General features: G+C 73.6%; 30 protein-coding genes and 1 pseudogene (1 of these 31 running past the window's edge). 16 read left to right on the top strand and 15 right to left on the bottom strand.

The features are described from left to right. Nucleotides 1–284 precede the first annotated feature (284 nt). The 4 genes and pseudogenes from SRB5_RS28315 to SRB5_RS28330 all read right to left on the bottom strand — a co-directional run bounded on the left by SRB5_RS28315 (nt 285) and on the right by SRB5_RS28330 (nt 27,360). On the bottom strand, nt 285–536 hold the full coding sequence (locus SRB5_RS28315; RefSeq protein ID WP_153456300.1) for a hypothetical protein: 252 nt from the start codon (nt 534–536) through the stop codon (nt 285–287). Continuing rightward, a complete protein-coding gene (locus SRB5_RS28320) occupies nt 529–882 on the bottom strand; it encodes a hypothetical protein (RefSeq protein ID WP_153456301.1) in 354 nt (117 codons plus the stop codon). Before SRB5_RS28320 ends, SRB5_RS28315 begins: the two co-directional genes overlap by 8 nt. 108 nt (nt 883–990) lie before the next feature. Then, nucleotides 991–11,169: pseudogene (locus tag SRB5_RS28325) on the bottom strand (SDR family NAD(P)-dependent oxidoreductase); the annotation flags it as partial. 93 nt (nt 11,170–11,262) lie between these two features. Beyond that, nucleotides 11,263–27,360, bottom strand: coding sequence for an SDR family NAD(P)-dependent oxidoreductase (locus tag SRB5_RS28330; RefSeq protein WP_153456303.1), 16,098 nt, complete (start codon nt 27,358–27,360; stop codon nt 11,263–11,265). A 343-nt stretch (nt 27,361–27,703) separates the two neighbouring features. Between SRB5_RS28330 and SRB5_RS28335 the strand changes: the two genes are divergently transcribed. The 3 genes from SRB5_RS28335 to SRB5_RS28345 are packed head-to-tail and all read left to right on the top strand — an operon-like array spanning nt 27,704 to nt 30,278. Next, entirely contained in the window at nt 27,704–29,263 is a 1,560-nt protein-coding gene (locus tag SRB5_RS28335) for an acyl-CoA carboxylase subunit beta (protein ID WP_153456304.1), read from the top strand. Between the two features lie 26 nt (nt 29,264–29,289). Further along, entirely contained in the window at nt 29,290–29,484 is a 195-nt protein-coding gene (locus SRB5_RS28340) for an acyl-CoA carboxylase subunit epsilon (protein ID WP_153456305.1), read from the top strand. Between the two features lie 35 nt (nt 29,485–29,519). Continuing rightward, a complete protein-coding gene (locus SRB5_RS28345) occupies nt 29,520–30,278 on the top strand; it encodes a thioesterase II family protein (RefSeq protein WP_153456306.1) in 759 nt (252 codons plus the stop codon). Nucleotides 30,279–30,452: 174 nt separating this feature from the next. On the opposite strand, the gene SRB5_RS28350 is transcribed toward SRB5_RS28345, so the two are convergent. The 3 genes from SRB5_RS28350 to SRB5_RS28360 all read right to left on the bottom strand — a co-directional run bounded on the left by SRB5_RS28350 (nt 30,453) and on the right by SRB5_RS28360 (nt 34,019). Continuing rightward, a complete protein-coding gene (locus tag SRB5_RS28350; RefSeq protein WP_153456307.1) occupies nt 30,453–31,982 on the bottom strand; it encodes an AMP-binding protein in 1,530 nt (509 codons plus the stop codon). A gap of 133 nt (nt 31,983–32,115) precedes the next feature. Continuing rightward, nucleotides 32,116–33,540 (bottom strand): FG-GAP-like repeat-containing protein, encoded by a 1,425-nt coding sequence (locus SRB5_RS28355; protein WP_194293056.1) that lies wholly within the window; start codon nt 33,538–33,540, stop codon nt 32,116–32,118. 128 nt (nt 33,541–33,668) lie between these two features. Beyond that, nucleotides 33,669–34,019, bottom strand: a complete 351-nt coding sequence (locus SRB5_RS28360) for a VOC family protein (protein WP_153456309.1) — start codon at nt 34,017–34,019, stop codon at nt 33,669–33,671. A 131-nt stretch (nt 34,020–34,150) separates the two neighbouring features. Between SRB5_RS28360 and SRB5_RS28365 the strand changes: the two genes are divergently transcribed. Continuing rightward, nucleotides 34,151–34,432 (top strand): SAV_915 family protein, encoded by a 282-nt coding sequence (locus SRB5_RS28365; RefSeq protein WP_153456310.1) that lies wholly within the window; start codon nt 34,151–34,153, stop codon nt 34,430–34,432. Between the two features lie 7 nt (nt 34,433–34,439). On the opposite strand, the gene SRB5_RS28370 is transcribed toward SRB5_RS28365, so the two are convergent. Beyond that, nucleotides 34,440–35,552 (bottom strand): winged helix DNA-binding domain-containing protein, encoded by a 1,113-nt coding sequence (locus SRB5_RS28370; protein WP_153456311.1) that lies wholly within the window; start codon nt 35,550–35,552, stop codon nt 34,440–34,442. Nucleotides 35,553–35,690: 138 nt separating this feature from the next. Between SRB5_RS28370 and SRB5_RS28375 the strand changes: the two genes are divergently transcribed. The 3 genes from SRB5_RS28375 to SRB5_RS28385 all read left to right on the top strand — a co-directional run bounded on the left by SRB5_RS28375 (nt 35,691) and on the right by SRB5_RS28385 (nt 37,854). Then, nucleotides 35,691–35,951, top strand: a complete 261-nt coding sequence (locus tag SRB5_RS28375) for a hypothetical protein (RefSeq protein ID WP_153456312.1) — start codon at nt 35,691–35,693, stop codon at nt 35,949–35,951. A 116-nt stretch (nt 35,952–36,067) separates the two neighbouring features. Beyond that, the gene (locus tag SRB5_RS28380; RefSeq protein WP_323378630.1) at nt 36,068–37,231 is read left to right on the top strand and encodes a ThiF family adenylyltransferase; all 1,164 of its coding nucleotides are present in this window, start codon (nt 36,068–36,070) and stop codon (nt 37,229–37,231) included. Beyond that, nucleotides 37,228–37,854, top strand: coding sequence for a GNAT family N-acetyltransferase (locus SRB5_RS28385; RefSeq protein ID WP_323378631.1), 627 nt, complete (start codon nt 37,228–37,230; stop codon nt 37,852–37,854). The genes SRB5_RS28380 and SRB5_RS28385 overlap by 4 nt, the downstream gene beginning before the upstream one ends. Here the strand turns inward: SRB5_RS28385 and SRB5_RS28390 are convergent. From SRB5_RS28390 to SRB5_RS28405, 4 genes are all read right to left on the bottom strand, one after another. Continuing rightward, the gene (locus SRB5_RS28390; protein WP_153456314.1) at nt 37,809–38,957 is read right to left on the bottom strand and encodes an XdhC family protein; all 1,149 of its coding nucleotides are present in this window, start codon (nt 38,955–38,957) and stop codon (nt 37,809–37,811) included. The two genes, SRB5_RS28385 and SRB5_RS28390, sit on opposite strands and share 46 nt — an antisense overlap. Before the next feature lie 77 nt (nt 38,958–39,034). Beyond that, nucleotides 39,035–41,434: a xanthine dehydrogenase subunit D gene (gene pucD, locus SRB5_RS28395; protein ID WP_153456315.1), complete on the bottom strand. Its 2,400-nt coding sequence runs from the start codon at nt 41,432–41,434 to the stop codon at nt 39,035–39,037. 1 nt (nt 41,435) lies between these two features. After that, nucleotides 41,436–41,909: a (2Fe-2S)-binding protein gene (locus SRB5_RS28400; protein ID WP_153456316.1), complete on the bottom strand. Its 474-nt coding sequence runs from the start codon at nt 41,907–41,909 to the stop codon at nt 41,436–41,438. Further along, the gene (locus SRB5_RS28405) at nt 41,909–42,799 is read right to left on the bottom strand and encodes an FAD binding domain-containing protein (RefSeq protein ID WP_153456317.1); all 891 of its coding nucleotides are present in this window, start codon (nt 42,797–42,799) and stop codon (nt 41,909–41,911) included. The genes SRB5_RS28400 and SRB5_RS28405 overlap by 1 nt, the downstream gene beginning before the upstream one ends. 262 nt (nt 42,800–43,061) lie before the next feature. Between SRB5_RS28405 and SRB5_RS28410 the strand changes: the two genes are divergently transcribed. The 6 genes from SRB5_RS28410 (at nt 43,062) to SRB5_RS28435 (ending at nt 51,789) form a co-directional block, all read left to right on the top strand. After that, on the top strand, nt 43,062–44,756 hold the full coding sequence (locus tag SRB5_RS28410; protein ID WP_153456318.1) for a PucR family transcriptional regulator: 1,695 nt from the start codon (nt 43,062–43,064) through the stop codon (nt 44,754–44,756). A gap of 93 nt (nt 44,757–44,849) precedes the next feature. Then, complete coding sequence (locus SRB5_RS28415) at nt 44,850–47,792, top strand: COR domain-containing protein (protein WP_194293057.1); 2,943 nt, start codon at nt 44,850–44,852, stop codon at nt 47,790–47,792. A gap of 135 nt (nt 47,793–47,927) precedes the next feature. Next, entirely contained in the window at nt 47,928–48,734 is an 807-nt protein-coding gene (locus tag SRB5_RS28420; RefSeq protein WP_153456320.1) for a hypothetical protein, read from the top strand. A gap of 15 nt (nt 48,735–48,749) precedes the next feature. Further along, entirely contained in the window at nt 48,750–49,421 is a 672-nt protein-coding gene (locus tag SRB5_RS28425) for a response regulator transcription factor (protein ID WP_153456321.1), read from the top strand. After that, nucleotides 49,418–50,833, top strand: coding sequence for a sensor histidine kinase (locus SRB5_RS28430; RefSeq protein ID WP_323378632.1), 1,416 nt, complete (start codon nt 49,418–49,420; stop codon nt 50,831–50,833). The genes SRB5_RS28425 and SRB5_RS28430 overlap by 4 nt, the downstream gene beginning before the upstream one ends. Before the next feature lie 179 nt (nt 50,834–51,012). Continuing rightward, nucleotides 51,013–51,789, top strand: a complete 777-nt coding sequence (locus tag SRB5_RS28435) for a tetratricopeptide repeat protein (RefSeq protein ID WP_153456322.1) — start codon at nt 51,013–51,015, stop codon at nt 51,787–51,789. On the opposite strand, the gene SRB5_RS28440 is transcribed toward SRB5_RS28435, so the two are convergent. Beyond that, the gene (locus tag SRB5_RS28440) at nt 51,776–52,780 is read right to left on the bottom strand and encodes a helix-turn-helix domain-containing protein (protein WP_323378633.1); all 1,005 of its coding nucleotides are present in this window, start codon (nt 52,778–52,780) and stop codon (nt 51,776–51,778) included. The two genes, SRB5_RS28435 and SRB5_RS28440, sit on opposite strands and share 14 nt — an antisense overlap. Nucleotides 52,781–52,993: 213 nt before the next feature. On the opposite strand from SRB5_RS28440, the gene SRB5_RS28445 reads away from it, so the two are divergent. Next, entirely contained in the window at nt 52,994–54,286 is a 1,293-nt protein-coding gene (locus SRB5_RS28445; RefSeq protein ID WP_153456323.1) for a protein phosphatase 2C domain-containing protein, read from the top strand. A gap of 69 nt (nt 54,287–54,355) precedes the next feature. Here SRB5_RS28445 and SRB5_RS28450 read toward each other — a convergent pair whose 3' ends face one another. Further along, the gene (locus SRB5_RS28450; protein ID WP_153456324.1) at nt 54,356–55,318 is read right to left on the bottom strand and encodes a DUF2637 domain-containing protein; all 963 of its coding nucleotides are present in this window, start codon (nt 55,316–55,318) and stop codon (nt 54,356–54,358) included. 190 nt (nt 55,319–55,508) lie between these two features. Continuing rightward, nucleotides 55,509–56,366 carry a (2Fe-2S)-binding protein gene (locus SRB5_RS28455; protein WP_153456325.1) on the bottom strand — a complete coding sequence of 286 codons (858 nt, stop codon included), beginning with the start codon at nt 56,364–56,366 and terminating at the stop codon, nt 55,509–55,511. A 102-nt stretch (nt 56,367–56,468) separates the two neighbouring features. Between SRB5_RS28455 and SRB5_RS28460 the strand changes: the two genes are divergently transcribed. Together SRB5_RS28460 and SRB5_RS28465 are read left to right on the top strand one after the other, a co-directional pair. Beyond that, on the top strand, nt 56,469–57,095 hold the full coding sequence (locus SRB5_RS28460; RefSeq protein WP_228390518.1) for a GntR family transcriptional regulator: 627 nt from the start codon (nt 56,469–56,471) through the stop codon (nt 57,093–57,095). A 131-nt stretch (nt 57,096–57,226) separates the two neighbouring features. Next, nucleotides 57,227–57,671, top strand: the start of a protein-coding gene (locus SRB5_RS28465) for a hypothetical protein (protein ID WP_153456327.1). The gene runs 857 nt beyond the window's last position; the window shows 445 of its 1,302 coding nt (coding positions 1–445); the start codon lies at nt 57,227–57,229; the stop codon falls past the right edge of the window.

The raw sequence follows: 57,671 nt of genomic DNA on the forward strand, positions 1-57,671 counted from the left end.
GACCTCCTCAGGCGCGTCGTCACGGTCGCCCTGCGGACGGTGGAGGTCATGGACGCGATGCCGCCGATCGATCGCTTCGACGGGGGTGGGGGCGGAGGACTCGGTGAGGGCGGAGGTGCGGTGTCGTCGTCCGAGGCCATCCGGCAGCCCTTCAGTCCCGGTGGCTCCCTCGGCCACGTGGGCGACTGTGATTCCCATCGATGGGCATGCTCATGCCTAAGCTGCATCAAAGGGTAGGAATTCCGGCCACTCCGGGATCTGCCGTAAACCCAGGCACCCCGATGTCAGTCGAAGCAGGCAACCTGCAGCACAACGATGCGTTCGCCACGCACATCGGTCAGATAGGTCATCAGCAGACCTCCCCGGCTTTCGGTGCGCAGGCCGGGACTACGACCGGTGAATGAGGCACCGTCGAGGAACACCATCGATTCCCGAACCGCAATTTCCTCGGCCAGCCGCTCGGCAACACTGCGCGCTTGCGCCGACAAGGCTTCGAGTAAGTCGTCCGGGTCGGCTTCCCAGCGCCAGTCAGCCACCAACCACCTCTGCGTGCGCCCACCGGACGATCTCCCCGGCCTCTCGCACTGCACGATCCCGCACGGCGGCATCGTCACTGTCCAGGGAACTCTCCGCAGCCTTCAGGCGTCGAGCCGCTTCCGGATGCCGGGCGATCTCTACGACTACACCCCATTCGCGGTAGAACATCCGGATCGGCGTCACACTGTCTTCATCTCCGGCCCGGACGAACGCCGCCTGCATCCCTTCGAAAAACTCTGGAAGCCTGGACGGGCAGACCACCGCTACGGCCTGTCGCAGCGCGGGCAGGGTGAGCGCCGGTCGGGGGATCAGCTCGCCACTCGTCTCTGGATGCGACACGGCCATGGCTCTATCCTTCCCAAACGGCGCAACAGACGCCGCCAGCGTAACGCGTCACACGAAGCTCACGCAGGCGTCCGACACCATTCGTAAAGGCTCAGTCACGTAACGCGCTCAGGCGCCCGGAAGGTCGAGTTCACCGTCCAGGATGTCGAAGAGATCCTCCGCCGTCGCCTCCGTGAGGTCGCTGTCGTCGGCGTGGGGTGTCGTGGCCGTGAGCTGGTCCGCGAGGGCGCGGAGGCGGGTTGCCAGGGTGGGGGCGTCGGTGGGCGGGGCTGTGGTGAGGGTGGACTCCAGGCGGGTGAGTTCGGCTTCCCAGGGGGTGGTCGTGGTGGCCGGCTTGATCCGTTGGGCGACGTACGCGGCGACGTCGGTCGCCGTGGGGTAGTCGAAGATCAGCGTGGCCGGGAGGCGGAGGCCCGTTGCCGTGTTGAGGGCGTTGCGGAGTTCCACCGCCGTCAGGGAGTCGAATCCGAGTTCGCCGAAGGCGCGGTCCGGTTCGATCGCGTCCGCGGACGTGTGGCCCAGGGCCGAGGCGATCTGCGTGCGTACGACCTCCAGGATCGCCGCCGCCGCGTCCTCCGGGCTCAGGCCCGCGATGCGCTGCGCCAGGTCCTCCGCGCGCGGGGCGCCGGCCGGTGTGCGGCGGCGGGCAGGTGTGGGGGCCAGGCCGCGGAGGAGGGCCGGGAGCGCGGTGCCTCGGGTGCGGAGGGCAGTGGCGTCTGTGCGGAGGGGGACCGTCAGGGACTCGGAAGTGCGGAGGGAGGCGTCGAACAGGGTCAGGGCCTCCTCCCGGGTGAGCGCCGGGGTGCCCGCGCGGCTCATCCGGTCGAGGTCCGCCGTACTGAGGTCCGCCGCGAGGCCCGCGTCCACCGCCCAGAGGCCGAACGCCAGGGAGGTGGCCGGGAGGCCGGACGTACGGCGGTGGTGGGCGAGGGCGTCGAGGAAGACGTTCGCCGCCGCGTAGTTGCCCTGGCCCGCCGCCATGACGAGGCCGCCCGCCGAGGAGAACAGCGCGAACACCGTCAGGTCGGCGTCCGCCGTCAGCTCGTGGAGGTGCCAGGCGGCGTCCGCCTTCGCCGCCAGGACGCCGTCCACCTGGTCCGTCGTCAGGGCGCCGACCAGGCCGTTGTGGGCGACCCCGGCCGCGTGCACGACACCGCGCAGCGGGGGCTCCACGCCGGAGAGCAGCCGGGCCAGGTCGTCGCGGTCGGAGACATCGCACGCGGCGATCGTCACCGTCGCGCCGAGCGCCGTCAGTTCGTCGCGCAGGGCGGCTGCGCCCGGTGCGTCGGGGCCGCGGCGGCTGGTCAGCAGGAGGTGGCGTACGTCGTGCTCCGTCACCAGGTGCCGGGCCACGAGGGCGCCCAGCCCGCCCGTACCGCCGGTGATCAGCACCGTGCCGTCCGGGTCGAAGACGGGGCCGTCGGCAGGCGCGTCCAGGCGGGTCAGACGGGGGACGAGCAGCCGGCCGGCCCGTACCGCGACCTCCGGCTCCCCGGCCGACAGCGCGCCGTCCACCCCGTCGTCGGTGTCGATCAGCACGAACCGGCCGGGATTCTCCGCCTCGGCCGCCCGTACGAGACCCCAGACGGGCGCCTGTCGTACGTCCACGTCCTCGGCGGCGTCCGTGGCCACCGCGCCGCGCGTGACTACAGCGAGCGTCGAGTCGGCGTAGCGGTCGTCGGCGAGGAACGCCTGGACGGTGGCGAGCAGCCGCGCGATGTTGGTCCGTACGTCCGCCGGCGGGTCGGCGGTGGGCTTGTCGGGGCAGTACCAGACGCAGACCGGGGGGATCTCGTCCGCGTCGTCCCGCCACTCCGCCCAGACAGGCGCCGTACCGTCCGCCTGCACAGGCTGCCAGGCGACCTGGAGCAGGGCGTCCGTGCCGGATGCGAGTTGCGCCTCGGAGACCGGGCGGGACAGCAGGGACTCCACCGTCAGCACCGGGTTCCCGTGCCCGTCCGCGACCGACAGGCTCAGGCCGTCCTGCTGGGCGACCGGCGTCAGGCTCACGCGCAGGGTGTCGGCCCCGGCGGCGTGCAGGGTGACGCCGTTCCAGGCGAAGGGCAGCAGCGTCCGTCCGCCGCCGTCGCGGTCGGGGATGTCCAGCAGGCCGACGTGCATCGCGGCGTCGAGCAGCGCCGGGTGGAGGCCGAAGCGGGCGGCGTCGGGCTGGGCGCTCTCCGGGAGTGAGACCTCCGCGTACAGCGCGTCGCCGTCGCGCCAGGCGGCCTTCAGGCCCTGGAAGACGGGACCGTAGTGGTAGCCGAGGCCGGCGAGGTCCGGGTAGGCGGACTCGACGGCGATCGGGGTGGCGCCGGGCGGCGGCCAGGCGCCGGGACCGGCGGGCGCTGCCTCGGCGGAGGGGGCCAGCACGCCCTCCGCGTGACGCGTCCAGGGCAGGTCGGGCTGGTCGTCGGGCCGCGAGTGGACGGTCACGGTGCGCCGGCCGTCGTCCTCGGCCTCCCCGGCGAGGACCTGGAGCGCGACGCCGCCGTGGGTGGGGAGGATCAGGGGGGCGTGGAGGGTGAGTTCCTCCAGTACGGGGCAGCCGGTGTGTTCGCCGGCCTGGAGGGCCAGTTCGACGAACCCCGTGCCGGGGAGGAGGACGCTGCCCAGGACGTCGTGGTCGGTGATCCAGGGGTGGGTGCCGCCGGAGATCCTGCCGGTGAGCACTGCGCCGGCGTCGCCGGGCAGCGGGACTGCGGCGCGTAGGAGGGGGTGGTCGAGGGCGACTTGGCCGGTGTCGGCCGTGGCGGGGGTGGTGGGGGCGGTCATCCAGTAGCGGGTGCGCTGGAAGGGGTAGGTGGGGAGGTCGATGCGGTGGGCGTCGGTGGCGGCGAAGTACGCCGGCCAGTCGACTCGGGCGCCGGTGACGTGGAGGTTCGCGACGGCCGTGAGGAGGGTGTCGGGTTCGGGGCGGTCCTTGCGGCAGGACGGGACGGCGACCGTGACCTCGTCGAGGATCTGCTGGGTCAGGCCGGTCAGGATGCCGTCGGGGCCCAGCTCGAGGAAGCGGGAGACGCCCTGATCAGAAAGGGTCTGGACGGCATCCGAGAAGCGGACCGCCTGGCGGACCTGGTCCACCCAGTACGCCGGCGACGTCCAGCCGGACGCGACCGAGCCGGTCACCGTCGAGACGGCGGACAGACGCGGCTCCTCGTACGACACGGACTCCGCGACCTGAGCGAACTCGGCCAGCATCGGCTCCATCAACGGCGAATGGAACGCATGCGATACGGACAGACGCGTCGTCTTACGACCCTGCGCCCTGAAGTACTCCCCGATCGCCAGCGCCGCAGCCTCCTCACCGGAAACCACCACGGACATCGGGCTGTTGACCGCAGCCAGGGACACCGCATCAGAAAGCAGCGGCGTCACCTCATCCTCGGATGCTTGTACGGCGACCATCGCGCCGCCCTCCGGCAGCGCCTGCATCAGCCGACCGCGAGCCGCCACCAGCCGGGCGGCGTCCTCCAGCGAGAACACCCCGGCCACATGTGCTGCCGCCAGCTCACCGATGGAATGCCCGGCCACACAGTCAGCCCGTACACCCCACGACTCGACCAGTCGATAAAGCGCCACCTCAACAGCGAACAACGCAGGCTGAGCGAACCCGGTCCCGTTCAGGACACCAGGGTCCTCACCCCACACCACATCCCGCAGAGGCCGAGCCAGATGCGGATCCACCGCACCACTCACCGCATCAAAGGCCGAAGCAAACCCCGGATAGGCGTCATACAACTCCCGCCCCATCCCCAGCCTCTGCGCCCCCTGCCCCGTAAACAGCACAGCCGTCCGCCCCGCCCGCACCCGCCCGACCACAGCCGCCGGATGCACCTCCCCCGCAGCCACCGCCGCCACCCCCTCGGCGGAAAACGCCACCGCCCGATGCTCCATAGCCACCCGGGTAGTCGCCAGCGAGAACCCCAGGTCCACCGAAGACCCCGAAACCGCCCCGACCCCAGCAGCCTGAGCCGCCAAAGCCCCCGCCGACTTCCCCGACAGCACCCACGGAACCACCGGCAGCGAACCCTCGGATGAAGCCGCCGAAGTAGAAGCAACCTCCTCCACAATCACGTGCGCATTGGTCCCCGACAGCCCAAAGGCAGAAACCCCCGCCCGCCGCGGACGCCCCTCAACGGCCCAATCCCGCGCCGCAGTCAACAGCCGCACCTCACCCGCAGCCCAATCCACCTGCGGCGACGCGGCCTCGGCATGCAGCGTCGGCGGCAGCACACCGTGCCGCATGGCCATCACCATCTTGATGATCCCGGCAACCCCGGCCGCAGCCTGCGTATGCCCGAAGTTCGACTTCACGGACCCCAGCCACAACGGCTGGTCGGCAGAACGCCCCTGCCCATAAGTGGCCAGCAGCGCCTGAGCCTCGATCGGATCCCCGAGCACCGTGCCCGTCCCGTGAGCCTCCACGGCATCGACCTCAAGCGGCGACAGCCCGGCGTCAGCCAACGCAGCCCGTATCACCCGCTGCTGTGCAGGCCCGTTGGGCGCGGTGAGCCCATTGGATGCACCGTCCTGATTGAGCGCCGACCCCCGAACCACAGCCAACACCGGATGACCCTGAGCCCGAGCGTCCGAAAGCCGCTCCAGCAACAGCACGCCCGCGCCCTCACCCCAGCCCGTACCGTCCGCATCGGCCCCAAAAGCCTTGCAGCGCCCGTCCGGCGACAGCCCCCGCTGCTCGCTGAAGTACACGAGCATGTCGGCCGTCCCCATCACGGTCACCCCGCCCGCCAGCGCGAGGGAGCATTCCCCCGTCCGCAGCGCCTGCGCCGCCATGTGCAGCGCGACCAGCGACGACGAGCAGGCAGTGTCGACGGTCACCGCGGGCCCCTCCAGGCCCAGCGTGTACGAGACCCGCCCGGACACGATGCTGCCGGCGGTCCCGCCGCCGTAGTCGTGATACATCACGCCCGCGTACACGCCCGTGCGGCTGCCCTTCAGCGTCCCGGGATCGATCCCCGCCCGCTCCAGCGCCTCCCACGACGTCTCCAGCAGCAACCGCTGCTGCGGATCCATGATCACGGCCTCGCGCGGACTGATCCCGAAGAACTCGGCGTCGAACTCCGCCGCGTCATACAGGAAACCCCCGGCCCGCGTGTACGTCTTGCCGGGCACCCCCGGCTCCGGGTCGTACAGCCCGGGGTCCCAGCCCCGGTCGTCGGGCAGCGGCGCCACGGCGTCCGTGCCCTCCGCGACCAGCCGCCACAGCTCCTCCGGGGAGCTCACGCCGCCGGGGAAGCGGCAGGCCATGCCGACGATGACGATGGGGTCGTCGTCGAGGGCCCGGGTGACGGCCACCGGAGCGGCAGGCGAGTCCGACACTCCGTCAAGGAGCTCAAGGATGTGACGCGAGACGGCATCGGCGGTCGGATAGTCGAAGATGAGCGTCGCGGGCAGCCGCAACCCCGTCGCGGAGTCGAGCTGATTACGCAGCTCAACGGCCGTAAGCGAGTCAAACCCCAACTCGTCGAAGGCCCGCCCCGGCTCGATCTCCCCACCAGACGCATGCCCGAGAACAGCGGCGACCTTGGCCCGTACGACCTCCAGCACCGCCTCGGCCCGCTCGTCGGCCCCCAGCCCGGCCACCCGCGACCGCAGCGCCCCGGCAGGCGCACGCCGAGTGCCCGTACGCCGCACAAGCCCACTCAACAGCACCGGCGGATCGGCACTGAGCGCCCGCAGATCGAACGGCACCGGCACCAGCGCAGCCCGCCCGGAAGCCACGCCCGCGTCGAACAGCGCCAGCCCCTGCTCCGCACTCACCGCAGGCGTACCGGCGGCCCGCATCCGCTCCGTCTCACCCGCACCGAGCCCCGCCGCCGTGTCCCACAGCCCGAAGGCGAGGGATGTGGCCGGCAACCCGGAGGCGCGGCGATGGACGGCGAGGGCGTCCAGGAAGGCGTTGGCGGCGGCGTAGTTGGCCTGCCCCGTCGAGCCGAGGGTGCCGGCGAGGGAGGAGAACAGCACGAACGCCGTGAGCGGCAGCTCCCGCGTCAGCTCGTGCAAGACCCACGCCGCATCTGCCTTGGGCCGCCGCACCCGCTCAAGACGCGCGGCGTCGAGCGCGGTGATCATCCCGTCGTCGAGCACCCCGGCCGCGTGTACGACCCCGCGCAGGGAAGCCCCGATCCCGCCGACCAGCGAAGCGAGCGCGTCCCGGTCCGCCACGTCGCACGCGGCAACGGTCACCGACGCACCCAGCGACACCAGTTCATCACGCAGTTCGACCGCACCGGGAGCCTCAAGCCCCCGACGGCTGGTCAACACCAGATCGCGCACACCGTGCCGCCCGACCAGATGCCGCGCGACAAGAGCGCCCAGCCCACCCGTCCCACCGGTGATCAGCACCGTCCCGTCGGCGTCCCAGGGCACGGAATCCACGGCCGCCGGAGTACGAACGAGACGCGGCACGAACACCCGCCCCTCCCGCACCGCGACCTCCGGCTCCCCGCACCCGAGCCCAGCCTCGAAAGAACCGTCCCCGTCGACCAGCCGGAACCGCCCCGGATGCTCCGCCGCAGCCGCCCGCACCAGCCCCCACACGGGAGCCTGCCGCACCGCCACATCCTCGCCCTCGAGCACCGCGACCGCCCGCCGGGTCACCACAGCGAGCGTGGCGTGCGCGAAGCGTTCCTCCGTCAGCCACGCCTGTACGACACCCAGCACCCGCTCCACAGCATCGTCCGCACAGCTCAGCACGACCAGCGAAGGCACCGCCTCATCCAGCGCCTCCCAATCGCCCCACTCCCCCGGCCCGTCCACGGCCCCGGCGGCCTGCCACTCCACGTGATACAGCGTCTCCCCACCGGCCAACTGCGCCGACGACACCGCACGCGCCACAACCCCACCGACCGACGCCACCGGTGACCCCGACTCGTCGGCGATCTCCAGCGCCAGCTGCCCGGGCGCCGGCTGCGTCAGCCGTACACGCAACGTCCCCGCGCCGGCCCGATGCACCACGACGTCCCGCCACACGAACGGCAGCAGCGTCTCCCCACCGGTGTCCGCGAGCAACGCCGCATGCATGGCCGCATCGAGCAGCGCCGGATGCAGCCCGAACCGCCCGGCGTCCCCCTGCGCGGCCTCCGGCAACGAAACCTCGGCGTACAGCTCGCCCCCACGCCGCCAGGCAGCCCGCAGCCCCTGGAACACGGACCCGTACTCGAGCCCCCGATCGGCGAGCGTGTCGTACACCCCGTCGACATCCAGCGCTTCCGCGCCCGCGGGCAGCCACGCGAACGGCGCCGGATCCGCAGCGTCCTCCGCCAGCTGCCCCTCGGCATGCAGCGTCCACTCCGCGTCCGGACGATCCTCCGCGCGCGAGTGGATACGTACCGACCGCCGCCCGGTGTCGTCGGCGGGACCGGCAACGACCTGCACGGCGACACCGCCCTTCGGCGAAAGGATCAGCGGCGCGTGCAGCGCCAGCTCCGCCAGCCGCGGACAGCCCGCCTCGGCACCGGCCCGCAACGCCATCTCGACCAGCCCGGAACCGGGACAGAGCACGACACCCTGCACCACGTGGTCGGCCAGCCAGGGCTGCGCGGCGACCGAGAGCCGACCGGTGAGGACGACCCCGCCGGAGTCGGCGAGGTTCACCGTGGCCCCGAGGAGGGGGTGCTGGCCGGCGGTCTGCCCGGTGAGGGAGACGGCGTCGACCCAGAAGCGCCGACGCTGGAAGGCGTACGTGGGCAGATCGACGCGGCGCGCTCCGGTACCGGCGAAGTACATCCGCCAGTCGATCTCCGCGCCGGACACCTGGAGCCGCCCGACGGCGCCGGCCAGGGCCTCGGTCTCGGGGAGCTTCTTGGTGAGGGCGGGGATGGCCGTGACTTCGGAGGAGAGGATCTGCTGGGTGAGGCCGGTGAGGATGCCGTCGGGGCCGATCTCGAGGAAGCGGGAGACGCCCTGCCCGTGAAGGGTCTGGATCGCGTCGGAGAAGCGAACCGCCTGGCGGACCTGGTCCACCCAGTAGGCCGGCGACGCCCAGCCGGACGCGACCGAGCCGGTCACCGTCGAGACGGCGGCCAGACGTGGCTCGGCATACGAAACGGATTCGGCGACGCGACGGAACTCGGCCAGCATCGGCTCCATCAGGGGCGAATGGAACGCATGCGACACGGCCAGACGCGTCGTCTTCCGCCCCTGGGCCTTGAAGCGCTCGCCGATCGCCAGCGCGCCGGCCTCCTCGCCGGAAACCACCACAGACGTCGGGCTGTTGACCGCAGCCAGGGACACCGCATCAGAAAGCAGCGGCGTCACCTCGTCCTCGGATGCCTGTACGGCGACCATCGCGCCGCCCTCCGGCAGCGCCTGCATCAGCCGGCCGCGAGCGGCAACCAGCCGGGCGGCGTCCTCCAGCGAGAACACCCCGGCCACATGTGCTGCCGCCAGCTCGCCGATCGAATGCCCCGCGACGCAGTCGGCCCGTACACCCCACGACTCGACGAGTCGATAAAGCGCCACCTCAACAGCGAACAACGCAGGCTGAGCAAACCCGGTCCCTTCGAGAACCGCAGCATCCTCGCCCCACACCACATCCCGCAGCGGCCGAACCAGATGCGGATCCACCGCCGCACACACCGCGTCAAACACCTCGGCGAAGACCGGGAAGGCGTCATACAACTCCCGCCCCATCCCCACCCGCTGCGACCCCTGCCCCGTAAACAGCAGCGCCGTCCGCCCCGCCCGCGCCCGCCCCACGGTGACCCCGACCGGATCCCCCGCAGCCAGCGACCGCAGCGCCCGTACCGCCGAGGCCGAATCCGTCGCGGTGACGCACGCCCGATGCTCGAGATGCGCCCGCCCGGTGGCCAGCGTGTAGGCCACGTCCGCCGGCGAGAAGTCCGGGGCCGCGTCGGCGATCCGCGCCGCCTGCCCGGCCAACGCCTCCGGCGTGTGCGCCGACAACACCCACGGAACGGCCGCCGGAGAAACACTCAAGGCTTCCTCGCCCGGCGCCGAAGCCTGCTCCACGATCACGTGCGCGTTCGTACCCGACAGCCCGAACGACGAGATCCCCGCCCGCCGCGGCCGGTCCACCCGCGGCCAGGGACGGCCCTCGCCCAGCAGCTCGATCGCCCCGGCCTCCCAGTCGACCTTCCGGGAGGGCGCGTCGAGGTGCAGCGTGGGCGGCAGTTCGCCGTGCTGTATCGCCAGGATCATCTTGATCACGCCGGCGATGCCCGCCGCCGCCTGCGTATGACCGAAGTTCGACTTGATCGAGCCGAGCAGCAGCGGCCGGTCGGCCGGCCGCCCGCGCCCGTACGTGGCCAGCAGCGCCTGCGCCTCGATCGGGTCACCGAGCACCGTGCCCGTACCGTGCGCCTCCACGGCGTCGACATCGGCCGCGGACAGCCCGCCGTCCGCCAGCGCGGCCCGTATCACCCGCTGCTGGGACGGCCCGTTGGGCGTGGTCATCGAGCTGGACGCGCCGTCCTGGTTGACCGCCGTCCCGCGCACCAGCGCCAGCACCGGATGCCCGTTGGCGCGGGCGTCGGACAGCCGTTCCAGCAGGATAACGCCGGCGCCCTCGCCCCACCCCGTGCCGTCGGCGGCGTCGGCGAAGGACTTGCAGCGGCCGTCGGGGGCCAGTCCCTTCTGCGAGCTGAAGTACACGAGCATGTCCGGCGTCGACATCACCGTCGCCCCGCCGGCGAGCGCCAGGGTGCAGTCGCCGCGGCGCAGGGCGTCGGCGGCTAGGTGGATGGCGACGAGGGACGACGAGCAGGCGGTGTCGACGGTGAGCGCCGGGCCCTCGAGGCCCAGGGTGTAGGCGGTGCGGCCGGAGACGAAGCTGCCGGCGCTGCCGTCGGCGTAGTCGTGGTACATGACGCCCGCGTACACGCCCGTGCGGCTGCCCTTGAGCGAGACGGGGTCGATGCCCGCGCGCTCGATGGCCTCCCAGGTGATCTCCAGCAGCAGCCGCTGCTGCGGGTCCATGATCAGGGCCTCACGCGGGCTGATCCCGAAGAACGCGGCGTCGAACTCGGCCGCCTCGTGCAGGAAGCTGCCGTCCCGGGCGTACGTCTTGCCGGGGAGGCCGGGCTCCGGGTCGTAGATGCCGGGGCTCCAGCCGCGGTCGGTGGGGAAGCCGGTGACGGCGTCCACCCCGTCCGCGACGAGCCGCCACAGCGCCTCGGGGGTGTCGGCGCCGCCCGGGTAGCGGCAGGCCATGCCGACGACGGCGATGGGCTCGTGCTGCGCGGCGGTCAGCCGGGCGTTCTCCTGACGCAGCCGCTCGTTGTCGGTGAGCGATTTGCGCAGGGCCTCGACGACCTTGTCCACCGATGTGCTCACGGTCATCCTCGACTTCGCTTCGGGTGCGGTTACGGGCTGCCGGGGGTTCGGCGACAGCGTCTACTCCGGGTCGGTGGCCGCCATGGCCTGGGCGACCAGGTCGTCGACGTCCATGTCCTGAATGGCTGCGCCGCGGTCCCCGTCGGCCTCGGGCCCGGGGGTCCGTCCGCCGTTGTCCGACGCCAGGCGCAGCAGGGCGTCGAGCAGTCCGGCCTCGCGCAGCCGGGCGGGTGTGATGGTGCGGAGCATGCTCTGGACGGCGGCGTCGTCCGGGGCCGCGGCGGCGGGGGCCTCGGTCTGCTCGAGTTCGTCGAGCTCGGCGAGCAGATGCGCGGCCAGGGTGGCGGTGTTGGGGTAGTCGAACATCAGGGTGGCGGGGAGGCGCAGGCCGGTGGCGTTCTGCAGCCGGTTGCGCAGTTCGATGGCGCCCAGGGAGTCCAGGCCCAGTTCGGTGAAGCCGCGGTCGGCGGGGACGCCGGCCGGGTCGTTGTGGCCGAGGACGGCCGCCGCGTGGCCGCCGACGATCTCGCGGACGCAGCGCTCCCGGTCGGCTCCGGTCAGGCCGGCGAGCTTGCGCCGGACCAGGGGGGTGTCGTCCTCGGCGGCGGCGGACGCCGGTCGTGGGCGGACGCCGGCCATGCCGCGCAGCAGGGCGGGGACGTCGTCGCCGCGGGCCCGGAGCGCCGCCTTGTCGAGGCGGATCGGGACCAGCAGGGACTCCGTACGGCCCAGCGCCTCGTCGAACAGGGCCAGCCCCTCGGCGACGGGCAGTTCGGCGACGCCGGAGCGGCTGACGCGCAGCAGGTCGACCTCGTCGAGTTCCTTGCCCTCACCGGCCGTTCCGGCCCACAGGCCCCAGGCGAGGGAGGTGGCGGGGAGTCCGGCTGCGCGGCGGCGGGCGGCGAGGCCGTCGAGGAAGACGTTCGCGGCGGCGTACGTGGCCTGGCCGGCGGGCAGCACCTGGCCGCCGGCGGAGGAGTACAGCACGAACGCCGTCAGATCGAGGCCCTCGGTGAGCTCGTGCAGATGCCAGGCGGCGTCGGCCTTGGGCCGCAGCACCCGGTCGACCTGCTCCGGGGTGACGGCGCCGACCGGGGCGTTGTCCATCACGCCGGCGCAGTGCACGACGCCGGTCAGGCCGGGGAGGCCCGCGATGAGGTCGGCGAGGGCGGCGCGGTCGGCGACGTCCACGGCGGCGACGGTGACCTCGGCGCCGGACTCCGCGAGCTCGTCGCGCAGTTCGCGGGCGCCGGGCGCGTCGAGGCCGCGGCGGCTGGTCAGGACCAGGTGCCGGACGCCGTGCCGGATGACCAGGTGGCGGGCGAGGACGGCGCCGAGGAGGCCGGTGCCGCCGGTGACGAGGACCGTGCCGTCGAGGGACGGGGTGGGTGCGGACGGTTCGTCGGCGGGGGCGTAGCGCGGGACCGCGGCGGTGCCCGCGCGCAGGGCCAGTTCGGGCTCGGCGGTGGCCGCCGCGGCGGGCAGGGCCCGTACGGAACGGTCCGTGCCGTCGATGTCCGCGACCGCGAAGCGGCCCGGGTTCTCGGCCTGCGCCGCCCGGATCACACCCCACAGCGGGGACTGCACGCAGTCGGCGCCCGAGCCGTCGGTGTCGACCGCGCCCCGGGTGACGAGCACCAGCCGGGACTCCGCGAACCGCTGGTCCGCCAGCCACTCCGCCAGCACGCCCAGCAGCCGTACGGTGGCCGCCCGCGCCTGCTCCGGCACGCCGTCGTACTCGGCGGCGGGCCCGGCCAGATCCTGCGCGCTCAGCAGCACCGTGTCCGGTACGGGCCCGGCGTCCGCGAGCGCGGCGAGGTCCGGCACGGCGGGCAGGCCCGCGAGCCCGGCGCCCACCACCGTGACGGGACCGCCGGTCGCCGGGAGCGGCAGGGGCTGCCACTTGACGTGCAGCAGGGACGAGGCGCCGCTACGGCCCAGCTGCTCCTCGGACACCTCGCGGACGACCAGGCCGCGGACGGTGGCCACCGGCGTGCCCGTCGGGTCGGTGATCCGCAGCGCGACGGCGTCCGGTCCGGGCTTGGTGAGCCGGACCCGCAGCAGCGCGGCGCCGGGGGTGTGCACGGTGACGTGGTCCCAGGCGAACGGCAGGGCCGTACGGTCGGCCCCGGCGTCGTCGCCGTCGAAGACGCGCTCGACGTGCAGCGCGGCGTCCAGCAGGGCGGGGTGGAGGCCGAAGCGGGCGGCGTCGGCGCGGGCGTGCTCGGGGAGGCGGATCTCCGCGAACAGTTCGGCGCCGCGGCGCCAGGCGGCCTTGAGGCCCTGGAAGACGGGGCCGTAGCCGTAGCCGAGGCCGGCCAGGTCCTCGTACATCCCGCTGACGTCGACGGGCGCGGCGCCGGGCGGCGGCCAGGACTCGAGGTCCAGCTCCGGTGCGTCGGGCTCGGGGGCGAGGGTGCCGCCGGCGTTGCGGGTCCAGGGCTCGTCGCCGGCCGCGTCGGCGGGGCGGGAGTGGATGGCGAAGGTCCGGCGGCCGTCCGCGTCGGGCTCACCGACCAGGACGTGGACGGCGACGGCGCCGCCGGCCGGGAACAGCAGGGGCGTCTGCTGGGTCAGCTCCTCGAGCAGCGCGCAGCCGGCCTCCTGCCCCGCGCGCAGGGCCATCTCGACGTAGGCGGTGCCGGGAAGCAGGACCTCGTCGAAGACCGCGTGGTCGCCGAGCCAGGGGTGCGTGTCGACGGCGAGGCGTCCGGTGAGCGTGAGGGTGCCGTTCTCCGGGGAGTGGACGACGGCGCCGATCAGCGGGTGGCCGGCGGCCTGCTGGCCGAGGCCGGTGGCGTCGCTCGCGGTGGTCCGGCCCTCGAGCCAGTAGCGGGTGCGCCGGAAGGGGTAGGTGGGGAGGTCGACGCGCTGGGCGCCGGTGCCGGCGAAGTAGGCGGGCCAGTCGACCTTTACGCCGTTGACGTGGAGGTTTGCGAGGGCGGTGAGGAGGGTGTCGGGTTCGGGGCGGTCCTTGCGGCAGGACGGGACGGCGACCGTGACCTCGTCGAGGATCTGCTGGGTCAGGCCGGTCAGGATGCCGTCGGGGCCCAGCTCGAGGAAGCGGGAGACGCCCTGATCAGAAAGGGTCCGGACGGCATCCGAGAAGCGGACCGCCTGGCGGACCTGGTCCACCCAGTAGGCCGGCGACGTCCAGCCGGACGCGACCGAGCCGGTCACCGTCGAGACGGCGGACAGACGCGGCTCCTCGTACGACACGGACTCCGCGACCTGAGCGAACTCGGCCAGCATCGGCTCCATCAGAGGCGAATGGAACGCATGCGACACGGCCAGACGCGTCGTCTTACGACCCTGCGCCCTGAAGTACTCCCCGATCGCCAGCGCCGCAGCCTCCTCACCGGAAACCACCACGGACATCGGGCTGTTCACGGCCGCCAGAGACACCCCGGGCGACAGCAGGGTCGTCACCTCGTCCTCGGATGCCTGTACGGCGACCATCGCGCCGCCCTCCGGCAGCGCCTGCATCAGCCGACCGCGAGCCGCCACCAGCCGGGCGGCATCCTCCAGCGAGAACACCCCGGCCACATGCGCCGCCGCCAGCTCACCGATGGAATGCCCGGCAACACAGTCAGCCCGTACACCCCACGACTCGACCAGTCGATAAAGCGCCACCTCTACAGCGAAGAGCGCAGGCTGAGCGAACCCGGTCCCGTTCAGAGCGTCAGCATCCTCACCCCACACCACATCCCGCAAAGGCCGAGCCAGATGCGGATCCACGGCCGCACACACCGCGTCGAAGGCCGAAGTAAACCCCGGGAAAGCGTCATACAACTCCCGCCCCATCCCCAGCCTCTGCGCCCCCTGCCCGGTGAACAGCACCGCTGTCCGCCCCCCGCCATCGGCCGCCCCCGCGACCACGTCCGGATGGGCTTCCCCGGCTGCCAGTGCCTCCAGCCCCTCGGCGGAGAACGCCACCGCCCGATGCTCCAGCACCGCCCGCGACGTGGCCAGCGACCCGGCGACGTCCAGCAGCGAGGCCCCACCGAGGTGATCCCGCAGCTGCACCGCCTGCCGCACCACCGCGTCCGCCGTGTCGCCGGACACCACCAGCGGAAGCACCGCCGGCGGAGCCGCGGCGACCGACGGGGCCGCTGCCCGGCGGGGCGCCTCCTCCACGATCACGTGCGCGTTGGTCCCGGACAGCCCGAAGGACGACACCGCCGCCCGCCGCGGCCGATCCCGCTCCGGCCACGGCCGGCCCTCGGTGAGCAGCCGCACGTGCCCGGCCGCCCAGTCGACCTCGGGCGACGGCTCGTCGACGAAGAGCGTCGGCGGCATCACACCGTGCCGTACCGCCATCACGGACTTGATCACGCCGCTCACACCGGCGGCGGCCTGCGCGTGCCCGAAGTTGGACTTGATGGACCCCAGCCACACCGGATCCTCGGCCGTCCGCGCCTGCCCGTACGTGGCGAGCAGCGCCTGCGCCTCGATCGGGTCCCCGAGCCGCGTACCCGTGCCGTGCCCCTCGATGAGATCGACGTCGGCGGTCGTCAGCCCACCGGCCGCGAGCGCGCGCTGGATGACGCGCTGCTGCGACGGACCGTTGGGGGCGGTGAGCCCGTTGGAGGCGCCGTCCTGGTTGATGGCGGAGCCCCGGATCAGCGCCAGCACCTCGTGCCCGTTGCGCTCCGCGTCGGAGAGCCGCTCCAGGAGCAGCAGCCCCAGCCCCTCGGCCCAGCCCGTACCGTCGGCGGCGCCCGCGAAGGCCCGGCAGCGGCCGTCCGGGGAGAGCCCGCGCTGCTGGCTGAACTCGACGAAGATCTCCGGCGTCGACATCACCGTCACCCCGCCGGCAAGCGCCATCCCGACCTCGCCGCCGCGCAGCGCCTGGCACGCCATGTGCAGCGCGACCAGCGACGACGAGCACGCCGTGTCGACGCTGACGGCCGGCCCCTCCAGGCCCAGGGTGTAGGCGACGCGGCCGGTGAGGATGGAGGCGGCGGTGCCGTTGCCGAGGTAGCCGGCGACGTCCTCGGGCATGTCCCGCAGCCAGGTGCCGTAGTCGTGGTACATCACGCCCGCGTACACACCGGTCTGGCTGCCGCGCATGCTCGACGGGTCGATGCCGGCCCGCTCGAACGCCTCCCAGGACGCCTGGAGCAGCAGTCGCTGCTGCGGGTCCATGGCCTGCGCCTCGCGCGGGCTGATGCCGAAGAACGCGGGGTCGAACTCGGCGGCGTCGTAGAGGAAGCCGCCCTTGCGGGAGTACGTCTTGCCGTGGACGCCGGGCTCGGGGTCGTAGATCTCGTCGCCGGCCCAGCCACGGTCCTCGGGGAAGTCCCCGACGGCGTCGCGGCCTTCGGCGACCAGCTCCCACAGCTCCTCCGCCGTCCGTACGCCGCCGGGGAACCGGCAGCTGATACCGACGACGGCGATCGGGTCGTCCGTGCCCACCACGGTCGGGGCGGGCTGTGCCGAAGGCTGCTCCTGCTGGGCTCCGCCGCCGAGTTCGGTGTCGATGAACTCGGCCACTGCCCGCGTCGACGGGTAGTCGAAGACGAGGGTGGCGGGCAGCCGTAGACCGGTGGCGGTGTTGAGGGCGTTGCGCAGCTCGACGGCGGCGAGGGAGTCGAAGCCGAGTTCCTTGAAGGCCCGGTCGGGGCCGACGGCGGCGGCCGACTCGTGGCCGAGGACCACGGCGACCTGTTCGGCGACGACGTCGAGCACGGTACGGGCCCGCTCGCCGGCGGTGAGCGAGGCGAGCCGGCCCGCCAGGCCCGTACCGGAGGAGCGGTCGGCGGCCGTGCGGCGGACGGCGGCGGCGCGGACGGTGCCGCGCAGGAGTGGCGGGACGGCGTCGCCGCGGGCCGCGAGGGCGGTCTCGTTGAGCGGGAGCGGTGCGAGCAGGGGGTACGAGGTGCGCAGCGCGGCGTCGAACAGCTCGAGGCCGCGGGCGGCCGGCAGGGCGGGGAGGCCCTGGCGGTCGGCCTTCTCCAGGTCGGCGTCGGTGAGTTCGCCGCCGAGTCCGGTGACGACGGACCAGAGGCCGAAGGCGAGGGAGGTGGCGGGCAGTCCGGCGGCGCGGCGGTGGGTGGCCAGGGCGTCGAGGAAGACGTTGGCGGCGGCGTAGTTGCCCTGTCCGGCGGGCTGGACGAGGCCGCCGGCGGAGGAGTACAGGACGAACGCGGTGAGGCCGAGGCCGCTGGTCAGCTCGTGCAGATGCCAGGCGGCGTCGGCCTTGGGCCGCAGCACCCGGTCCAGGCTGTCGGGGGTGAGGTCGCCGGTGAGGGCGGGGTCGACGACGCCGGCGCAGTGGACGACGCCGGTGAGGTCCGAAACGGCCGCGATCAGCTCGGCGAGGGCGGCGCGGTCGGCGACGTCCACGGCGGCGACGGTGACCTCGGCGCCGGACTCCGCGAGCTCGTCGCGCAGTTCGCGGGCACCGGGCGCGTCGAGGCCGCGGCGGCTGGTGAGGACGAGGTGCCGGACGCCGTGCCGGGTGACCAGGTGGCGGGCGACGAGGGCGCCGAGGCCGCCCGTGCCGCCGGTGACGAGCACGGTGCCGGTCGGGCCCCAGGGCACGTCGTCGGTGTCCGGGACGAGGGCCGGGGTGAGGCGGGGGGTGCGGAAGGTGCCGTCGCGGAGGGCGAGTTCGGGCTCGCCCAGCAGGGCGGCGGACGCGAGCAGGGCGTCGTCGTCGGTGTCGGTGTCGAGGAGGACGATCCGGCCCGGCTGCTCCGCCTGGGCGGCGCGGACCAGGCCCCAGACGGGTGCCTGGACGAGGTCGATGCCGGTGCCGTCGGGGACCTCGACGGCGCGGCGGGTGGCGACGACCAGCACGCTGTCGTCGGTTCGGGGGTCGGCCAGCCACTGCTGGATCAGCGCGAGTGTCCGGCCCGCGACCGCCCGTACGGCGTCCGGCAGCGTGCCCTCGGCGCCCGCGACCGGCGCGACGACGACGCCGGGGATCTCCGGCAGGCCCGCGAGGCCGCGCTCGTCCAGCACCTCGTACGACTGCGCCCGCGCGGGCGCCGCGGCCACCGGCCGCCACTCCACCCGGCGCAGATCCGGTACGGGGGTGCCCGAGGCCGCCTGCAGCTGGTCGGCGGCGACGGGGCGGCAGACCAGCGAGGTCACCGTCATCACCGGCTCGCCCGTCTCGTCGGCGACGACCATCGCCGACTCCTCCGCCCCGCGGATCCGCCGTACGTACACCCGTAGCGCGGACGCGCCGGAGGCGTGCAGGGCGACGCCGTTCCAGGCGAACGGCAGCAGCGCCTCGCTGCCACCCTCCCCGTGGTCGACGAGGACGTCCACGTGCATCGCGGTGTCGAGCAGGGCGGGATGCATCCCGTACCGTCCGGCGTCGGCGCGGACGCCCTCGGGCACGGCGACCTCCGCGAACAGTTCGTCGCCGCGCCGCCACGCCGCCGTCAGGCCCTGGAACGCGGGACCGTAGCCGTAACCGCGCTCCGCCAGCCGCTCGTACGCGCCCTCCACGGAGACCGGCTCCGCGCCCGGCGGGGGCCAGGCGGTGAGGTCGGCGCCCTCGAGGCGGGCGGTGCCGGGGGCGAGGAAGCCGGTGCCGTGCAGGGTCCAGGGGCGGCCGGGGACGTCGTCGGGGCGGGAGTGGAGGTGGACGGTGCGCCGTCCGGCGGCGTCGGCCGGGCCGGCGACGGCGCGCAGGGAGACGCCGCCGCGCGCGGGGAGGATGAGGGGGGCCTGGAGGGTGAGTTCCTCGAGCAGGGTGCAGCCGACCTCGTCGCCGAGGCGGACGGCGAGCTCGACGAGCCCGGTGCCGGGCAGCAGGAGGCTGCCGTGCACCCCGTGGTCGGCGGTCCAGGGCTGGGCGCCGGTGGACAGCCGGCCGGTGAGGACGACGGAGCCGTCCGCCGGGGACTCGGCGGCGGCGCCGAGCATGGGGTGGTCGACCGGGTCGAGGCCGGCGGAGCCGACGTCGCCGGTGCCGGCGGGCACGTCGAGCCAGTAGCGCCGGCGCTGGAAGGCGTACGTGGGCAGATCGGCGTGGGCGCTGCCCGTACCGCCGAGGACGGCGGGCCAGGCGACGGTGACGCCGTGCGCCCAGGCGGCGCCGACGCCGCACAGCAGCTCGCGGTGCTCGGCGCGGTCGCGGCGCTGGAGGGCGACGAAGGCGGTGGTGTCCTCGGCGGCGGTGGCCCGGCCGAGGGCGGTGAGGACGGCGTCGGGGCCGAGTTCGACGAAGGTACGGGTGCCGGTGGCCTCGGCGCGGCGGACGGCGGCGGCGAAGCGGACGGGCTCGCGGATCTGGCGGACCCAGTAACCGGGGTCGGTCCAGTCGGCGGGCTCGCCGGTGACGGTGGAGATGGCGGCGATGCGGGGTTCGGTGTAGCGGATGGATTCCGCGACCTCACGGAACTCGGCCAGCATCGGCTCCATCAGCGGCGAGTGGAAGGCGTGGGACACGGACAGACGGGTGGTCTTGCGGCCGAGCGCCTTGAAGTGCTCGCCGATCGCCAGCGCCTCCGCCTCGTCGCCGGAAACCACCACGGATGTCGGGCTGTTGACCGCTGCCAGAGATACCTGGTCGCTGAGGAACGGCGTCACCTCCTCCTCCGACGCCTGTACGGCGACCATCGCCCCGCCCTCGGGCAGCGCCTGCATCAGCCGCCCGCGAGCGACGACCAGCCGGGCCGCGTCCTCCAGCGACAGCACCCCCGCCGCGTGCGCCGCCGCGATCTCGCCGATCGAGTGTCCGACGAGGACGTCGGGGCACAGCCCCCAGGCCTCGAGCAGCCGGTAGAGCGCCGTCTCCACGGCGAACAGCGCCGGCTGCGCGTAGCCGGTGGCGTCCAGCGCCCCGGCGTCCTCTCCCCATATCACCGCACGCATCCCCTGCTCGAGACACGCGTCGAGGGCGGCGAAGACCTCGTCCAGCGCCGCCGCGAACACCGGTACGGACTCGTACAGTTCCCGGCCCATCCCGAGCCGCTGGGCGCCCTGCCCGGTGAACAGGAACGCCGTCTTCCCGCCGCCGGCGACCGCGGCGCCCGTCAGCCGGGTGAGTTCGGCGGCGAGTTCGGCGCCGTCCGCGCCGACGGCGACCGCCCGGTGCTCCAGGGCGGCGCGGGTGGTGGCCAGGGCGCGGGCGGCGTCGCCGAGGCGCTCGTCCGGCAGCCGCCGGACGTGTTCGGCGAGCCGGTCGGCCTGGGCACGCAGGGCGTCGGCGGTGGCGCCGGACACCAGCAGCGGTACGAGCGGGGCGCGCCCGGCGGACGGCGGTTCGGCGGTGTCCTCGGCGGGCGGCTGCTCGACGATGACGTGGGCGTTGGTGCCGGAGATCCCGAACGACGACACGGCCGCGCGCCGGGGCCGCGACGGGTCGTTGGGCCAGGGCCGTTCCTCCGTCAGCAGCTCGACGGCGCCGGCCTCCCAGTCGACCTGCTCGGACGGGGTCTCGGCGTGCAGGGTGCACGGCAGCAGCTCGTGGCGCAGCGCGAGGATCATCTTCATGATCCCGGCGACGCCCGAGGCGGCCTGGGTGTGGCCCATGTTGGACTTGATGGACCCCAGCCACAGCGGCGTCTCCGGCGCGTGCCCCTGCCCATAGGTCTCCAGCAGCGCCTGCGCCTCGATCGGGTCACCGAGGGTGGTGCCGGTGCCGTGCGCCTCGACGGCGTCGACGTCGGCCGCCGACAGGCCGGCGTCGGACAGGGCGGCCCGGATGACGCGCTGCTGCGCGGGGCCGTTGGGGGCGGTGAGGCCGTTGGAGGCGCCGTCCTGGTTGAGGGCGGAGCCCTTGATCACGCCGAGGACCCGGTGGCCGTTGCGGCGCGCGTCGGACAGCCGCTCGAGCAGCAGCATGCCCGCGCCCTCGCCCCAGCCCGTACCGTCGGCGCCCGCGCCGAAGGACTTGCAGCGGCCGTCCGAGGACAGCCCGCGCTGGCGGGCCATGTCGGTGAAGGTGTCGGGCGTCGACATCACGGTGACCCCGCCGGCCATCGCCAGCGTGCACTCGCCGCGCCGCAGCGCCTGCGCCGCCAGATGCACGGCGACCAGCGACGACGAGCACGCGGTGTCGACGCTCAGCGCCGGCCCCTCCAGACCCAGGGTGTACGAGATCCGCCCGGACACCACGCTCGCGAGGCTGCCGTTGCCGTGGTAGGCGGCGACGTCCTCGGGCAGCGGGCCCAGCCGCAGACCCCAGTCGTGGTACATGACGCCCGCGAACACGCCGGTACGGGTGCCGCGCGCGGCGCGCGGGTCGATGCCGGCGCGCTCCAGGACCTCCCACGACACCTCGAGCAGCAGCCGCTGCTGCGGGTCCATGGCCTGTGCCTCGCGCGGGCTGATGCCGAAGAACGCGGGGTCGAACTCGGCGGCGTCGTAGAGGAAGGCGCCCTCGTCGGAGTACGTCTTGCCGGGCTTCCCGATCTCCGGGTCGTACAGGTCGTCGGGCCAGCCGCGGTCGACGGGGAACCTGCCGACGGCGTCCGTGCCCTCGCTGACCAGCCGCCACAGCTCCTCGGGGGAGGTCACGCCGCCGGGGTAGCGGCAGGCCATCCCGACGACGACCACCGGGTCACCGTCGGTGGCCGTGACCGCCGGGGCCGGGGCGGTGGGGCCGGCCTTGGGTGCGGCGCCGCGGAGCCGGTCCGTGAGGTGGCCGGCGAGGGCGGCGGCGTTGGGATAGTCGAAGGTGAGGGTGGCGCTCAGGCGCAGGCCGGTGGCGGTGGCGAGGCGGTTGCGCAGTTCGACGGCGGCGAGGGAGTCGAAGCCGGTCTCGGTGAACGCGCGGGTGGCGGTGATCTCCTCGGGGTCGTCGTAGCCGAGGACGGCGGCGGCCTCGGTGCGGATGATCCGCAGCACGGTCTCCAGGGCCTCACCCTCGCCGAGCCGGGCCAGCCGGTCGGCGAGGGTGTCCCCGCCGGTGGCGACCGCGGCGGCCGCGACGGCGCGCTTCACCGGGCGGCGGACGAGGCCGCGCAGCAGGAGGGGGATGTCGTCGGTACGGGCCCGTACCGCGCGGTGGTTGACGCGGACCGGTACGGCGGCCGGGACGCCGGCGGCCAGGGCGCGGTCGAGGCGGTCGAAGTTCTCGTCGAAGCCGAGGTTGTCCAGGCCCAGTCGTTCGATACGGGTCAGGGCGGCCTCGTCCAGCGCGGCGCCCATACCGCCGCCTCCGGCCCACAGGCCCCAGGCGAGGGAGGTGACGACCTGTCCGGCGGCGGCGCGGCGGGCGGCGAGGGCGTCGAGGAAGAGGTTGGCGGCGGCGTAGTTGCCCTGGCCGGCGCCGTCCAGGACGGTCGAGGCGGAGGAGAAGAGGACGAAGGCCCTGAGGTCGAGGTCCTGGGTGAGCTGGTGGAGGAGCCAGCCGGCGTCGACCTTCGGCAGCATCACGGTGTCGACCCGCTCGGGGGTGAGGGAGCCGACGAGGCCGTCGTCGATGACGCCGGCGGCGTGCACGACGGCGGTGAGCGGGTGGGCGGCGGGGACGGCGGCCAGCAGGCGGGTGAGGGCGGCGCGGTCGGCGACGTCGACGGCGGCGATACGAACCGTCGCGCCGGCCTCCTTCAGCTCCGTCTTCAGCTGCCGGGCGCCGGGGGCCTTGAGGCCGCGGCGGCTGGTGAGCACGAGGTGGCGCACGCCGTGCCGGGTGACCAGGCGGCGGGCGAGGTCGGCGCCGACGCCGCCGGTGCCGCCGGTGATCAGCACGGTGCCGGTGGCGTCCCAGGGCAGGTCGCGGGGCTCATCCGGCTCGGGGAGGGCGGCCAGGCGCGGGAGGTGCAGGCGGCCGTCGCGGAGGGCGAACTCCGGTTCGCCGGTGGCCAGGGCGGCGGCGAGGGCGGCCTCGGAGGCGTCGGTGCCGTCGACGTCGGCGAGGACGAAGCGGCCGGGATTCTCCGCCTCGGCCGAGCGCACCAGACCCCAGACGGGGGCCTGCGCGAGGTCGACGTCCGTGCCGGGGACGCAGGCGCCGCGGCGGGTGACGACGACCAGGCGGGAGCCGGCGCAATGGTCGTCGGCCAGCCACCGCTGGACCGCTTGGAGGGCGTCGCCGGCCACGGCCCGTACGGCGGCGGGGACTCCCGTGGCCGTGAGGGTCGTGGTGCGGTGGACGACGAGGTCCGGTACGGCGATGTCGGCGGCGCCCGCGAGGCCGGCCATCGTGCTCAGGTCGGCGAGCTCGGCGAGGTCGAGCAGCTCGGGCGCGTCGGTGCCGGACGGGAGCGCGGCCGGCTGCCACTGGACGGCGAGCAGCGGGTCGGCGCCGGCGGACAGCTGCTCGCCGGAGACGGCGCGCAGGAGCAGGGAGCCGACGGTGGCGACGGGCGCCCCGGAGGCGTCGGCGACGGCGACGGTGAGCGCGTCGCGGCCGGCGGCGGCGATCCGTACGCGTACCGAGGAGGCGCCGGTGCCGTGCAGGGCGACGCCGCCCCAGGAGAACGGGATCCAGGTGCCGCTGCGGCCGTCCAGCGCGTGGTCGGCGGGGTGCAGGGCGGCGTCCAGCAGGGCGGGGTGGAGGCCGAAGCGGGCGGCGTCGGCGCGGGCCTGCTCGGGGAGGGCGACCTCGGCGAACACCTCGGCGCCGCGCCGCCAGACGGCCTTGACGCCCTGGAAGGCGGGGCCGTAGCCGTAGCCCTCGGCGGCCATCCGCTCGTACTGGCCGGTGACGTCGACGGGTTCGGCGCCGGGCGGCGGCCACTGGCCGGCCAGCTCGGCGTGTGCCTCGCCGGGGGCGGGGGCGTCGGGGGCGAGGACGCCGGTGGCGTGTCGGGTCCAGGGTTCCTGGTCGTCGGCGTCGGCGGGGCGGGAGTGGCACTGGACGCCGCGCCTGCCGGAGTCGTCGGGGGCGGAGACCATGATCTGCAGGGCGACTCCGCCGGTCGCGGGGAGCACCAGCGGGGCCTCGAGGGTCAGCTCCTCGAGCTGTGCGCAGCCGGCCTCCTCGCCGCCGCGGACGGCGAGTTCGACGAGGGCGGTGCCGGGCAGCAGGACGGTGCCGCCGATGGCGTGGTCGGCGAGCCAGGGGTGGGTGCGGACGGACACGCGTCCGGTGAGGACGGCGGTGTCGGCGCCGGCCACGGCGAGGGCGGAGCCGAGGAGGGGGTGGGCGGCGGTGCGCTGGCCGAGGTCGGCGGGGTCGCCGCCGGCGGCGGGCTCCAGCCAGTAGCGGCGGGTGCGGAAGGCGTAGGTGGGCAGCGGGATACGGCGGGGGCGGGCGTCTGCGTAGAGGGCGTCCCAGTCGAGGTCGGCGCCGCGGGCGTGGGCGAGGGCGGCGGCCTGCAGGGCCTCGGTGTCCTCGGGGCGGTCGGCGCGGATGACGGAGGCAAACTCCGAGGCCGCGGCGGCGGATTCAGGCACGCAGTCCTGCGCGAGGGCGGTGAGGACGGCGTCGGGCCCGAGCTCGAGGTAGGTGCGGACACCGCCGTTACGGGCCAGCCACGCGGCGCCGTCGGCGAACCGTACGGCCTCGCGGACATGGCTCACCCAGTGCTCGGGGTCGGCGAGTTCGGCGGCCGTGGCGAGGCGGCCGGTGAGGGTGGAGACCAGGGGGATGCGCGGAGCCTCGTACCGCATGATCGAGGCGATGCGGCGGAACTCGTCCGTCATGGGCTCCATGAGCGGCGAGTGGAAGGCATGGCTCACCCGCAGCCGCTTGGTCTTGCGTCCGCGCGCGGCGAACGCCTCGGCCAGCACCAGGGCGGGCGCCTCGGCGCCGGAGACCACCACGGAGCGGGGGCCGTTGACGGCGGCGAGGCCGAGGTCAGGGCCGAGGAGTTCGCGTACCTCGTCCTCGGTGGCCTGGACGGCGATCATCGCGCCGCCCCGCGGCAGCTCCTGCATCAGCCGGCCACGGGCGGTGACGAGGGTGGCGGCGTCCTCGAGGCCGAGTACGCCGGCGGCGTGGGCGGCGGCGATCTCGCCGATGGAGTGGCCGGCGACGAAGTCGGGGGTCAGGCCCCAGGATTCGAGCAGCCGGAAGAGGGCGACCTCGATCGCGAAGAGGGCGGGCTGGGCGTACCGGGTCTCGTCGAGCAGCGCGGCGCGCGGAGAGCCCTCGGGGGCATACAGCACGTCCCACAGCGATACGTCGAGCTGGAGGTCGGCGTACGCGATGGCGTCGGCCAGGGCGTTCGCGAAGGCGGGGTAACGGTCGTACAGCGTGCGGCCCATGGCCAGTCGCTGGCTGCCCTGGCCGGTGAAGAGGTACGCGAGCCGGCCGGCGGGCGCGACGCCCGTACGGACCAGGGGCGACGGGGTGCCGTCGGCGACGGCGCGCAGGGCGGCGCGGACGTCGTCGTGGTCGCGGGCGAGGAACACGGCGCGGTGTTCGAGGGCGGCGCGGGCGGTGCCGAGGGAGTGGCCGAGGTCGGCGAGCCGCGTGCTGTCCGTGAGGAAGCCGGCGAGGGAGGCGGCCTGTGCCTTCAGGCCCGCCGGGGAGCGGCCGGAGATCCGCAGGAGGCTCACCGGGAGCTCGGCGGGGGCGTCCTCGTCGTCGGCCTCCGGCACCTCCGCCTCGGCCGGCGGCTCCTCGATGATCACGTGGGCGTTGGTGCCGCTGATGCCGAAGCCGGAGAGGCCCGCGCGGCGCGGCCGGTCCTCCTCGCGCTCCCACGGCACGGACTCGGTGAGCAGCCGGACCGTGCCGGACGACCAGTCGACGTTCGGCGTCGGCTCGTCCACGTACAGGGTCACGGGCAGTTCGCCGTGCCGCAGCGCCATCACGAGCTTCATCACCCCGGCCACACCCGCGGCGGCCTGGGTGTGCCCGATGTTGGACTTGACCGAGCCCAGCCACAGCGGCCGCCCCTCCGGGCGCTCGCGGCCGTACGTGGCGATGAGGGCGTTCGCCTCGATGGGGTCGCCCAGCGTGGTGCCCGTGCCGTGCGCCTCGACGGCGTCGACGTCGCCGGGCGCCAGGCCCGCGTCGGCGAGGGCGGCGCGGATCACGCGCTGCTGGGCAGTGCCGCTGGGGGCGGTGAGGCCGTTGGAGGCGCCGTCCTGGTTGATCGCCGAGCCGCGGACAATCGCCAGGACGGGGTGCCCGTTGGCGCGCGCGTCGGCGAGCCGTTCCACGACGATGAACCCGGCGCCCTCGGAGAAGCTCGTACCGTCGGCGCCCGCGGCGAACGACTTGATCAGCCCGTCCGGCGCCAGCCCCCGCTGCCGGCTGAACTCCGTGAACAGCCCCGGCGACGACAGCACCGTCACGCCGCCGGCCAGCGCCAGCGAGCACTCGCCGCGGCGCAGCGCCTGGACGGCCAGATGCAGCGCGACCAGCGACGACGAGCAGGCGGTGTCGACGGTGAGCGCCGGTCCCTCGAGCCCCAGCGCGTAGGCGACGCGCCCGGAGGCGACGCTCAGCGCCCCGCCGGTGACGAGGTATCCGGTCAGCTGCTCGGGGGCCTGCTGGACGCGCGGCCCGTACTCGGTGGGGCCGGCGCCGACGAACACGCCCGTGCTGGAGCCGCGCAGGGACAGCGGGTCGATGCCGCCGCGCTCCAGGGTCTCCCAGGCGGTCTCCAGCAGCAGCCGCTGCTGCGGGTCCATGGCCAGGGCCTCGCGGGGGCCGATGCCGAAGAACTCGGCGTCGAAGTCGGGCGCCTCCTGGAGGAATCCGCCGGCCCGGGCGTAGGTGGTGCCCGGGGTCTCGGGGTCGTCGGAGAAGAGGGTGTCCAGGTCCCAGCCCCGGTTCTCGGGGAACGGCCCGATGGCGGAGCGCTCCTCGGTGACCAGCCGCCACAGCTCCTCCGGCCCGCGCAGCCCGCCCGGGAACCGGCCGCCGACGGACACGATGGCCACCGGCTCGTCGTCGGCGGTACGCCGCACGGCCGGCCCCTGGGTCTGCTCGGCCCCGCCCAGCAGCTCGTCCAGGGCGTGGGCGGCGAGGAGTTCGGGCGTGGGGTAGTCGAAGGCGGCGGTGACCGGCAGCCGAAGCCCGGTGGCCGCGTTGATCCGGGTGTGCAGCTCCACCAGGCCGATGGAGTCGACGCCCAACTCCTTGAACGTCAGGACGGTCTCGGTGACGGCCTCGGCCTCCGGCGCGGTGGTGGCGCGCAGCACCGCCAGGGTCTCGGCGCACACCAGGTCGGTGAGGACCCGGCGCCGCTCCGCGCCGGGCAGTCCGGCGAGCCGGTCGGCGAGGGACGCCCCGGGCTGCTCCGGCGTACCGGGCCGGTGGTCGCTGTCAGGAACGAAGCCCGCGGACATGTGCACACTCCAAGCTCGGTATTCGCGGCGCGGCGGGCGCGTACGGGCGGCCGGGGCGCCCTCGATCGGGCACGAGGTGATCGCACGCTAAGACGGCCGGAAGACAGATCGGCACCCCTACCCACCCGGGTGTTGCGCCCCCCGCGCACCCGCACGGCGTGCGCTCCGCGGGGCCGCGCCGCCGGGAGGACCTGCGGATTCCCAGCGTGCCGCGGCGGACCCCCCGCGTCCGGCGGGGTCAGGGGGGTGGCCGGGTTATCCGGGGGCACCGGCCGGGCCTTTCATGGCTGTCACCGCCTGCGCCGGCCGGCGCCGCTGCGGACGGCGTCGAAAGGGGTGGTGCATGGCATCCGCCGGACTGAACGACCGGGTGAGCGAGCTGCGTACGGTGAAGGAGGAGGCCGTGCTCGGCCCGTCCGCGCGCGCCTCCGAGGCCCAGCACGCACGCGGCAAACTCACCGTGCGCGAACGTCTCGACCTGCTCTTCGACCCGGGCAGCTTCCACGAGATCGAGCAGCTCCGCCGGCACCGCGCCACCGGCTTCGGCCTGGAGCACCGCCGCCCGTACACCGACGGCGTGATCGCCGGCTGGGGCAAGGTCGAGGGCCACCGCGTCTTCGTGTACGCGCACGACTTCCGGATCTTCGGCGGCTCGCTGGGCGAGGCGCACGCGGAGAAGATCCACAAGGTGATGGACCTCGCGCTGTCCGCCGGCGCCCCGCTGGTGGCGCTGAGCGACGGGGCGGGCGCCCGGATCCAGGAGGGCGTCACCGCGCTCGCCGGCTACGGCGGCATCTTCCGCCGCAACGTCGCCGCGTCCGGGGTCATCCCGCAGATCAGCGTGATGCTCGGCCCGTGCGCGGGCGGCGCGACGTACTCGCCGGCGCTGACGGACTTCGTGTTCATGGTCCGCGACATCTCGCAGATGTACATCACGGGCCCCGACGTGGTGCAGGCCGTCACCGGCGAGCAGATCACGCACAACGAGCTGGGCGGCGCCGTCGTCCACTCCTCGGTGTCCGGCGCGAGCGGCTTCCTCTACGACGACGAGGAGCACTGCCTCGCCGAGGTACGGCATCTGCTGACGATGCTCCCCGCCAACAACCGGGAGATGCCGCCGTTCCACATCCCGCACGACAAGCCCGACCGCCGCAACGAGCGGCTGACGGAGCTGGTCCCGGCCGACCCGAACCGCTCGTACGACATGCACGAGGTGATCGAGGAGATCATCGACGACGGCGACCTGTTCGAGGTGCACGCCAACTGGGCCACCAACATCATCTGCGGCTTCGCCCGGCTCGACGGCCATGTGGTCGGCATCATCGCCAACCAGCCGGCCAAGCAGGCCGGCGTGCTGGACATCAACGCCTCCGAGAAGGCCGCCAAGTTCGTCCAGATCTGCGACTCGTTCAGCGTCCCGCTGGTCACCCTGGTCGACGTCCCCGGCTTCCTGCCCGGCGGCGAGCAGGAGCACAACGGCATCATCCGGCACGGGGCGAAGCTGCTGTACGCGTACTGCGCGGCGACCGTGCCGCGGGTGCAGATGATCCTGCGCAAGGCGTACGGCGGCGCGTACATCGTGATGGACTCGCGGTCCATCGGCTGCGACCTGTCGTTCGCCTGGCCCACCAACGAGATCGCCGTGATGGGCGCCGAGGGCGCCGCGAACGTCGTCTTCCGGCGGGAGATCGCCGCCGCCCACGATCCGGAGGCGGCGCGCAGCCAGCGCGTCAGCCAGTACCGGCAGGAGCTCATGCACCCGTACTACGCCGCCGAACGCGGGCTGGTGGACGACGTGATCGACCCCGCGACGAGCCGTTCGGTGCTGATCGAGGCACTGGCCGTGCTGCGCGCCAAGCACGCGCCGCTGCCCGCCCGCAAGCACGGCAACCCGCCCGTGTGAGCCCGGCCGCGAGGAGGACCACGGTCATGGACGAACCCGAGCCGCTGGTGCGTTTCGTCCGCGGCGAACCCGATCCGCTGGAGATCGCCGCGGTCACCCTGGTGCTGCTCACGGCGCTGCACGGGCGCCACGACACGGGCACGGAGGCGACCTTGCGCCGGCTCACGACGTGGAACCCGGGGCAGCACTGGCGCAACCCCGGGAGCTGGAGCCTGCTCTAGGCAGGCCGTCACATTCGAGAGGACACCGCCCGACGATGACAACGGCAAGAACGGCCGCCGGCGCCTGGATCCGCCGCTTCCATCCCGCCGACGACGCCCCCGCCCGCCTGGTGTGCTTCCCGCACGCCGGCGGCTCGGCCAGCTACTACTTCCCCGTGTCGCGGGCCCTGGCCCCCGCGCTGGACGTGGCCACCGTGCAGTACCCGGGCCGGCAGGACCGGCGGCACGAGCCGTGTCTGGACGACGCGCGGCTGATCGCCGACCGTACGGTCGCGGAGCTCCGCCCGTACTGCGACCGGCCGCTCGCCCTCTTCGGGCACAGCCTCGGCGCGACCGTCGCGTTCGAGGTGGCGCTGCGGCTCGAGGCGGAGGGGGTACGGCCGCTGGTGCTGTTCGCCTCCGGGCGGCGGGCGCCGTCGCGGCACCGGGAGAACGAGCGGGTGCATCTGGCGGACGACGGGCAACTGATCACGACGATCAAGCGGATGAGCGGGACGGACGCGGTGGTGCTCGGCGACGACGAGCTGCTGCGCTCGGTGCTGCCGGCGATCCGCGCGGACTACCGGGCGGCGGAGACGTACCGCTACCGGCCGGGTCCGCCGCTGGGGTGCCCGCTGGTGGTGCTCAACGGCGACGAGGACCCGGAGGTGACGGCGGGCGAGGCGCGGGGGTGGACGGATCACACGGCGGCGGAGTGCGTGTTCCATTGGTTCTCGGGCGGTCACTTCTATCTGAACGATCACGCGCCCGAGGTGATCGCGCTGATCCGGGAGCGGGTGCTCGCGGAGGTGTGAAGGACGGAGGCCGCCCGCACCCGAGCGGGGTACGGGCGGCCTCCTTCCGACGGCTTCAGTTGACGCCCCGGCCCCGGCCCTCCCAATAAGGCTGACGGAGCTTGAACTTCTGACTGCATCTATTCGGGGGATAACCCCCGAGCCCCCAGCCGGGCCCCAGGGCAGCCACCCGCTTCAGTTGACGCCCCGGCCCCGGCCCTCCCAATAAGGCTGACGGAGCTTGAACTTCTGGATCTTGCCCGTCGCCGTGCGGGGGATGCTCTCGCGGAACTCCACCGACGTCGGGGCCTTGTAGCCCGCCATGTGCTGCTTGCAGTGGGCGATGATGTCCGCCTCGGCCGCCTCCGCGCCCTCGGCGAGGACGACCAGGGCCTTGATCGTCTCGCCCCACTTCTCGTGCGGGACACCGATCACGGCGACCTCCGCGACCGCGGGGTGGCTGAAGATCGTGTCCTCGACCTCGATCGAGGAGACGTTCTCCCCGCCCGTGATGATGACGTCCTTCTTGCGGTCCGAGATCGTCAGATGCCCGTCCGCGGGGTCGATCGTGCCGCCGTCACCGGTGTGGAACCAGCCGTCCTCCAGCGCCGCCCCGGTCTCCTCCGGCTTCTCCCAGTAGCCCTCGAGCACCACGTTCGACCGCGCCAGCACCTCACCCGACTCGGCGATCTTCAGCCGTACGCCCAGCGCCGGCATACCCGCGCGGGACAGCTTGCGGGCCCGCTCGGCGGCCGGGAGGGCGTCGTCCTGCGGCAGGGTGCGGTTGAACGTGAGCAGCGGGGACGTCTCCGTCAGACCGTAGATCTGCAGGAACTCCCAGCCCAGCTCCTCGCTCACCCGCTGGATCGTCCGACTCGGCGGCGGCGCCCCGGCGCACACGATGCGCACCTTGTCCCGCCCGGGGATCTCGCCCTTCCAGCCGGCGGCGGCGTCCAGCACCATGTTCCACACGGCCGGCGCGCCGGCCATCAGCGTCACGCCGTGCTCCTCGACCCGGCGCAGGATCTCGGCGCCGTCGACCTTGCGCAGCGCGACCTGCTTCACGCCGAGGCCGGCCATCAGGTACGGCAGGCCCCACCCGTTGCAGTGGAACATGGGGAGCGTATGCATGTACACGTCACGTTCCCAGGCCCGGGTGTGCAGGCCGAAGGTCAGCGCGTCGACCCAGATGTTGCGGTGGGTGAGCTGCACGCCCTTGGGGCGGGCCGTGGTGCCGGACGTGTAGTTGATGGTCGCGGTGGCGTCCTCGTCGGGGTTCGACCAGGGGCGGGGCTCGACGCCGAAGCGCATCAGCCGGGTGTCCGTCTCCTCGCCGAGGACGAAACGGTGCTTGGCCGTGACGCCCGCGAGCGCCGCGTCCACCTCCGGGTCCACCAGCAGCACCGAGGCGCCGCTCTGCGCGACGATGTACTCGACCTCCTCCGGCTTGAGCCGGAAGTTCACGGGCACGCAGACGCGCCCGCTCATCGGCACCGCGAAGAGCAGCTCCAGCAGCCGCGCCGAGTTGTGGCTGACCACGGCCACGCGCTCGCCCTCGCCGACGCCGAGCGCGTCCAGTCCCGCCTGCCAGGCCCGTACCCGCTCCGCGAAAGTGCCGTAGGTGGACACCGGCACCAGTGGCGCCGGCTGCGTCGGCTCGTCCACCACGCCGGTACTGGAGGCGAACCCCAGCTCGGCACGGTCCAGGAAATCGGCCACAGTCATCGGAACCCGCACAACACGCTCCCCTCACTATCGGACACCGCAGGTATAACGAAGATCAGGAATAAACGGAACACCCCGCCCCGCGACGCGACGCGTATCACGGGACGGGGTGTGCCGTCGGCTCTCCCAGCGGTCAGTCCAGCAGGGACTCGCCGAACGCCGTGTTCGGCTTGAGGTTGAAGTCGGCGTGCGTGAAGATCTTGCCGGTCTCGGTCCTGACCCCGTCCACACCGCCCGCGAACTGCCAGAACGCACCGCTGGCGTTGTTCTCGAAGGAGGCGGTGACGATCAGGTCCAGCCGTCCGTTGAGGTTGTAGTCGGCGAGGCGCACCTTGGCGCCGAACCGGTCGTTCGTCTCGACCGCGCCCGGCACGCCGGCGGAGTCCTGCGTGATGCGGACAATGCCCGTCATGGACAGGCCGGAGGCCGAGCCCTTGAAGACCGTCACGTCGCCGGCGTCGGCGACCGTGCCGACGGCCTCGTGCTCGGCGCCGACGACCAGATCCGCCTTGCCGTCGCCGGTGATGTCACCGATCGCGAGGGAGGAGCCCCACTCGTCGCCGGGCTCGTTGGCTCCGGGAACCCCGGTGGTGTCCTGGTGGATGACCGTGGGGGCGCCGAAGCCCGTGGCGCTCGCGTAGCGGACGGTGATGAAGCCGGCGCCGTTGCTGGGATCGTCCTCCAGGGCCGTGTCGGTGCCGGACTGGGACGTCACGAGGTCGTCGTAGCCGTCGCCGTTGATGTCGCCGAGCACGGTCTCGGTGTCGCCGCCGTCGGCCATGTGCTGCAGCCGGGTCGGTCCGTTCGTACTGCCGAGCCAGACCTCGGACGCGGCGTCGACCGTGACGAGCGGGCCGCCGGAGAAGGCGATGTCGTCCTTGCCGTCGTTGTTGATGTCCGCGACCGCGGACTCGGTGAAGACGAAGTGGGGATCTGGCTCCAGCGTCGCGATGGGGGCCGGGCTGCCGGTGCGCAGCTGGGCGCCCGGGTAGATGATCACCTCGCCGGGCGTCAGCACGGCCAGTTCCTGACCGTTGTCACCCATGAAGTCGCCGACGGCGAGGTCCCGGCCGTAGCCGATGTACTGGGTGAGGTCCGGGACGCTGGTCGTGGTGCCGGTGGTGAACGGTGTCCTGCCGCCCCACATGATCGTCACCATGCCGTGCTCCACGCTGCCGATGTCCTCGCCCCCGGCGCCGATGACCAGGTCCGCGTAGCCGTCGCCGTCGAGGTCGCCGCTCGCGAGGACATCGCCGAACCAGTCGTAGTCCTCCGCGCTGCCCGGCACGGAGGCCAGGTTCTGGTGGAGGCTGACGTGGTTCGTGGTCAGCCCGGCCGACGAGCCGAGGGAGACGGTGACGTGGCCGGCCGACGACTTGTCGCCGATGTTCGTGAGCGGGCTGCCGACGGCCAGGTCCCGGTAGCCGTCGCCGTTGAAGTCGTCGGCGTACTTGGCCGGCGCCGCGGCGGCCGGGGTGACCGTCGCCAGGGTGAGGAAGCCGCCGGTGACAGCCAGGGTTGTCGCGACCGCGAGGGTGGTGCGGATGCTCGTGCGCATGAATGCCCCCCATATCGATATCGAATGAGTGCTCGACATGTGAGACAGGCCGTGTGAAGGGAGGGTTGTACGAGACACATGTGATCTACGAGACACCACCGGGTGCACACCACATGAAGTCCACGCGATCAGAGGGTGTACGCGACCGGATGCAGCGGCTCGTACAGACCGATCTCACCCCCGCCCGGCAGGCGGAAGGACGTCACCTTGCCCCAGTTGTGCTCGGTGACCTCGCGGGTGAACTCGACGCCCTTCGCCTCGAGTTCGGCCACGGTCGCCCGGACGTTGTTGCACATCAGATACAGCTCGTGCCGCGGTTCGCCGTCCGTCGGATGCACGGCCGCCTCGGCCGGCGGCAGCCGGAAGATCAGCCAGCCGGCTCCGGCGTCGACGTGCGGATAGCCGAGGGTGTCCCGCAGGAACGCCCGGTCGGCGTCCGCGTCGGTGCTGTGCAGAATCACATGCGCGCCATTGATCATAAACCATGACAATAGCGCCCATACACCCAATTTCCATGTCTCGCATGCCGGACCCGCATTTCTCATCCGTACGGCCCGGGCGTACCGTCGGATGGTCGGACATCGCCCATAACCGAAGGATCGTGACCCCCATGGCGCAGCAGCTGCTGTTCGTCCCCGTCACCAGCGCCTCGGGTGGATGCACGCTGCGAATGTTCCGTACGCCGCTGGGGACGCGCACGGCGGTGGCCTTCACCAGTGAGTCCGCGCTGCGCCGGGCCCTGGGTCCCGCCCAGCCATGGATCCGGCTGGCCGAGCAGGCCGTCCGGTCGCTGGCCGCCCCGCTGGGCGCCGCCCGGCTCACCGTGGACCCGCTGCTCACGGCCGGCGCACCGCACACGGTGGCGGACGGCCCCCTCGCGGCGTCCTGCTGACCCCCCGTCACACGTCGCTGAACCGCAGGTCGTGCCGTACGCCGGGCGCGGCCAGCCGCAGCACGCCCGCCGCCTCCTCCTCGACGGCGGCCCGCTCGGCGCCCGTCAGGGGCGTGAACGTCTCGGCGGCGAGGGTGGCCGTCCCGCCGTCCTCCGCGATCCGCCACAGGCCGCGCAGGAAGCCGTCGACGGTGAACGTGCCGTAGGAGTAGCGCCGCGCCGACACCTCGCGCCACAGCTCACGGTCCATCACCCGGGAGCGGTCGGCGTGCGAGAGCAGCACGTTGTCGTACTCGCCGAGGAAGCGCGGCGGCGCGGGCGTGTCGGCGTCGGGGCGCGGGGCACCGGGCAGGTCGAAGAGCTCGGTGCCGTTCTCGTCGCGGAACACCAGCAGTTCGGGGCGGAGCTGTTCCACGTACGGGCGCAGCCGGGTGACACCGCACCAGGCCTGGAGGTCCTGGACGGACGCGGGGCCGAAGGCGGCGAGATAGCGCCGCGCGAGCCGCACGGCGTCCGGCGCGGGGTCGAGGGGCAGTCCGGTGTACGAGTCGAGGGTCGCGACGGTGACCTGACCGCCCCGGCCCCAGATTCCGCGCGGGGGCACCTGGGCGAGCGGCAGCCGGGCCCGTGCGGCGATCTTCAGCGCGAGGGGGTCGGCGTCCGGCCAGCGCTCCAGCAGGCGTTCGGCGATCTCCTTGATCGTGGCGGTCCGGCCGCCGGTGGTCAGCTCGCCGGCGAGTGCGGCGAGCTCGTCCAGGTCGACGCCGGTCAAACCCTTGCGGAACATCTTCAGCTCCCGCTCCAGCGCCGGGCCGCTGAACGGCCGCAGGACGACGGCGTCGGCGGCGGTCATCAGATGCACGGTGGAGCGCATCGCGGGGATACGGACGACGCGGCGGCTCTCGATCAACTCGCTGAGCTCGTCCCGGGAGAAGCCGTCCAGCCGGGCGGCGAGGGCGAGGTAGGGCGGTTTGGTGTTCTGCGCCTGCAGGCCGAGGAGGTGCTCGACGGCGTCGGGCACGGGCATCCGGACGCGGCGCAGCAGCAGCTGGCGGTCGAGGGTCGCCCGGTTGAGCTCGCGGCGGGTGAGGACCCTGGTCGGGCCGGATGTCTTCGTCATGTGCCCACCGTAGGAGGCATTGCGGACAGTTTCCGTCCGCGATGGCCGGTGCCGCGGAAGCCGATTGTCAGACCCTCCCGCTAACTTCTCGGGTACGGGCCGGTGTTCGCGCGGCCCGCCGGGAGATCGGGAGGGGCTGTGGCATATCTGGTCACGCTCGGTCAGGAGGAGATCGAGCGGCTCGCGGTGCAGGCGGGGACGGTGCGGCTGGAGCCGTACTGGCAGTTCTACGAGGAGGTGCGGATCGGGTACCGGGGGCTGCCCCGGGAGGAGATACTCCCGCTGCTGCGGCAGGCGGCGGAGTGGTGCGGGCTCGACTTCACCGAGGCCGACCTGCGGGAGCAGGCGGACGCCGTCAGCGAGCAACGGCACTATCTGTTCCGGGTGCTGGTGGCCTGACGCGGCCGGTGGAGCGGGCCCGGGGGCCGCCCGGCCGCGACCGAATATCATTTTGTTGCGCCCATGGAGTAACGGAAAACCCTTACCGTCCGCGTTCGTTGCTAGGTTGACTGTCCGTGACGACAGCACTCCCGCCGTCCGCGGTCTCGCCCGAGATCCCGTACGGCCACGACACGTATCAGCCCCTGCTCTTCGACGCGTCCCATCCGCTGGACGACGCGACGTTATGCGCGCTGACCGCCTCGCCCGAGGTCCGCGAGGTGCACGACACGATCGACCAGCAGCTCGATGAGCTGGTCCGATGTCGCCATCCCGGCGTCCGGTTCGACCGGCGCACCCTCGCCGAGGCCACCGCGCGGGCCCGCGGCGGGCTCCCTCTCCGGGCCTACGGGACCTGGGCGTTCTACCCCTGGTCGGGCCGGCTGGTGCACGTCCTGCCGCGGGACGAGTTCCGGCTGGTGCGCACGGACCGTAACCGGGGCAAGATCAACCGGGCCGAGCAGGAGTCGCTGCTGGCCCGCCGGATCGGCGTGGTCGGGCTGTCCGTCGGCAGCAGCGCCGCACTGACGTGCGCCATGGAGGGCACCGCAGGATCGTTTCGGCTGGCGGACTTCGACCGGCTCGGCCTGTCGAACCTCAACCGGCTGCGCGCCGGTGTCCACGATCTGGGCACGGAGAAGACGGTCCTGTGCGCCCGGGCGATGTACGAGATCGACCCGTACCTCGACATCGAGATCCACCGCGCCGGACTGACGGAGTCGACCGTGGACGACTTCTTCGGCCGGGGCGCCGGCCTCGACCTCGTGGTCGAGGAGTGCGACCAGCCCTGGGCCAAGATCGCCGTCCGCGAGCACGCGCGCCGGCGCCGGATCCCCGTCCTGATGGACACCAACGACCGCGGGCTGCTCGACGTCGAGCGCTTCGACCTGGAGCCCGACCGGCCCCTGTGCCACGGCCGGATCGGCGCCATCACCGCCGACGAGGTACGGGAGTTGGACGACGCCGCCCTGGTCTCCCTGCTGCTCGACATCGTGGACACCTCCCGCCTCAGCCCCGCCATGACGTCCGCCCTCGGCCGGATCGGCCGCACCCTGTCGAGCTGGCCCCAGCTCGCCAGCGGCGTCATGCTCGGGGGCGCCCTGGTCACGGACACCGCCCGGCGCATCCTGCTGGGCCACCCCGTCCCCTCCGGGCGCTACTACACGGACCTCGACGAGCTCATCCCCGCCGTCGCCCCCGTGCTCCCCCGCCCGCTGCCGGCCGCCGGAGCCGTCCGGTGACCGCCGTGCCCGATCTGTACGGCGACCATCTGCGGCTGCGGGAACTCCACCCCGCCGACTACCCCGTCTACGAACGGATCGTCACCCACCGCGTCCTGACCCGCTACCTCGGCACGGACCGGATGGACACCCGCCAGGCCGCCGCCGCGTTCAGCCACTGCCTGGCCCAGCGGCACACCGAGCCGCGCCGGAAGTACACCCTCGCCGTCTGCACCCCCGACGACGACACCATGCTCGGCACCTGCGGCCTGCTCGTCGAGGACTACGGCAGCAACGCCCTGCTCACCGGGCTCGCGGTGCTCCCCGGCAGCCCCGTCCGCGGCCACACCCACGAGGCGCCGCGACTGCTGGCCGCGTACGCCTTCGGCCCGCTCGGCCTGCACCGGGTCTGGGCCGGCCACCGCACCGACCACCGCGCGATGCACCGGATCATGGACGCCGTCGGCCTGCACCGCGAGGCCACCGTCCGCTCGCTCTTTTGCACCCAGGGGATCTGGCACGACGTCATCACGTACGCCGCCCTGGGCCCGGACTGGAAGCGCGGGGCCACCCCCGCCGAGGCCGCCGTCCTGGCCGGTCAGGCCACGTCCTCGATTCGCCCGGCCACCGCCGCCGGATCGTGATGGATCGGCGTGTGCGCCCCCGTGAGCGGCACCCCCGTGCCGCCGCGGCGGGCCGCCACGATCTCCCCGGCGATCGACACCGCGACCTCCTCCGGGGTGCGCGCGCCCAGGTCGAGGCCGATCGGCGAGCGCAGCCGGGCCAGTTCGAGCTCCGTCACGCCCTCCTCGCGCAGCCGCCGGTTGCGGTCCAGATGCGTACGGCGTGAGCCCATCGCGCCCACGTAGGCCACCGGCAGCCGCAACGCCCGCTTCAGCAGCGGTACGTCGAACTTGGCGTCGTGCGTCAGCACGCACAGCACCGTCCGCCCGTCCACCGTCGCGGACTCCAGATACTCGTGCGGCCACGCCACGACCACCTCGTCGGCCTCCGGGAAGCGCGCCGGCGTGGCGAACACCGGCCGCGCGTCGCACACCGTGACCCGGTAGCCGAGGAACCGCCCCACGCCGACCAGCGCCCGGGCGAAGTCGATCGCCCCGAACACGATCATCCGCGGCGGCGGCACGCTCGACTCCACCAGCACCAGCACCGGCTCCCCGCAGCGGCTCCCCTCGGCCCCGATCTCCACGACCCCGGTCCGCCCGCCGTCGAGCATCGCCCGCGCCTCGCCCGCGACCGTACGGTCCAGCTCCGGATGCCCGCCGAGCGTCCCCTCGGCCGTCCCGTCGGCCCGCACGAGCACCGCCCGCCCCAGCAGCTCCGCCGGCCCCTTCACCAGCCGCGCCACCGCCGTCGCCTCCCCGGCCGTCGCCGCGGCGAGGGCCGCCGCGACCACCGGGCGCGCGGGGTCGGCGGCCCGTACCGGGGTGACGAGGATGTCGATGACCCCGCCGCAGGTCAGACCCACGGCGAAGGCGTCCTCGTCGGAGTACCCGAACCGCTCCAGCACGGTCTCCCCGGTCTCCAGCGCCGACTGGCACAGTTCGTACACCGCGCCCTCCACGCACCCGCCGGACACGCTGCCGACGGCGGTGCCGCCGGCGTCGACGGCCAGCGCCGCCCCCGGCTGGCGGGGCGCGGACCCGCCGACCGCGACGACCGTGGCGAGCGCGAAGTCGCGGCCGTCGGCGATCCACTCGGTCAGCTCGGCGGCGATGTCCAGCATCCGGTCCCACTCCTCACCGTGAACGCTTTCCCGCAATGTAGGCGATGCCGCGCGCGACGGCCCCGCCCCTGCGGCGATCAGTCCCCCCGCGTCCCCGTCAGCGCCTCCGGACGGACCGGGACCCGCGTCAGGTCGAGCCCCGTGGCCGCCCGGATCGCGGCGACCACCGCCGGGGTGGACGACAGCGTCGGTGCCTCGCCCGCGCCGCGCAGGCCGTACGGGGCGTGCGGGTCGGCGAGTTCGAGCACGTCGACGGGGATGGGCGGGGTGTCGAGGATGGTCGGGATCAGGTAGTCGGTGAAGGAGGGGTTGCGTACCTTCGCCGTCGCCGGGTCGACCAGGATCTCCTCCATCACCGCCACGCCCAGCCCCTGCGTCGAGCCGCCCTGGATCTGGCCGACGACGGAGAGCGGGTTGATCGCCTTGCCGACGTCCTGGGCGCAGGCCAGCTCGACGACCTTCACCAGCCCGAGCTCGGTGTCCACCTCGACGACCGCACGGTGCGCGGCGAACGCGTACTGGACGTGCCCGTTCCCCTGCCCCGTCCGCACGTCGAACGCCTCGGTGGGCCGGTGGCGGAACTCCAGCTCGATGTCGACCGGTTCCCCGTCCGCCAGCAGCTCCGCCAGATCGGCCAGCACCTCGCCGCCGTCGGTGACGACCTTGCCGCCCTCCAGCAGCAGCTCGGCCGTCGCCCACGCCGGGTGGTACGTGCCCTGCGTACGGCGCCCGAGCTCCAGCACCCGCTCCCGGACGGCCTCGCAGGTGTGCTTCACGGCGCCGCCCGTGACGTACGTCTGCCGGGACGCGGACGTGGAGCCGGCGGAGCCGACGCGGGTGTCGGCGGGGATCAGCGTGACCTGCTGGACGCCGAGTTCGGTGCGGGCGATCTGGGCCAGTACGGTGACGCCGCCCTGGCCGACCTCCGCCATCGCGGTGTGCACGGTGGCGACGGCCTCGCCGTTCAGCACCTCCAGCCGGACGCGGGCGGTGGAGTAGTCGTCGAAGCCCTCGGAGAAGCCGACGTTCTTTATCCCCACCGCGTAGCCGACGCCCCGTACGACGCCCTCGCCGTGCGTGGTGTTCGACAGCCCGCCGGGCAGCGCCCGCACGTCCGCCGCGCCGCCCGCGCTCTCCCACTGGCGCTCCGGCGGCATCGGCATCGCCTTGACCCGGCGCAGGAGTTCGGCGACCGGCGCCGGGGAGTCGACGCGCTGCCCGGTCGGCATCACCGCCCCCTGCGACATGGCGTTGAGGCGGCGGAACTCCACCGGGTCCATGCCGACCGCCGCCGCCAGCTTGTCCATCTGCGCCTCGTACGCGAAGCACGCCTGGACGGCGCCGAAGCCGCGCATCGCGCCGCAGGGCGGGTTGTTGGTGTACAGGCCGACGGCCTCGAGCTCCACGTCGTCCACGACGTACGGGCCGGCGGAGAGGGAGGCGGCGTTGCCGACAACGGCCGGGGTGGAGGAGGCGTAGGCGCCGCCGTCCAGGACGATGCGGCACTTGATGTGCGTGAGGCGGCCGTCCTTGGTGGCGCCGTGCTCGTAGTGCAGGCGCGCGGGGTGGCGGTGGACGTGGCCGAAGAAGGACTCGTAGCGGTCGTAGACCATCTTGACCGGGCGGCCGGTGCGCAGGGCGAGGAGGCAGGCGTGGATCTGCATCGACAGGTCCTCGCGGCCGCCGAACGCGCCGCCGACGCCGGAGAGCGTCATCCGGACCTTGTCCTCGGGCAGGCCCAGCACGGGGGCGATCTGGCGCAGGTCGGAGTGCAGCCACTGGGTGGCGACGTACAGGTCGACGCCGCCGTCCTCGGCGGGGACCGCCAGGCCCGACTCGGGGCCGAGGAAGGCCTGGTCCTGCATGCCGAACTCGTAGTCGCCGGTGACGACGACGTCGGCGCGCGCGGCGGCGCTCGCGACGTCGCCGCGGACGATCGGCTGGCGGTGCAGGATGTTCGGGTGCGGGACGTGGGCGGCGTGTCCGTCCTCGCGGTGCGGGTGCAGGACGGGGGCGTCGGGGGCGGTGGCGGTGGCCTCGTCGGTGACGAGGGGGAGCTCGCGGTACTCGACCCTGATCTTGTGGGCGGCGCGCCGGGCGGTCTCCGGGTGGTCGGCGGCGACCAGCGCGACGGGCTCGCCGTGGTAGCGGACGACGCCGTCGGCCAGCGCGGGGGTGTCCCGGCACTCGAGGCCGTAGTGCTTCACGTCGGACGGCAGGTCGTCGTACGTGAGGACGGCGTGGACGCCGGCCTGCGCGAGGGCCTCGGAAATGTCGAGGGACACGATCTCGGCGTGGGCGTGGGGGCTGCGCAGGGTGTGGCCCCACAGCATGTCCTCGTGCCACAGGTCCGAGGAGTACGCGAACTCGCCGGTGACCTTCAGCACGCCGTCGGGGCGCAGGGTGGAGGCGCCGACACCGGCGTGGCCGGTGGCGCCCTGGACCAGGTCGGTGGGGATCCGGGTGACCTCGGACATGTCAGACCGCCTCCTGCCGGCGCGCGGCCGCCAGCCGTACCGCGTCCATGATCTTCTCGTACCCGGTGCAGCGGCACAGGTTGCCCGACAGGGCCTCGCGGATGTCCCCGTCCGACGGGGACGGCGTACGCTCCAGCAGCTCGTCGGCGGCCACCACCAGGCCCGGGGTGCAGAACCCGCACTGCACGGCGCCGGCGTCCACGAACGCCTGCTGGACGGGCGACAGCCGCTCGCCCTGGGCCAGCCCCTCGACGGTGACGACCTCGCGGCCCTCGGCCTGCCCGGCGGCCACCAGGCACGCGCAGACCGGCACGCCGTCCAGCCGGACCGTGCAGGAGCCGCATTCGCCCTGCTCGCAGGCGTTCTTCGAACCGGGCAGCCCCAGCCGCTCGCGCAGCACGTACAGCAGGCTCTCGCCCTCCCAGACGTCGTCGGCCGTCTGCTGCTGGCCGTTGACGGTGATGGTGACGCGCATCAGGCCGCTCCTCGTTCGGTGCGGCCGGTGCCGCGGTACGACTCCCAGGCCCAGCCCAGGGTGCGGCGGGCCATGACTCCGACGGCGTGCCGGCGGTAGTCCGCGCTGCCCCGTACGTCGTCGATCGGGTTGCAGGCGCCGGCGCACAGCTCGGCGAACTCGCGGGCCACCGACGGCGTGAGGGTCCGGGGGTCGTCCCAGAAACCGCCGTCGGCCAGCGCCGCGTTCAGGAAGCCCTCCGCCGCCATCGCCCGGACGGGGGTGGGGGCCGCCGAGCCGATGCCGGTGCGGACGGTGCGGGTGTCGGGGTGCAGGGCGAGGCCGAAGGCGCAGACCGCGATGACCATGGCGTTGCGGGTGCCGACCTTGGAGAACTGCTGGGGGCCCGCCGCGCGCCTGATGTGCACCGCGCGGATCAGCTCGTCGTCGGCGAGGGCGTTGCGCTTGACGCCGGTGAAGAACTCGTCGATCGGGATGCGGCGGCTGCCGCGCACCGACTCCGCCTCGACCTCCGCCCCGGCCGCCAGCAGCGCCGGGTGGGCGTCGCCGGCCGGGGAGGCGGTGCCGAGGTTGCCGCCGACGCCGCCGCGGTTGCGGATCTGGGGGGAGGCCACAGTGTGGGCGGCGAGCGCGAGGCCGGGGAGGTCGTCGCGCAGCTCGGTCATGATCCGCGCGTACGGGACGGAGGCGCCGAGGGCGATCGTGTCGCCGGCCGCCTCCCACTCGTACAGCTCACCGATCCGGGTCAGGTCCAGCAGGTGCTCGGGGCGGCGGTGATCGAAGTTGATCTCGACCATGACGTCCGTGCCGCCGGCGATGGGCAGGGCCGCCGGGTGGGCGGCCTTCGCGGCGAGCGCCTCCTGCCAGGTGGCAGGGCGCAGGAATTCCATGTGGCTCTCTTCTCGAGTCTCGTAGATCCGTACGAGGGCCCGCGGACGGGGCCGTTCCTGTTCCTGTACACGCTTCGGGGGCCCAGTACACCGGGGACTCACCCATCCGGTGCAGTCACCGAAAACATGAAGCGATTGGCTGGGGGCACCACGACCCTTGTAGATTCGAACGAAAGAGGCGACACGGCGCCTCGTCTCTGGTAGATCGCCGGAGCGTCGGGCAACCCCCCACGCCCCTCAGGCAAGGACGGCAGGCACGATCATGAGGCTCCGCACGCTGCTGGAGACAGGTTCCCTCGGCCTGCGCCTGCTGGGCGGCGAGGACGAGCTGGACCGCCCGGTGCGCGGGGTGATGACCACCGATCTGCGTGACCCCGGCCGGTATCTGAACGGCGGGGAGCTGGTGCTCACGGGACTCGCCTGGCGGCACGGGCCGGAGGACTCCGAGTCGTTCGTACGGATCCTCGACGCGGCCGGGGTGGCCGGGCTGGCGGCCGGTGAGGCGGAGCTGCCCGGGGTGCCGGACGACCTCGTCGCGGCGTGCGCCCGGCACCGGCTGCCGCTCTTCGCGGTGAGCGAGGACGTGGCGTTCGCCACGATCACCGAGCACGTGGTGCGCCAGGTGTCCGGGGAGCGGGCCGGTGATCTGGCGGCGGTGGTGGACCGGCACCGGCGGCTGATGTCGTCGGGGCTGGCGGGCGGCGGGCCGCAGGCGGTGCTCGATCTGCTGGGCTCCGACCTGGACCTGCGGGCGTGGGTGCTGTCCCCCACCGGGCGGCAGATCGCCGGTACGGCGGAGGGCGGCCGGCCGCTGCCGCCGGAGGTGCGCGCCGCCCTGGCGGGGGAGCATCTGACGGCCGTCCGGCGGGGGCGGCGCGGGCCGTACCGGACGCGGCTGGGCGCCACCGTGTACTCGCTCTTCCCCGTCCGGGACGGCGCCCGGGACCCGCGGGAGACGGCGCTGTCCGACTGGCTGCTGGCCGTCGAGGCGGACGCCGGGGACTGGCCGAAGGAGCGGCTCGACCTGCTGCACGGGGTGACGCAGCTGATCGCCGTGGAGCGCGAGCGCCGGGACGCCGCCCGGACGGTACGGCGCCGGCTGGCGCAGGAGGTCGTGGAGCTGGTGCTGACGGGGGCCCCGCCGGCGGAGATCGCCGCCCGGCTGCGGGTCGCCGTACCGGTGCTGCTGCCGGGGCTCGGGGCGGCGCCGCAGTGGCAGGTGGTCGTGGCCCGCCTCGAGTGGGACGGCGGACAGACCCGGGGCGGGCCGCCGGCGCAGGCGCTGCTGGAGGAGATCCTGCTCGACCCGGCGGCGTACGGCCCCGAGCCCGCGGACCGGATCGCCGTCGCCCAGACGGGAGACGAGGCGGTGGCCCTGGTGCCGCTGCCGTCCCTCTCCCCCACGGCCGCCCTGGCCGCCGCGTCCGCCTCCGACTCCGGCTCCGGCGACGAGGGCGGCACCGCGCTGCGGGCGGACGCCCTGCTCGCCGCCGTGGGCCAGCCGCTCGGCCGCGGCCTGGCGGACGACGGCCGCCTCACGATCGGGGTCAGCGCCCCCGTGCACTCCTCGGAGGGCCTGCGCGGCGCACTGGAGGAGGCCCGCCACGCCCGCCGGGTCGCGGCGGCCCGCACCGGCCGCGTCTGCGCGGCGGGCCACGAGGAACTGGCCTCCCACGTCCTCCTCCTCCCCTTCGTCCCCGACGACGTCCGCCGCGCCTTCACCGCCCGCCTCCTGGACCCCCTGCGCGACTACGACCGCCGCCACCGCGCCGACCTGGTCGAAACCCTGGAGGCGTTCCTCGACTGCGACGGCTCCTGGACCCGCTGCGCCACCCGCCTCCACCTGCACGTCAACACCCTGCGCTACCGCGTCGGCCGCATCGAACAGCTGACGGGCCGCGACCTCTCCCACCTGGAGGACAAACTGGACTTCTTCCTGGCGCTGCGCATGAGTTGACAACCCGTCCGCAGACTTCCGCCGTTTCCCGGACGCCGGGCGTCCGGTCACGTCAACATGGCCCCCCACACATCGAATCGGGGGGATTCCTTGATGGACGGCGGGCGGGCCGGAGAGATCTCGAGACGCATGGCGGAGGCCCGGCGCAGTCACCGGCTGGACCTCAGCGATCTCGGACTGACCGAGGTGCCCGAGGAGGTCGGCGAACTCGCGAGCGTCAGCACCACCCGGACGGGTCTCACCGGCATCGTGCTGGCCCGCAACCGGCTCACCGAGCTGCCCGACTGGATCGCCAGATTCACCGGGCTGAAGACCCTCGACCTGACGTGGAACGAGCTCCCCGACCTGCCCATCTGGCTGGAGCGGTTACGCCGGCTCACCCAGCTGAAGCTCGCGCACAACCGAATCCGCGATCTTCCGCCGCAGCTGCGCGGACCGGATTCGCTCGAGGTGCTCGCGCTGCACCACAACGAGCTGGAGCACCTTCCCGGCTGGCTCGGCGAGCTGAGCGGTCTGCGTCAGCTGACGCTGAACGACAACCGCCTGACCCGGCTGCCCGAGAACATCGGCGACCTCCGCCGGCTCCGCCTCCTGGACCTCGGCGGCAATCAGCTGGCCGAGCTGCCCGCGTCGTTCGGCCGGCTGACCAGCCTCTCCTATCTGGATCTGGCCGGCAACCAGCTCCACGAGCTGCCGCCCTCGTTCGGCGCGCTCACGGCCCTGGGCACCCTCCACCTCACGGGCAACCCGCTGTCCCTCCTCCCGCCCGAGGTCGTGGCCGCCGGCACCAGCGCCCTCGTCACCTTCCTCCGCGAACGCACCGGCGCCCCGGCCGAGCAGTGGTCCTCGAAAATCGTGGTGGTGGGCGAGGGAAGATCCGGCAAGACCTCCCTCCTCAAGGCCGTACGCGGCGAGCCGTTCGACGCCCACGAGGACAGCACGCACGGCCTGCGGGTCGACGGCGTGGACCTGCGGCACCCGGACCGCCCCGACATCACGATGCGGTTGACGGCCTGGGACTTCGGCGGGCAGGAGATCTATCACGCCACGCACCAGTTCTTCCTCACCGACCGCGCCCTGTTCGTCCTCGTCTGGGACGCGCAGATCGGCTGGGAGGCCAGCAAGCTGTACTACTGGCTGGACATGATCAAGGCACGGGCGCCCCGCTCCCCGGTCGTCCTCGTGGCCACCCACATCGGCCCGCGGCCCGCGGACCTTCCGCTGGCCGATCTGCGGGCCCAGTACCCGGGCATGATCGTCGAGAGCCTCAGCGCCGACTGCGCCACCGGCGAGGGCATCGAGTACGTCCGCCAGTCCCTGACCCTGCACTGCTCCCGGCTGCCCCTCATGGGCGTGGCCTGGCCCAGCAGCTGGCTGCGCGCGTCCGAGGCGGTACGGGCGGTGCCGCGGACCCACGTCCATCCGGACGAGCTGATCGCCGTGATGAGCGAGAACGGCGTCTCCGACCCGGGCCACCAGCTCAGCCTGATGTCCGCGCTGCACAGCCTCGGCGACATCCTGGCCTACCCCGGCGACGCGGAACTGGGCGACATGGTCGTACTGCGCCCGCAATGGGTGACCGACTACATCAGCCGGGTCCTGGACTCCCACGCGGTCCGCACCGCCGGCGCCCTGTTCACCAAGGCACACCAGACACAGCTGTGGAGCGAGCTGACCCCGGACCTGCGCCGTCACTTCGTGGCGATGATGGAGCGCTTCGACCTCTCGTACCGCACCGCCGAGGGCACGACGAGCCTGGTCGTCGAGCTGCTGCCCTGGGACCCGCCCGCCTACCGCGCGCTGTGGGAGGCGGCGGACGGGACGGGCCGCGAACTGCGGCTGCGCTACCGGCTGCACACCGTGCCGCCCGGCATCCCGACCTGGTTCATCGCGCGCGAGCACCGCTTCACCTCCGGACTCCACTGGCGCAGCGGCGCCCTCCTCCGGCACCCGGACGGTGCCCATGTCGCCCTCATCACGGTGGACCGGCAGGCCAGAAGCGTCGAACTGTCGGTACGCGGCCCGTATCCGCAGGAGTTCTTCGCCGTGCTGAAGGACGGCTTCGAACAGACCCTGAGCCGCTATCCGGGTCTGGAGATCCAGCGCCTGGTGCCGTGTCCGACCACGCTGCCCGACGGCAGGGAATGCCCCCACGAGTTCCCGCACGAACGGCTCAAGGCACGTCTGACGCGCGACTCGCCGCTGCTCAAGGTCGAGTGCCCGGAGGACTTCGCCATCCACGACGTGCCCCTGCTGCTGCAAGGCATCGAGACCGCGCCCGCGACGCAGTCCGAGGAGCTGGCCGAGCAGACCCACTCGTCCGTACGGGCCCTGCAGCGCCTGCTGGAGGCCCAGACCGGCGAGGAGGGCGCCCGCCACTCCGAGCTTCTCGAGCAGCTGCGGCACGTCCGGACCCAGCAGGCGTCCGTCGCCGCCGAACAGCAGCGCACCGCGCTGGCCGCCTGGCGGGCACGGCGGTCGGCGCTCGAGGTCGTCTGCCCCAACGTCGTCTCCATCACCCGGGAGGACCGTCGCCGGCGGCTGGGCGTGGGACGCGAGTCCTTCCTCTCCCTGCGCCTGTACTGCGAGCAGCCCGGCGCCTGGCATCCCGCGCCCGAGCACGAGCCGTACACCGTCAGGCACACGGCGGAACTCACCCGGGCGGTCATGCCGTACGCCCGGACGGTGCTCCAGGTCCTGAAGTACGCGCTCCCCGTCGCCGGAGCGGGGCTCGGGATGATCTCCGAGGATCTCGACAAGCTGCTCAAGAAGGACATCGATCTGATGAAGGCACTCGTCGACTCGGTGCCGCCGCAGGGGGACACGCCCGAGCTCCAGGAGCGGGGAGCCGGCCGGATCCAGTGGGAGGCGGAGTTCCGGGTCATGCGGTCGCTGCTCGTCCAGCTGGACCCCTATCAGCGGTGGGGCGGGCTGAACAAGGTGCTCACACCCGAGGGTTACGTGCTGTGGCTGTGCCGGGAGCACGCCCGGCCGTTCCGCTCGGCCCGGTCGGAGCCCCTGCCGCAGTCACGCTGACCCGCCCCGGGCAGCCTCGGTCCCCCTCTAAGGCATCTCCAAGGTTCGCCGACAGTCGCGCACAAGTGGCGCTGGTCTCCTTGCGGTTGGGCGGGCCGGTCGGTCCGCAACGGAGGACAACCCGAGGGGTAAGTCATGCAACGTACGAGGATGCTCGCCGCGCTGACCGCGGCGCTCATCACGGCCGGCACCGTCTCCGGTGTGGCCGTCGCCGGGGAGCACGGCAGCGGGGGGCACGGGAAGGGGCCCGTCGTCAGCGTGGAGTGCAAGGACGGGCCCGGGAAGGGACACGGGGAGAAGAGGGACGACTTCGCGAAGATCGCGAAGCGTTACGGGCTCAGCCCGCAGCGGCTCGAGCAGGGGCTGATGAACGTCAAGCGGGCCATCGGCGAGGAGGGCGGGAAGCCCACCAGGGACCGGCTCGTCGCGCTCGTCGCCCATGAGTTCGGCTTCTCCCTCGACAAGGCCGCCCGGCTGGCCAAGGACGTGTTCGCCGACCAGCGCGGCGGGGACGCCAAGGGCGGCAAGGACGGCAAGGGCAAGCCCGGCAAGGTCCTGGGAGGCAAGGACAAGAAGGGCGGCGAGCAGGCCGACCAGAAGGCCTTCGCCAAGGCGCTGGCCGCCGAGCTCCACATCTCGCAGAACCTGGCCCTGCAGATCTTCACCGCGCTGGACAAGCTGAGCGAGCACGGCGGTGTCGACCCGCACAGCGCCGAGTTCGCCGCCCTGGCCCGCAAGGCGGGCGTCAGCCCGCAGCGGTTCGAGAAGGCGCTCATCAAGGTCAAGATGAGCATGCCGGGCAACCCGGGGAAGCCCGGCGACACGTGCCCGAAGCCGGGAGACGGCGGCTCGAAGCCCGGGGACGGCGGGTCCAAGCCCGGCGACAACGGTACGAAGCCCGGCGGGGACGGTACGAAGACCGCGTCCATCTCCCAGAACTGAGGCAGGCTGTCCGGCATGAGGGTACTGGTGGTCGACGACGACGAGGCGGTGCGCCGCTCGCTGGCGCACGCGCTGACCCGTGACGGGTACGAGGTGTCGCTCGCCCCGGACGGCATCACGGCGCTGGACACGCTGGGCCGTGCCCGGCACGACGCCGTGGTGCTGGACATCCTCATGCCGGAACCCAACGGCCTCGAGGTCTGCCGCCGGCTCCGCGAGTCCGGCGACAGCACCCCGATCCTCATGCTCACCGCCCGCGACCTGGTCTCCGACCGGGTCGCGGGCCTGGACGCGGGCGCCGACGACTATCTGGCCAAGCCCTTCGCCCTGGACGAACTCCGCGCCCGGCTGCGCGCCCTGCTGCGGCGCAGCGGCGCGGCGCGCGAGGTCCTGTCGTACGCGGACCTCGAGCTGGACACCTCCGCCTGCCGCGCGACCCGGGCCGGCCGCCGGCTGGAGCTGACCCGTACCGAGTACGCGCTGCTGGAGCTCTTCCTGCGCAACCCGGAACGGGTGCTGAGCCGCACGCTGATCTTCGACTCGGTGTGGGGCTACGACTTCGGGACCTCGTCCAACGCGCTGTGGGTGTACGTGAGTTATCTGCGCGGCAAGCTCGAGGCGGACGGCGGCGCCCGGCTGATCCAGACCGTACGGGGCCTGGGCTACGTCCTGCGGGAGGAGCCGTGAGCCTGCGCAACCGGGTCACCCTGGCCGGCGGCGTGGTGGTGCTGGCCGTGCTGATACTGGCCTCGGTGGTGGTGTACACGGTGCTGAGCGCGGGGCTGAAGGACGAGAGCAGGAACAAGCTCAAAGCGGCCGTGACCGACTCGGAGAACATGGCGCGTAAGTGGAAACAGGCCAACGAGCAACTGTTTGGGGACAAGGCGAATGATCCGGCGGAAAAGACGTCGGCTCGGTTCCCGTCCGGTCCCGCCCCCGTCGCCGGCATGCTGATGCAGTTCATTCCCGGCCCCGTACCCCCCGGAACGACCTCGGAGTTCATCACCACCACCGAACGGGACCGGGCGGTCTCCGAAGGACGGGAGGCCGGGTACTTCCAGACCGCCGACTACCAGGGCGTCCGATACCGGGTCTACACCGCACAGGTGCCCCAGGACCCCAACGGCACGCTGGTCCGGGTCGGCGTGCCCCTGTCGGAGGTGGGCGACGCCCTGGACCGGCTGCGGGTCCTGCTGATCACCGTCACCATCGGCAGCGGACTGCTGGCCGCCGTCGCCGCGAGGCTGGCCGCCGACCGGGTCCTGCACCCCGTCCACCGCCTCACCCGGACCGTCGAGCACATCACCGCCACCCAGGACCTGACCGCCCGGATCGACGCCAAGGGCGACGACGAGATCGCCCGCCTGGCCCGCGCCTTCGCCACCATGACCGCCGCCGTCGACGCCTCCGTCACCACCCAGCGCCGCCTGGTCGCCGACGCCTCGCACGAGCTGCGCACCCCGCTGACCAGCCTCACCACCAACCTCGAGCTCCTGAACGAGGGCCCCGGCACCGACGACCCCCAGGCCCCCGAGCTGGTCCGGGCGGCCCGCGCGCAGACCCACGAGCTGACGGTCCTGGTGAACGATCTGATCGACCTCGCCCGCTACGGCCGCGAGCAGACCCACACCGAGGACACCCGCCTCGACCTGGTCGCCCGCCGGGTCGCGGACCGCGCCGCCGCCCGGGCGACGGGACCGGAGATACGTACCGGCCTCGAGGAATGCCTCGTCCACGGCGACCCCGACGCCCTGGAGCGGGCGACCGCCAATCTGGTCGACAACGCCCTCAAATGGAGCCCCCCGGGCGGCGTGGTCGAAATCCGCGTCGAGGCGCGGGGCACGCTCCGGGTGTCCGACGAGGGACCCGGGATACCGCCCGAGGACCTCCCGTACGTCTTCGACCGCTTCTACCGCTCCCCGGTCGCCCGCTCCCTCCCCGGAAGCGGTCTCGGACTGGCGATCGTCCGCCAGATCGCCGAGACCCACGGCGGCCGGGTCACGGCCGGTCCCTCGGCGGCCGGCGGCGCCGAACTGTGCCTCACGCTGCCCGTCGTGGACCCCCCGGCACCGGCCGATCCGGCCGTCCCGAAGCGGTAGCGCCGCGTCCGCGTCCCTCAACAGGGATTTCCAGCCAAGGTCAAGATCTTGTGAAAAATTTCACCCAGATACTTGGCCACAGGGCGGACATCGTGCTGAGATTCGTCTAGTTCCATTGCTCCATCTGCAACTCTCACGCTCAACGGTGCGCCTCGGGAGGCAAGGTGGCGGATACCGCCATGGCTGGGCTCGGTTCCACGGATTCCACGATGTCCGACGACCCCTTGGACCGCGCCGTCTGGCGGCTGCGTTCCCGCGCGTGCTGGGACGACGCGGCGGCGCTGCTGGAGCCCAAGGCGGCCACGGATCCGGGGGCCGCGCTGCGCCGCGCCTCCCTGCTCGTGGAGCGCTGCATGTACACCTCCGCCGGCTGGCAGGACGCCGAGGACGCCCTGCGCGCGGCGGAGTCGCTGGCCTCGGACGACGAGGAGCGCGGCGGGGCCGCCTGCGAGCGGGGGTATCTGGCGTACGTCTCCACGCTGTTCCACGACCGGGACCGCTCCGACGAGGCCCGCTCGGCGCTCGGCCGGGCGGCGGCCCTGCTGCGCCCGGGATCGCCCCGGCGCCCGCTGCTGGACTACCGGCGCGGGCTGATCGCGCAGCACGTGACGAAGCACGCCGACGCCGCGGAGGCCGCGTTCCGGCGCGCGCTGACGGGGGCGGTGGCGCAGGGCGACCTGCTGCTGTGCTCGTCCATCAACCGCCATCTGGCCGCGCTGGCCGTGGAGTCCGGTGAGCTGGCGGAGGCGCGCGAGCTGTTCGCCGAGTCGCTGCGGATCCGGGAGGAGCTGGGCTATCTGGTGGGTACGGCGCCGGCGCTGATGGCGCTGGCCGACGTCCATCCGGAGCCGCAGGCGGGCCGGCTGCGGGCGGAGGCGGCCCGGCTGGTGCGGCTGCTCGGCGGGGTGCCGTCGTGGCTGGCGAAGCAGCTGGGGGTCACGGTCACCCGGGCGTGACGCGGGACACCCAGCCCCGTTCGTACGCCTGCCACCCGAGCTGCAGCCGGGTGGCGACGCCCACCAGCTCCATCAGCCGCTTCACCCGCCGCTGCACGGTCCGCAGACCGACGTCGAGCTGCTTGGCGACGCTCGCGTCGGTCAGGCCGGCCAGCAGCAGCGAGAGGATCTGCAGATCGACGTCGTCCGGCCCGTCCGCGGCGCCCTCCACCAAGGCCGCCCCGGACCCGTCGGCCGGCGTCAGCCTGAGCGGCAGGGACTGCTGCCAGACGCTCTCGAAGAGCCCCGTCAGCGACTCCAGCAGCCCGCTGGCGTGCACGATCAGCGCGGCCGGCTCCGCGTCGCGGCCGGTCAGCGGGACCATCGCGACCGTACCGTCGGCGACGACGAGCTTGGTGGGCACCCGTTCGGCGAGGCGGACCTCCTCGCCGCGGCCCAGGGCCTCGGCGAGGCCGCTCACACTGCCCGGGCCGTTCAGCACCTCGCGTTCGATCACCACGCGGTAGTGCACGCCCCGGGTGCTGGCCTGCTCCTCGGCGCTGTTCTCCGTGCTGGGCACGGCCATCGGCTTGCCGGTGACCAGTCCGCAGACCTCGCGGGTGGCGCCGAGCTGGAGCTGGCGGAAGCGGTGGGCGACGGCGGCGGCGCCGGTGACGACCTCGATCAGATCGTGTACGGGCGGCTCGGAGGCCTCCGCCCGGTACTCCTTCGCCAGCAGGGCGGCGGCGAGTTCGGCCTGCTCCAGCTCGTGCCGCTGCTGGGTGAGCAGCGCCCCGAGGGCCACGGCGGGCGGGGCGGCGACCCAGCGGCCGGGGCGGGCGGAGGACTGCGCCGCGAGCCCCTGGCGCTCCAGCCGGCGCAGCGTCCGCGCGGCCTCCTCCTCGGGGAGGGTCAGCCGGTGCGCGAGCTCGGGCACCTCGGCGGCGCCGAGACCGACCAGGGCCCGGTACGCGGACTCCTGTACCTCGTCCAGACCTATCGCGTTCAGCACGTGCGTTCTGTCCTCCCCGCCCCACCGCACCGGAGTTCACCACGGCGTCGACCGGCCGCACAACCCGCCGGGACATCATCGCCCCAAGACCTCCCCCCTTGCCAAGACCTGTCGGCAGGTCATCGCGGTACGGGGCCGCCGCCGAAGTGGATCTCGGGCGGCGGATATCGCCGAGGCGGTTTCCGGGGGCGGCGGACTGTGGACAATAAGGGCATGGCACAGCAGGGGGAAGCGCACGAGGACAACACCGGCCGGGACCAGGGCTGGTGGGACGAGCTGTACGAGCCGGGGGCCGCGGACACGGGGCCGCCCGCGTCCGGCGGGGACACGATCGACGACCGCTTCGACTCCGCGGTACGGACGGTGGCGGAGGAGGAGGACGGCGCCCAGGAGGCGCCACCGCTCCCCCCGCCCGACCACTCCCCGCAGAGCACCCTGCGCCTGCGCCGCGACGCCTCGGACCCGACCGCGGGCGCCCTGGCCCCGGACGACCCGGCGCCGGCGCCCGTAACCCCCCGGTTCGAGGCCACCCCCAGACCCGCCCCCGTACACCTCGACGACCGCCCGCCGTCCCACGCCCCCGGCCCCGCCGCCCTCCCCCCGGTCACCGCCGCCGGGCTGGCGGACCTGACGCCGGACACCGAGCTCGACGGTGCCACCCACGGCACGATGACCCTCCGCTGCGCCTCCGCCCGGGGCGACGGCGCCCGCCAGCGCGGGGAGCCCCGCGGCGACGCCCTGCTGACGGCGCGATTCGGCACCGGGGACAGCTCCCTGCTCCTCGTCGCCGTCGCCACCGGCGCCCGGGACGGCACGCCCGGGAGGCTCGCCGCCCGGGACGCCTGCCTCTGGCTCGGCGGCTCCGTGGGCCGCAGCCACGCGCGGCTGGACCAGGACATCCGGGAGGGCCGGCGGGGTTCGCTCAAGTCCGGGCTGCACCGGCTGACGGGGCGGATGTACGGGCTGATGCGGGCGAAGGCCGCCGAACTGGGCCACTCCCCGGACGAGTACACCGCCGGGATCCGCTGTCTGCTGCTCCCCGCCGATCCCGCGTGCCGTATCCGGGTGTTCTTCGGCACCGGACCCGGCGGGCTGTTCCGGCTGCGGGACGGCGACTGGCAGGACATCGAGCCGGAGCCCGGCGGTCTGGAGGGCGGCGGCCCGGTCGTCGGCTTCGGCTCACGGCCCGAGGAGCCCGCCGGGCGCCCCCAGGTGCCCGATCCGCGCGCCGAGCCGCCGGCGAGCCCGCCGACGCTGCTGGACGCGGCGGGTCAGCCCGTACAGCCGTTCTCCTTCCGCGCCTCGGTCGCCCGCCCCGGCGACACGCTGCTGCTCGCCGGCGCCGGCCTGGCCGCCCCGCTGCGCGGCGAACCGGCCCTGGCGGCCACCCTGGCCGAACGCTGGCGCGAGACCCCGCCGGATCTGGCGGCGTTCCTCGCCGACCTGCAACTGCGGGTCGAGGGGCATACGGACGACCGCAGCGCCGCCGCCGTCTGGGAACGCTGAGGAGTCGTAGGACACTTACGCGCCCGGCGCCGCCCTGATCGGCGCCGGGCGCGTAAGCCCTCCGACAAGTCACCCGAACTGCTGCTCGAGCGCCTTGAGTTTCTGCTCCAGCGTGTCCAGCCGCGGCGCCGCCTCGTCGTCGGCGACACCGGACGGGTCCGCCGGCGGTTCCACGGCCGGACGCGGGCGCCCGGCGGGCAGCTGCGCGGCTTCGGCTGTGGCCGGCTGCTGCCCGCCGGGCGCCGCCCAGGCGCTCTGCGCCCCGCCCCGTTCCAGGGCCTTGACCTGGGCCCTCTCGAGCCGGGACAGATGCCGCTGCTCCGCCCGGTCACGCTCCTTGTCCCGGCGCTCCTGCCGGACCTCCTCGACGGCCTCGTCGAGCGTACGGACGTTCTCCAGCAGCATCAGCGACCAGGCCCGGAAGGTCTCGCGCGGCGCCCGCAGCCACCGCACCACCCGGATCTGCGGCAGCGGCCGCGGTACGAGCCCCTGTTCGCGCAGCGCCGCCTTGCGCGTCTGCTTCAGCGCCCGGTCGAAGAGGATCGCCGCGGAGAGCGACATCCCGGAGAAGAACTGCGGCGCGCCCGCGTGGTCCATGCCCCGGGGCGCGTGCACCCAGTTGAACCAGGCGGCGGCCCCGGCGAAGAGCCACACCAGCATCCGGCTGCCGAGCGCCGCGTCACCGTTGCTGGCCTCCCGGACGGCGATGACCGAGCAGAACATCGCGGCGCCGTCCAGCCCGAACGGGACCAGGTACTCCCAGCCGCCGGTCAGATTGAGGTTCTGCCGGCCGAAGCCGACCAGCCCGTGGAAGGAGAGCGCCGCCGCGACCGCCGCGCAGCAGAAGAGCAGCAGATAGGCGAGGCTGCCGTAGAGGGTCTCCTTGCGCCGGCGGCGCTGCTCGCTGCGTTCCCACGAGTCGGCCTCCGCCGTGTCCGGCTTCCTGCCGCGCAGGAGCAGCAGCACACCGGCTCCGATGCCGCACAGCAGGACGACGCCGGGCAGCAGCAGATCAAGACCCTTGAATTCCATCGAACGCGCCCCTCGATGCTCCTCGTGCCCCGTGATGCCCCGGAGGCATCCTGGCCCGAACCCAGCCGACATCCTGGCGGAATCGGTTCGTACACCCGGCGATTCGGGATGCATCCACCCGATGGGGTGGTGTTGGCGCGGTTCGCCTGCGGAGCGCTTGATCCAGGCGATAACGGGCGCAGGCGAACGGCTATCGCGTGAGCCGGGCGACGCGGTCCGCGTCGCAGGTGCGGGGGCAGGTGACGCAGGTGTCCTCGGGGCGCAGGGTGTAGTAGAGGCAGCAGCTCGCGCGGTCGCGGGTGACCAGGTCCTCGCCCGCGGGGCCGGTCAGCGTACGGAAGCTCGCGCCGCCGGCGTACGGGGCCGCACCGGCGCCCGGCAGCAGCAGACCCGCCTCCGCCTTCGCCCGCTCCTCCTCGCCGAGCAGGCTGCCGATGTACCACAGGCCCTCGACGATCTCGTCGGTCGCCATGCCCCACAGGGCGCGTCCCCGGCGCCGGGTGCGCGGGCCGAAGGCGGCCAGGACCGGAGTCAGGTGCTCGGCGACGGCGGCGCGCAGTTCGGCGCGCAGCGCCTCCTCGCCGGGGACGGTGTACGCGCCCGGCTCGCCCGCCGCCGGGTCGCCGGGGAGGCAGGCGAAGCGGCCGGGGCGGACGGCGAGGCCGCCCGCGTCGCGGTTGACGTGGACGGCCGGCGCGGGCAGGCGCGGCACGCGGCGGTGGAGGAACCACGGGATCGTCATCAGCAGGCACACCGGCCAGGCGTACCGGTGGAGGCCGAAGGTGGCGACGACGTCGGGCCGGCCGGGCTGCCCGTAGTCGCGCAGGATCTGCTCGTCGTCGCGGGCCAGGAAGGCGTCCAGGGCGGCCCCGCCGGCGGCGAGCTCGGTGGCCGGGGTCCAGCCGGCCGCGGTGTCCGGATCGCGGTCGGCGGCGGTGAGTTCGGTCACGGTCAGATGGCCGTAGACCTCCGCCAGCCGGGCGTACGCCGGGGTGAGCGGCGAGCGGTGGGCCCGGGCGGGGGCGGGCCGCGGGAGGGGCGGGGTCATACGGACGGCACCACCGGAGATCGCGACGGACAAGGTAAGGCTTACCTTACCTGCATGATTCCCGGGTGCCGCAAGAGGCACGGTGCCCTAGGGTTCCTGGCGATGAGCATCGGAGAAGCGGGGACCGGCCCGCGCGGCGACAGCACGGTGCGGGACCCCGCCCGGGTGCCCGTGCAGCGGGGCGGGGCCGAGCGGGCCCCCGTCCGGCTGGACCGCGCCTCCGTACGGGCGAAGACCCTGGCCGCGCTGCGGGCCGCGCTGGCGGACGGCCGGCTGCGCCCCGGCGAGGTCTACTCCGCCCCGGTGCTCGCCGCCCCCCTCGGCGTCTCCGCCACCCCCGTCCGCGAGGCGATGCAGATACTGGCGGCGGAGGGCGCGGTGGAGGTCCTCCCCAACCGCGGCTTCCGGATCGTCCCGCCGCCCGTCGCGGCGCACGTGGCGGCGGTCCGGGCGCTGCTCGTCCTCCCCGTCGTCGCGGCGCATCCCCCGGACCCGGTGTATCTGCGCCCCCTCGCCGAGGAGGCCGGCGCCGCCGCGGACCGCGCCTTCCACGCCGCGCTCCTGGCGCCCGCCGGCAACCCGGAGCTGGACCGCGTCGCCGCCGACCTCTACGACCGCGCCGCCCTCCCGCCGTCGCCCCCGCACGCCCGCCTCGCCCTGCTCCGGGCGCTGACGGACGGCGACGCCGACCTGGTGCGTGACCTGCTCGAAACGCTGCTCGGAGCGTGAAGGGACGCCCCCGGCGGGGGTGTTCGGACCCCCGGTCCTGGCCGATGTCGGTCCGGCGGGCTATGCTCACCGGCGATGACCACTCAATCTTTTATTCGATTGGGGGAACCGTCCGCGCAAGGTGAGTGCTGATGCCCACCGAGACCGCGAACGGGATCTCCCCGCTTTCCTTCTGGCCGCGCGTGCGTGCGTACGCCGTGCCGCCCTCCATGATCGAGAAGGCCACCGCCCGGCGTCGTGCCGGGGACTGGGCCGGCGCCTGCGTCGCCGCGGGCGTGGACGTCGATCTCAATCTCCGTGCCGCGGCGGACGCGTACGGCCGTGAGCTGGCCACCGCCGTCCGCGCCGATCTGCGGCATCTCGCCCCCGACCTGCTGCGCTGGCATCTGCCGCGGATCGCCCCGGACGGTCTGCTGCGCCCCGGTCTGACCCTCCCCCTGGCCCGCTACGACCCGGGCGGCGTGCGGCTCGTCGTCCGGACGCCGCCGGCGTGGGCGGAGGGCGGTCAGCGCGTCAGCCTGACGCTGTGGGATCCGCGCCGTCCGGCGGACGGGGCCTTCGGGCATCCGCACGCCC

The sequence above is a fragment of the Streptomyces smaragdinus genome (assembly GCF_009604385.1).
Classification (GTDB): domain Bacteria; phylum Actinomycetota; class Actinomycetes; order Streptomycetales; family Streptomycetaceae; genus Streptomyces; species Streptomyces smaragdinus.

What these genes read in the sequence shown, in the direction of transcription:
- SRB5_RS28320 (WP_153456301.1), bottom strand. Translation starts at nt 882, where the DNA reads ATGGCCGTGTCGCATCCAGAGACGAGTGGCGAGCTGATCCCCCGACCG.
- SRB5_RS28330 (WP_153456303.1), bottom strand. Translation starts at nt 27,360, where the DNA reads ATGTCCGCGGGCTTCGTTCCTGACAGCGACCACCGGCCCGGTACGCCG.
- SRB5_RS28335 (WP_153456304.1), top strand. Translation starts at nt 27,704, where the DNA reads ATGGCATCCGCCGGACTGAACGACCGGGTGAGCGAGCTGCGTACGGTG.
- SRB5_RS28340 (WP_153456305.1), top strand. Translation starts at nt 29,290, where the DNA reads ATGGACGAACCCGAGCCGCTGGTGCGTTTCGTCCGCGGCGAACCCGAT.
- SRB5_RS28345 (WP_153456306.1), top strand. Translation starts at nt 29,520, where the DNA reads ATGACAACGGCAAGAACGGCCGCCGGCGCCTGGATCCGCCGCTTCCAT.
- SRB5_RS28350 (WP_153456307.1), bottom strand. Translation starts at nt 31,982, where the DNA reads ATGACTGTGGCCGATTTCCTGGACCGTGCCGAGCTGGGGTTCGCCTCC.
- SRB5_RS28355 (WP_194293056.1), bottom strand. Translation starts at nt 33,540, where the DNA reads ATGCGCACGAGCATCCGCACCACCCTCGCGGTCGCGACAACCCTGGCT.
- SRB5_RS28360 (WP_153456309.1), bottom strand. Translation starts at nt 34,019, where the DNA reads ATGATCAATGGCGCGCATGTGATTCTGCACAGCACCGACGCGGACGCC.
- SRB5_RS28365 (WP_153456310.1), top strand. Translation starts at nt 34,151, where the DNA reads ATGGCGCAGCAGCTGCTGTTCGTCCCCGTCACCAGCGCCTCGGGTGGA.
- SRB5_RS28370 (WP_153456311.1), bottom strand. Translation starts at nt 35,552, where the DNA reads ATGACGAAGACATCCGGCCCGACCAGGGTCCTCACCCGCCGCGAGCTC.
- SRB5_RS28390 (WP_153456314.1), bottom strand. Translation starts at nt 38,957, where the DNA reads ATGCTGGACATCGCCGCCGAGCTGACCGAGTGGATCGCCGACGGCCGC.
- pucD (WP_153456315.1), bottom strand. Translation starts at nt 41,434, where the DNA reads ATGTCCGAGGTCACCCGGATCCCCACCGACCTGGTCCAGGGCGCCACC.
- SRB5_RS28400 (WP_153456316.1), bottom strand. Translation starts at nt 41,909, where the DNA reads ATGCGCGTCACCATCACCGTCAACGGCCAGCAGCAGACGGCCGACGAC.
- SRB5_RS28405 (WP_153456317.1), bottom strand. Translation starts at nt 42,799, where the DNA reads ATGGAATTCCTGCGCCCTGCCACCTGGCAGGAGGCGCTCGCCGCGAAG.
- SRB5_RS28410 (WP_153456318.1), top strand. Translation starts at nt 43,062, where the DNA reads ATGAGGCTCCGCACGCTGCTGGAGACAGGTTCCCTCGGCCTGCGCCTG.
- SRB5_RS28415 (WP_194293057.1), top strand. Translation starts at nt 44,850, where the DNA reads ATGGACGGCGGGCGGGCCGGAGAGATCTCGAGACGCATGGCGGAGGCC.
- SRB5_RS28420 (WP_153456320.1), top strand. Translation starts at nt 47,928, where the DNA reads ATGCAACGTACGAGGATGCTCGCCGCGCTGACCGCGGCGCTCATCACG.
- SRB5_RS28425 (WP_153456321.1), top strand. Translation starts at nt 48,750, where the DNA reads ATGAGGGTACTGGTGGTCGACGACGACGAGGCGGTGCGCCGCTCGCTG.
- SRB5_RS28435 (WP_153456322.1), top strand. Translation starts at nt 51,013, where the DNA reads ATGGCTGGGCTCGGTTCCACGGATTCCACGATGTCCGACGACCCCTTG.
- SRB5_RS28445 (WP_153456323.1), top strand. Translation starts at nt 52,994, where the DNA reads ATGGCACAGCAGGGGGAAGCGCACGAGGACAACACCGGCCGGGACCAG.
- SRB5_RS28450 (WP_153456324.1), bottom strand. Translation starts at nt 55,318, where the DNA reads ATGGAATTCAAGGGTCTTGATCTGCTGCTGCCCGGCGTCGTCCTGCTG.
- SRB5_RS28455 (WP_153456325.1), bottom strand. Translation starts at nt 56,366, where the DNA reads ATGACCCCGCCCCTCCCGCGGCCCGCCCCCGCCCGGGCCCACCGCTCG.
- SRB5_RS28460 (WP_228390518.1), top strand. Translation starts at nt 56,469, where the DNA reads ATGAGCATCGGAGAAGCGGGGACCGGCCCGCGCGGCGACAGCACGGTG.